The organism is Providencia sp. PROV032, assembly GCF_028484875.1.
GTDB classification, from domain to species: Bacteria; Pseudomonadota; Gammaproteobacteria; order Enterobacterales; family Enterobacteriaceae; genus Providencia; species Providencia rettgeri_E.
The window spans coordinates 115,344-173,014 of the sequence record NZ_JAMPSX010000007.1 but is presented as its reverse complement, the minus strand read 5'-3'; the positions used below and the strand labels follow the sequence as shown (position 1 = coordinate 173,014).

Here is a 57,671-nt window from a genome sequence, read left to right as displayed (position 1 = left end):
AAACAAAGGTATTGCCTGTCGCAATAGCCACTGGGAACATCCACATAGGGACCATAGCGGGGAAATTAAATGGTGTAATTCCCGCACATACCCCCAGAGGTTGCATTAATGAGTGGCTATCAACCCCTGTCGCAACATTCGCAGAGTGTTCACCTTTTTGTAAATGAGGAATACCGCATGCAAATTCAACGACTTCCAATCCTCGGGTTAATTCTCCGACCGCATCAGAAAAAACTTTACCGTGTTCTCTTGAAATTAAACGTGCTAGTTCATCCATATTTTCTTCAAGCAACGCTTTAAATTTAAATAAAATCCGAGAACGTTTTAACGGGGAAAGTTTTGACCACTTAGGAAATGCTTTATGCGCAATCTCGATGGCTTTTTTTGTTTCATCCGCGCTACTCAGTGCCACCTGTGCAATTTGCTCACCCGTTGCCGGGTTGAATACCGGTGCAAAGCGCCCACTTTTGCTGGATACTATTTCACCACCAATGAAATTATGAATCTGTTCCATGTTGCCTCTCTTTAGCTGACAGAGTTACCTAGTTACTCAATGTATATGAAATATTTGTTTCATTTACAACTAAAATTGAAATAACATTCAGTTTATGTGATCTAGACAAAGTTTTTGTGAAATTTTAATCGCGACTAAAAAAATACCAATCCTAAACTTATGTCAATCACCTATTTATTGGCTATTTTGCCGTTGTATTGAGCTAAACATGGCCTTCTTTCAATCAAGAAAATCAGAGAGCAAATTGATGTAAGCTGTTCAATTTATTATCCCAAATTCAAATTATTTCACGATCCTAAAAAAAGAAAATTTTTAAAGTTGAACTAAGTGTTTCAAAAAGATTCGACTAACGCTGTAAAACAACTACAATTAGAGCCAAATTCTGGAGGTTATATGTCAAGTGCATCAAATTTGAATGAGTTTCAAGAGCAAGTTCGCTCGCGATATGACGAATTAAGTAAACGGCTACAACAAGTAGCACGCTACGTATTAGACAATACAAATAGCGTCGCATTTGATACTGTCGCCGTCATTGCGAAAGAAGCTAAGGTTCCGCCTTCGACGCTGATCCGTTTTGCAAATGCGTTTAATTTCAGTGGGTTTAATGAAATGAAACAATTGTTTCGCATGAACCTTGTTGAAGAAACCGCCAGCTACACAGATAGAGCACGTATGTTTCGTGAAATGGACGGTTCCCAAGAGCTGGGCGATGACCCATCACAGATTTTGAAAGAATTTGCGCATTCTAATGCCCAAGCTTTACAGCAAATGGCTGCGAGAACGCCTGCTGAAGATATCGAAAAAGCCGTATCGCTATTAGCGAATGCACAAAATATCTACATTATCGGTTTACGTCGTTCATTCAGCGTTGCAACCTATTTAAGTTACGCTCTTAGCCATTTAGAATGTCGCCCCGTACTCATTGATGGACTTGGCGGGATGTTCAAAGAGCAGATCAGCAGGATCAGCGAAAATGACGTCGTTATTTCAATCAGTTTCACACCTTACGCCTCAGAAACTGTCATGGTCAGCGAAAAAGCGGCCCAAGCAGGTGCACAACAAATCGTGATTACTGACAGCCAAATCAGCCCGTTGGCAAGTTTTAGTGATGTTTGTTTTGTGATCAAAGAAGCCCAAGTAGATGCATTTCGTTCGCAGTCAGCCACCTTATGTTTAGCACAATCACTAACCGTTGCATTAGCCTATCGTCAGGGTAGCAGCTTAGTCTAAGTTATACGGCTCTGTAATTAAACACCTCCATTAATTCAGAGCCTCTTCCAATCCTCTCCCTCATTAACATAAACGTATTTATTGAATGTTAATTAAGTTTCATCTTTTTCTTGGATTTGTGAATCTCATCAGAAAATACAAATTCCAAAAAGACAATCAAATGAAATTATTATTTCGTCCTGCTATGTTGGGATTATTTCTCGTGTCAGATAAAACCATAATAAGGGCTAAGCATGTTAAATACACACTTTCTTTATTTACTCGGGCATCTTCGCTTACTTGAGGAACAACATTCTGTCACGTCCCTTAATCGCTCTGGTATAGGTTTAATCGGTACAACACCTTATAACCAGCTTTATATCGATGCGATAAAATGTTGCGCTCATCATAGTGAGCTAAAGTCAATTTGCCAGTTGTCCCCATCACTCCCTTCTATGACTGACTTTATGTGCCAAAAGAGAAAGATTGAAGAGTTGATCAACCATGATGATGTCGATTGCATCATCATGACATCCACTTGCAGTGATGAGTTACTCAAATTTGCGATTCATACTGCTGTAATTGCAGGAAAAGATATCCTATTAAATGACATCCCCAACTATAATGAAATCAAACTAAAGGAAGTGCTAGAGGAAGCGGCGCGGCATGGTGTATTCATTGGTTATAACCAACCTTTTAGCTTTGATAACCAGTTCAGTCAAATAAAAACCGCTTTAATGTCTAAACATGGCTTAGAAACAGGGTTATTACGTCTCACAACACATAGAATATGTGAGGCTGAAAATCAATTACCATTCAATATATTACGAAACACTATCACAAAAAATATAGAATTATTGTTATCTTTAATGCCTGATGTTCTACTTTCAAACCCGGCAATTCAATACTCACATCCTTTTATGAAAAGAGCTGATGGCGATGTGTTGATGATCAATTTTCGCCAAAATGGCGGGTTATTGATTTCATTTGAAATCTTTTTCAATACAGGAAAGATCTCAGACAAATTGTCTTTAAAACAATGCAATAACCGATATGAAGTAGCGAAAAAAATCTCTTTTAATGAGAAAAATCAAGAGATTAATCAAAATAATTTTATTGTAGAGCAACTCGACCAATTTATTTTAAAACTCGCTAGCAACACAAAGTTAGCTAAGATTAATCAATGGAGTCGCGCTAATAAACTAACTGATAAAGTCATAAAACAGCTGAATACCTATGGATATATTTGATTACTGAAAATATAAAGATAATTCTAATAGTAACATGCAATATTATTTTACTGGTGAATAATACAATGATGTTTGTAACACACTTAATTCACTTATAATCAATGTAATGAGCTATATGTACCACCATTTATATTAACAACGCCATATAAAAAAGACGTAGGGTCAACATTGAAAAGATAAGCAAATTGAAATAATGAATCAACATCAATACAACTTTCTCCAGTCTCGAATCGATTCATTTCTTCTTCTGTTACACCGATTAAGCTGGCCATTCTTTCTATCGATATTTTATGGTTTTCTCGTTGTTTTCGGATTTTTATCCCTAGCATTTTAGCAATGCTTTCCTTGCCCATAATAACCTCTACTAAATATTAAAATGAATATTATTAACCGGTGCGTAAATTATCACCAACCATAAATTTATAAATTGACTTAAAATAATAAAATCCTAATTAAACAAGTCAATTTAAGATAATCCAACAATGAAATTAAAATAAAAAATTAGATAACCAGATGATATAACTAGATTAAATCAGTTTCATTATTTCACTTTCGTTGTGACGCTCATCACATAAAATGTAAAGTTTAAGCGATATAGAAACTAGATTATCGTCTATCAACGACTAAAAAATTGTATTTCCAGTTTAACTAGATTTTAGCTTACATTTTCATTTTGATAAAATCATATTACCAAATTTAATGTTATAACCTTAGGAAATTCGTGACATTTTGTATTCATGCGTATCAATAAGTTTCCATAACGCAATTATAATAAAGAAAAATTTTCCCCATCATAAAAAAAGACGTTTTTTTTTATTTATTAGTCGAAATTACAAGATTAGTTTTAGATTATAAAAATAAGATGATTTATAATAGACTTATAGGGGAAAAGTACTTTTCAAGGTTAGTAAGTTACATTATATCACTCTTATTTTGAATCTCTAAAATAGATTGCTATAACAGTTTGTTTTAGATGCAAATAAAATCATTCCTCTACATTTATGCCATATTCATTACTTTCAGTCTATACACAGCATGTAAAAATTAGACAAATTATGTAAACGCCAAATAGGTGTACTTTAGTATTCACTCCCTCACCCTCTCAAAACTTACTTAACTTCACATCTTTTTAATAAAATTGTCAGTTAGCATGCTATCCTATTACGAGCACCTATGAATACTTGCTACTCATCGCACAAAGTTATTATATGGCTTCTTATTTTTATTGGTAAGTAAAGAGACCTGAAAGGATAATCATGCTACAAGAAAGTGTTATCAGGGAAATTATTCTCTGGATAGAACAAAATTTAGAATCACGCCTATCCCTAGATACTGTTGCCGATAAATCAGGATACACAAAATGGCACTTTCAGCGCCTATTTAAAAACCAAACAGGGCTCGCTCTTGGCTCCTATATCCGAGCAAGACGTCTTTCTTGTTCTGCTGTCGCATTACGACTAACAAATGACAGCATAATGGATATTTCTCTAAGATACCGTTTTGACTCACAACAAACTTTTTGTCGTGCATTTAAAAAGCAATTTAATCTGACACCTTCTGAATATAGAAAACGAGAAGGCTGGAAAGTTGAAGGGTTCTGTTTACCGCTACGAGAGAGTAAAGAACTCAACGTGAGTGTTAAATTGACCCAGTTACCGGCAATCAATTTACTTGGCACTAAACATCGTTACACTAAAGATATTAATGAATGGAATCTAAAAACGGATGAGTTGCGTCGGTACTATTGGATGGCTTTTTTTGATAAAAACCCTTATGTCACTCAGCATCTATATGCTATCCATGGTATTGACCAAAGTGCTAACGCAGAAGGGCATTTCCTATATACCACGGCTCTAGATGAACAAGATGTAGATATCGAACTTCCGCAAGCAACAAACTTACAGTTACCCTCTGGAAATTACTTAGAAATCAAAATTACTAGTAGCCTTCATGGTATAGATTATAATGATATTATCTATACTGCTTATGGGAAAGTACTTGCTGAAATGGATATCGTCCGTGGAGAAGGGCCTGATGTGGAACAATATGTCCTAAAATCTAAACCCTCTTATGAGGCATTCATTAATGATTCACGCAACTTCATTCAAGAACTAAATTATTATATTCCCGTTATTATTTAACAAGCGCCTATTTAATAACCAGCCAGCATCCCATACAAAATTGCATGGGATGCTAGTCTAATAATCAAAAAGTCACATTTATTTTTGCCCAGAAGTTTCTTCCTGGTTCGTTCACTGGCACATTGGATGAATAACCAAAACCACTATTCCCCGCTAAATTAAGGTGCTCGCTATAGGTTTTGTCAAAAAGATTATCAACACCTGCGCTTAATTTCATGTTTTCATTAATTTTATACGCTGTATTTAATGAAAAAATCGTGAAACCCGCACTTTTGCTGAAATCTTTACCCACTACATTTCCATCATTAATGGCAACACGATTTTGGCGGCTCACAACACGCACTAAGCCTGTCGTGGTCCAATCGCCTTTTTCCCACGATAAACCAAATCGGCTTTCCAACGGTGGCATTTGCGGTAATGCCTTTCCATCTGTACGGTTTTCCCCCCATGAATAAGCAAGGCTTGCATCCGCTTTCCACTCATCACTGAGCTTTTGGGCAACACCAAGTTCTCCGCCCATAATTAACGCATCCACATTTTCCACCTGACTCATTCGTGGATTTACTGCGCTATAACGGAAGAGAATAAAATCATCAACACGCCCCACATATGCAGAAACCCATGCATTAGTATCTTCATGGCTATATTTAGCACCGATATCTAACTGAGTTGTTTTTTCCGTTTTTAGCTTATCAAACACATTATTGCTACCATTCGGGCCGAGCTTAGGTGAGAACAACTCCCAATAATCAGGAAAACGTTCTGTATAACCGACACCTGCATATAGCATAACAGGCGTACCCGATAAAGAATGCTCATAGCGCGCAAAGCCTGCTGGCATCACGGTGTTACGCCCTGAAGAGCCTATTCCTGTATTATTTTCAACTATGACACGATCTAAACGAGCCCCACTGACCACTTTGCCTTGTTCAGTTGCATGCCACGTTAGCTCACTAAAAACACCATAATCTTGAAACTGTGCATCTTTTTTCCAACTATTATTGTTGTTTTTTCGATGCTTATTGGTTTGCATGTCTGCCCCGGCACGCAGCTCATAGTCTGACCATAACCATGTCCCCATCGCACGACCGCCCATAGTTTCACGGTCGACTCGCATTTTCATTGGCATATTCATCATGCCATGACCACCATGCCCCATATGACCCCCACTCATTCCCCCACCAGATGGAGAGCGAAGCGAGTAGTTATCCATAATATGATCAGCGTAATTGTAGTAGACATTCGCTTCGACTTTATCTAAAACGTCGCCAATGTTGCTCTTTTCAAAGCGCAAACCTAAGCTTTCTCGTTTAAACTGGGAGCCATCCATTCCCCGACCTGCGTAACGTGCTTCCCCATCGCCTTTACCAGCAGTCAATTCTAATAATGTGTATTCATCCGGTGTCCAGCCAACCGCAAGATCAGCATTCCATTTGTCCCATTTAGACGGCACTTTGTCCCCATTGCCATCTTTATAATCATTCGAACGTGACTTATTGCCAATAACGCGAATGTAGCCAGACTCATTGCCTAAACTCACATCTGCATTGCCGTCCCAACGACGGTTTGATGCCGCTAGCGCACTCGCATTTCCTTTAATACCGGCCTCGGTAAATAGGGGTTTTTCACGCTCAAAACGGATTGTTCCCGCTGAGTTTCCAGGCCCCCATAAAACGGTTTGAGGGCCTTTAATCATATTCAGCACATCAAAGTTTTCGGGTGAAATATAAGAAGTAGGTGCATCCATACGAGAAGGACATGCACCTAACATCTCACTATCATTAGTTAAAATACGTAAACGTGAGCCAAACATGCCGCGAAAAACAGGATCACCGTTAGTTCCACCATTTCGTATTTGTGAAAAACCAGGAATAGTTTTGAGATAATCAGAACCATCACTTGCAGGAACTGGCTGTCTTGGTGTTTTAGGGGATGTCGTAATAGTTAATGGTGAATCGACTGGCGCAGTGACAATCATCACTGAACTCTCCGAGATTGGGCTTTGATTCACTTCAGTTTTAGCGACAGTAGATGCCGTAAAAATCGCGCTAATGACCAATGTCGCAATAGGAGTCACTTTGAAGATTTGTGTGTTCATTTTTGACCTGTTTCTTAGAAAATCGATGCTACTTTCACCGCTTAAATGGCAAACACATTTCCAGCCCCCACAGATGAACCACTTAAAAATCAAGAAATTCAAGATGAGCAAAAACGCTTTGCACTATGACGGCAAAAATAACCATTAATTAATTTGTAAAATTCACAATCTTAAGAAGTCAGGAGGTCGGAGGGGCTCGAGCGAAATGTAATGACCAAGGTCTAAATAATCTAATTTGAACGTAACACTCAAAGGGAATAAATAGCGTCAGTCTAGCGAATTGCCGAATAACCGCAGCAATAAATAAGATAAGAAACGGAAAGTGGATCAATAACTGGCAGTAGCCACATGCAATGTCTTCCATCGGTGATTGCCCGATCCCTGTCATTAACATATGGTTCATTGGTGTTGAAACGTCACAATTTTCAGGCATCAGCATACCTTGATGCGAATGCATCGAATGTTCTGCCGTTGATGGAGGCTCCATTGCATTATTAGAATTAGGGCTTACACAGTGTTCCATCAGCCTCATCGATTGAGAGAACAATGGAGCAATAAACAGCATAGCCACAGCCAATAATGCAAGGTAGGCAGCAAATTGTCTGATTGAAGTGCGCAGGTGCAACGTTTTTCCGTCATCTATGTACGAATTTATAGCGCGGGATTGTATCTTATTTGGAAGTGTGTTGTTATTGATTTTCACAATTAATGTTAAGTACAGCGCAACACCACATACAAAAGACGAAAAAACAGACAATCATCCATTAAAATCAATCCATTGATTAGATTGGTATGATTAAGGTAATCGATTTATATCGATACTAATAATAAGCTAATTGTTCGTATTGATATTATTGAACTATAGACGTCTAAATATCACAATTAAGGTAACTCCATTTTGGATTCACCACGATTTTAACTATCTCTTCTTGAGTTTGGATTAATCGGAATCGGTCATATGGCGCCAAACCACTCAATTTAATCTGTAAATATTGCTTTTTTTCTTTATCACTAACGCCTTGTGTAAGCGCTTCATAAGTAACCTAAATCGGTGGTTGTAATATGAAAGGCTGTGCTATACAGGCGAGCACCTGTATAACACAATCAGTGAAGAAGCTTACTTATCGGATGGCAACCCTTTCTTTTCATGCACCATCATCAGAGCCTGTTCAACACTACGCTCGATAATCGGCCGACGTTGGTCATTTTCTGGCAGCAGTTTTAACATCATTTGCCAAGCAGAAATGGCTTCCGCGTAACGTTCTTGCTCAAATGCATTGAATGCAAAAATACTCAACGCTTTCACATTAGTGCGGTCTTCTGCGATCAGCTTTTTAAGTAATTCCGCACCTTGGCGGTTATCTTCAGGATCAGAAGAGCGCGTCAAAACCTCCGCATACCCCATCACTACATTTTCATTTTTAGGGGCTAGGCGATAAGCACGGCCATAGGCATCGGTTGCCATAGTCGCATTCCCCAACACCATACCAATACGGCCTAGCATTTCCCACGCTTCTACATTTTGCGGGTCTTCCTGCAATCGAGTGCGTAACCCTAAAGCAAGGTGTTCCATTTCCGCATTATTGAGTGGCGGCTCAGATGGGTCTAGTGCTCTATCTAACAAAGCAGGAGCTTGCTGATAGGCATTATTCCAATCTGCCACTTTCTCGTAACTGCCTACCTGATAATAAGCCCCACCCGCAACACCTAATGCGATGATAAACCCGGGTAAATAAACCCAATTGCTGGTACGAGAGGCCTCAGGCAATGCTTCCTCATCACCCTGCTCAACCTGTTTTAATCTAACGCGTTTTTTAGAACGGGCAAAAATGATCCAGCCGCCTACCGCTATCGCAACAAATGGTAACCCCCATAGCATCACCGTGAGCGGTGTCAGAGGTGGGTTATAAGTGACGAAGTAACCATAGCGAGCAACCATATAATCAACGATTTCATCGCGGTTTTTACCTTCTTTCATTAACTCATACACTTTTTGGCGCAAATCCAGTGCAATCATTGAGTTAGAATCCGCAATACTGTTGTTTTGGCATTTAGGACAACGTAGCTCTTCCGTTAATTTACGAAATTGCTGCTCTTGCTGTTCATTATCGAAAGTAAACACTTCTGTCGATGCATATGTCACCGTTGCGCTTAACGCTAACATCAATAAACCCAATAAATACCTCATTGGTTCGCCTCCTGATTATAGCGCTCCCAAAGGGGTTTAAATTCTTTTTCCCAAACGCGCTCGTCCATTGCCCCTGCGTGACGATAACGGATCACACCATTGCCATCAATTAAGAAGGTTTCAGGTGCACCATATACCCCTAAATCAAGGCCTAACATACCTTCACCATCAAATAAGCTTAGGGCATAAGGGTTGCCTAACTCACGCAACCACACAATGGCTTTATCTCGTTTATCTTTATAATTCAGCCCGACCACTCGAACACCTTGTGCAGACAATTTATTCAAATATTGATGTTCTGCACGGCATGTTGGGCACCATGTCGCCCAAACATTCAACAAAATAGGTTGCCCTTGTGTTAATACATCGGATTCGTAGTGCTGCCCCGGATTTTCAAGTGATTCAAGGCGAAAAACAGGCACTGGCTTACCAATTAAAGCAGACTCTAATAAACGGGGATCATCCCCTTCCGCATTGCGCATCAATTGCCATAACAGGACCGCAGCAATTCCTGCAAAAATAATAAAAGGAATTAAGAAGACTTTGCGGTTCATGCTGTTTCCCCTTGTAATTTACGACGACGATAACGTGGGTCAAACAAACAAAATAACGCACCGATAGCCATTAACACACCACCAGACCAGATCCAACGAACAAACGGTTTATAATACAAACGCATCGTCCACGTATCTTTCGCGACTTCCTCACCCAATGCCGCATATAAATCGCGAGTAAAACCGCCATCAATCGCAGCTTCAGTCATAACAGCTCGGCTTACGCTATAAAAACGTTTTTCAGGCATTAAAACACCGATGACTTTGTCTTTCTCTTTCACTGAAATACTACCAATAACGCCTTGATAATTAGGGCCATCAGCCTCTTTTACGCCATTAAATACAAAGGTATAAGCACGAATTGAAATGCTATCGCCCGGTTTCATTTTCACATCACGCTCAATACTGTAATTTTGGCTAAAGGCAATACCGACGATAGTTACCGCTAAACCTAAGTGAGCCAGTACCATACCCCAGTAACTTGGCGTGAGCTTGATTTTCTTACTGATGCGCACTCGCATTTCCGCAAATGCAAGAATGGCTATCCAACACGCCATCATTAAGCCGACAACCGTCAGCGCTTCTACCCTATCTTCCATCAGTAATGGCAGGGCAAAAGAGAGAATAACGGTTAATACCGTTGCAATGATTAATAATTTTTTGATAGCGGCAGGACGGTCACGCCCCCAACGTACAAGTGGGCCAATCCCCAGTAACAAGGCAAATGGCACCATCAACGCAATAAACATGGTATTAAAGAACGGCTCACCGATAGAAATCGTGCCAAGGCCAATTTGTTTATGAACCAAGGGTAGCAATGTACCAAGTAACACGACTAACATCGCTGCTGTTAGGATAACGTTATTACCCAATAACATAGATTCACGCGACCATAAGGCATTGTTCACCCTTGAGCGTACCTTGTGCCCACGCAGTGCAAACACCAGTAAAGAGCCGCCAATCACTAACACCATGAAGGCTAAGATGAATAACCCTCGAGATGGGTCTGAGGCGAAGGCGTGTACAGAAACTAATACCCCCGAGCGAACCAAGAACGTCCCGAGTAAACACAATGAGAAAGCAAAAATCGATAATAATAGTGACCATGCTTTAAACGTGGCTCGCTGTTCAGTGACGGAGAGTGAGTGGATCAATGCCGTTCCCACTAACCATGGCATAAAGGAGGCGTTTTCTACTGGATCCCAGAACCACCAGCCTCCCCAACCTAATTCATAATAGGCCCATGCGGAACCTAACATGATCCCCAACGTTAAAAAGAACCAGGCTGCCATCGTCCAAGGGCGAGCAAAGCGCGTGAAGGAGCTATCTAACCGGCCACTTAACAATGCCGCAATCGCAAAGGCAAATGCCACTGAGAAGCCGACATAGCCCATATATAACAATGGTGGATGGAAAATCAGCCCAGGGTCTTGCAGCAATGGATTGAGGTCACGCCCTTCTATCGGAAAGGCGGGCAGCGTGCGAGAAAATGGATTTGAAGTAAAGATGATAAACAGCAAAAAACCAACGCTTACCATCCCCATAACAGCTAAAACACGGGCAACAATGTCGAGAGGCATACGGTAACTGCAAATTGCCACCGCAAATGTCCAGCCGCTCATTAATAATACCCAAAGTAATAATGAGCCTTCATGAGCTCCCCATGTTGCCGCAACACGGTACCAAATCGGCAATTGCGTATTAGAGTTATTGGCAACATAAGTGACTGAGAAATCATTAACAACAAAGGCATTCACTAATACTAGGAATGCCCCTGTTACACAGAGAAAAAGTAACCATGCTAATGGACGTGATGATGCCATTAAACGTGCATCATTACGTGCTACTCCCCAAAGCGGGTAAAAAGACAGCAAAACAGCGAGACCTAACGCCAAGCACAGTAAAACGCTACCAATTTCCGGGATCATGATGCATTGTCCTTATAGGCAGCAGCTGGCCTGCGGTGGTTTTCCTGCATCGCTTTTTCAACTTCTGGCGGCGTGTAGTTTTCATCATGTTTCGCAAGGACTTCTTTCGCTAAAATATGATTATTCTCTTGTAATTCGCCTTGAACAACGACACCTTGCCCTTCTTTGAATAAGTCAGGCAAAATTCCGTGATAGCTGACGTCCACTTCACCTTCGGCATCATAAACCGTAAAAGTGATATTGACAGCATTAGAGACAGGGTCAGAATCGCGTACCACACTGCCTGGCATCACCATGCCGCCAACGCGCAAACGTTGTCCAACTTCAGGAATTTGCTGAGTTTCCCGCTTACCGTAGAGGATTTCACCGGGGGTATAAAACAAGTCAATACTTGAGCGCAATGCGTAGAGAATCAATGCGAGGGTTAACCCCACGCCAACCAATATGGAACAGATCAACCAAAGTCGGTTACGACGACGAATATTCACACACCCTCCCTACGCGCTCTTGCTGCTTTTTGCCTGACTTCACGAGCTTGCTGTTGAATAATGGCATTTATTATCATTTTTCTTTGTATATACGTATGCAAACAGAGTAACAAAATAGGTATTAATGTCAGCGCAACCGCCAGCCATACATAAAAACCATAGCCGCCCATCGCCCAAAACTCACTCCAAGATGCAAATGCGCTAGTCATGATTGATGTCCTTTTTTATTCACAATATCTAATACCCATGGGCGGTTACGTTCTAACATCAATAATTGGCTACGTAAACGGATCAACGTTAATGAGATAAAGAGAAATAGGTAACCAAAAATAGCTAAACGTAATGGGGTACGCATAGCTGGATCAATACTTTCTTGCATACGCGTTGAAGGTTGATGCAAGGTTTGCCACCATTCAACTGAATAATGAATGATAGGTAGGTTAATCACGCCAATTAAGACTAGAATCGCAGCGGCCTTGCCTGCGGTGCGACGATCATCAAAAGCATGCCATAAAGCGATAATCCCCACATACAGAAAAAATAGAATTAATTCAGAGGTTAAACGTGCATCCCATACCCACCATGCTCCCCACATGGGTTTACCCCATGTCGCTCCCGTAACCAATGCGATAAAGGTAAATACCGCCCCGACAGGCGCCATTGCCGCTATCGCCAACTCAGAGACTTTCATTTGCCAGACTAGACCGACAAAAGCGGTGATTGCCATGGTGGCATAGATCCCCATTGACCACATTGCAGCAGGCACATGGATATACATAATACGATAACTTTGGCTTTGAACTTTATCGGTTGGCGCAAAACCAAATCCCCAAATCCATCCCACCGCTAAACAAATTACACTCAATATAATAAACCACGGTATTAGGCGCCCACATAGCCGATAAAGGTTGGCTGGAATCGCAAGTTGATGAAGCTTTTTCCACATAGTTTAATTACCCTGATTTATTATATTGTTAGTAAATGCTGCGTGACAGAATCATACAATACACATTACAAAAGCAAATATATTGATTTAACACAAATATAACTTAGGCTGATCATACTCAAACGCATAACCAGCCTATTTATTGGTCACTACTTATAATTCATCGGCATAACTCATCATAAAATGATTACCTTGAATTAAAAGCCAGGTTCAACTTCACGCATGTCTGGCAACTTATGGGCGATCCCTTTATGGCAATCAATACAGGTTTTGCCATCCGTGATGGCTTGGTCATGCATTTTAGCTGCAACCCCTTTTTGTGCCGTGAAGTCCATATACTCAAAGTTATGGCAGTTACGACACTCTTGTGAGTCGTTATTTTTCATTCGCCGCCACTCGCTTTGCGCCATCGCTAACCGATGGTCTTCAAATTTTTGAGGCGTGTCGATGATGCCAAAAATTTTCCCGTATAACTCCTTGCTCGCTTGAATTTTACGCACCATTTTGGGGCCGAACTCATGCGGTACGTGACAATCTGGGCAAGTTGCACGGACACCACTACGGTTAGTATAGTGAATAGTATCCATATATTCTTCATAGACATTCTCACGCATTTCATGGCAGCTAATACAGAACTCTTCCGTATTGGCCATTTCCATACCCGTATTGAAGCCGCCCCAGAAGATAACACCACTCACAAAACCAATCAGTAATAAGGTTCCTAATGCTAAACGGCTTGGCCTACGCCACCACCGCCATACTCGGCCGATTAGCCCAAACAAACCCTTTTTCTTCGGCTTGTCATCATGTGTTTGCTTATCATTGTTATTTGACATAATTCCCCCTTATTTCCCAAAACCTTTGGATGGGGTAAATGTGTTATCAACAATCGGTGCTGTGTCTGACTGCGGCACGTGGCACTGTAAACAGAAGTAGCGGTTTGGTGCGACTTCGCCAAGAACTTTGCCTGTTGCATCCATAAAGTGCGTTGGGCTAACTCTAGGTGCCCCTGTGGTACGATAATTTTCCACGCCATGGCATTGCAAACAACGATTAGTATTAGTGGTAATTTGATAACCTTCAACACTATGTGGGATCATTGGTGGCTGATTCACATAGTTTAATGCCATTCTTTCTTGCTCTTTCGGAATATGAATGCTTCCTTCTGACGTACCGGATACTTCTGGTGATTGGGTCAGGTCTACACCATTAGCAGCCCAAACAAGACTGCTTACAACAAAGGCCATTCCAGCCACCCAACGGCTGATCGTCTTTTTCAGGACAGGATTTTTCATGATTTCGCTCCCGAACTCCATCTTAGTGTTATTTTAAAAACATCCTCAGAACAAACATCGATGCAACGACCGCAAGTAATACAATCTTTATCGGATATCTGCGCTGGAGCTTGTTTATCTAGGACCGGTGCGCGCAGAACTTGCGGCTCCGGGCAAATGTGGAAACAGTCCATACAACGGCTACAGTTTTCTTTATTTTCCGCTGTAACAACTAATGCGCCTTTACACCCAGCTACGCCATATAGCGCACCTAATGGGCAAAGGTGACCGCACCAACCATGTTCCACAACTAATAAATCGAATAAAAACAGTGCAACTAAAACCAATGCACCGCTGCCAAAACCAAAAATTAAACTGCGCCCCATTAATGAAACAGGATTAAGCCATTCCCAAAGTAATGTGCCTGTGATCGCAGAGCCGATCAGGATCACCACCAGTAAGACATAGCGAATATTGCGCGGTATAGTTGCAGACTGGTTAAAATCAAATTTACGTCTTAACCACGCCGCCGCATCCGTCACTGGGTTTACAGGGCAGACCCAACTGCAGAAAATACGCTTACCCAACAGTGCATAAACCCCAAATACGATAGCAGCCCCAATTAGCGCAGAGATCCCCGGTAAGTAACCACTTGCTAAGCTCTCTAAAGTAATTAAAGGATCAGTCAAAGGTACGGTGTCTAACAATAAACTACTGCTGTAGTTACCCTGTAAAATCCACACCCCAAACCATGGCCCACTCAAGAACATCGCTAACACCAGCAATTGGCTTATACGTCTAAACACCAACCATTTGTGGCTTTGCCACCAGCCTTTTTTTGCCTGAGCTTCACGTCCGGCATCACGTTTACGATTCGCCATTGTTACCCTCCAGCCAACCAAAGCGGTAATGGTGCCCTAACTCACCTTTTGCTAACGACCTTGGTAATACCTTGATAGCCGCCTCTTCCAATACACAAGCCTGTTCACATTTACCGCAGCCCGTGCAGTAGTTGCTATTGACTGTGGGTAAGAAGCGCGCGTGCTTACCCGTTCGGTGGTTTTGTTCCAGTTCTAATGTGATGGCTTCATCAATCAGTGGACATACGCGGTAACATACATCACACCTTAGCCCTTGAAAGTTCAGGCAGTTTTCCTGATCGAGTAAAACGGCTAACCCCATGCGTGCATCATTAATCGACTCAATGTCTTTATCTAATGCACCACTTGGGCAAACCTTAGCGCAAGGAATGTCCTCACACATTTCACACGGCTTTTCTCGGGCGATAAAGTACGGCGTTCCTGAAGCCAAACCGGATGCCAATGTCGCTAATTTCAACATGTCATACGGGCAGGCTTGAACACATTGCCCACAACGGACACATGCACTGGCAAATGTTTTTTCATCAAGGGCACCCGGCGGGCGGAGCTTGACGCCACTCGCACGGGAAGTTTGTTGCTGAAGCCCCAGCACCACACCAACAGCCGCCACCCCACCCGCAGTGCGGGCGACATCGCGTAAAAAGCGACGACGGCTGTTCTGGGACTTAGCCTGTTGAGACTTAGCTTTCTGGGGCATGAGCAATTACACCTTTTCCAGTTTAACGGCACATTTTTTGTAATCCGTTTCTTTTGAAAGCGGATCGGTTGCATCCAGTGTTAAGTTATTCACTAGCTGCGCAGCATCGAAGAACGCCATGTAAACTAAGCCTTTTGGTGGTCTATTACGGCCACGAGTTTCAACAATTGTGGTCACATCACCACGACGTGAAACCACTTTGACTTTATCACCACGGCGTAAGCCTCTCTCTTTTGCATCAATTGGATGAATAAACACAAGAGACTCAGGGAAAGCACGATGTAGCTCAGGAACACGACGTGTCATACTACCGGTGTGCCAATGTTCTAATACACGACCTGTTGATAGCCATAAGTCATATTCTTTATCTGGCGATTCCGCAGCAGGCTCAAATGGCAGGGCAAAAATCACCGCTTTACCGTCGGGTTTACCATAGAATTGATAACCCGCGCCAGCCTTGACGTAAGGGTCATTTCCTTCGCTATAACGCCACTGAGTCTCTTTGCCATCAACCACTGGCCAACGGATCCCGCGTGCTTTGTGATAGTCATCAAAATCAGCCAAGTCATGACCATGACCGCGACCAAAGCCTGCGTACTCTTCGAATAACCCTTTTTGTAAGTAGAAACCTAACTCACGTGATTCATCGTTAAGTTGGTCTTCCGCCAACTCGCTCACAGGGAACTTTGTCACCGCTTGGTTAGCAAATAACACGTCATACAACGTTTTACCGCGTAATTCAGGTTTTTTCGCGAGTAACTCTTCAGGCCACACTTCATCCGTTGTAAAGCGTTTAGAAAACAACACCATCTGCATTAAGTCAGATTTCGCTTCACCTGGAGCTTTAACTTGCTGGCGCCAAAATTGGGTACGACGTTCTGCGTTACCGTAAGCGCCTTCTTTTTCTACCCACATTGCCGTCGGTAAAATCAAGTCAGCGGCTAATGCACTGACCGTTGGATAGGGGTCAGAAACCACAATAAAGTTGCGAGGGTCACGCCAACCCGGCATGCGTTCTTCATTGATATTTGGGCCAGCTTGCATGTTGTTGTTACACATAACCCAGTAGAAATTCAATTTACCGTCTTTTAGAGCACGGTCTTGGGCAACGGCGTGTAAACCCACTTTTTCAGGGATCGTCCCAGCAGGTAGTCCCCAAACGCCTTCTACTTTCTCGCGGTGTTTTTCATTGGTCACCACCATGTCCGCAGGTAAACGGTGCGAGAACGTACCCACTTCACGAGCTGTACCACACGCTGATGGCTGGCCTGTTAATGAGAACGGCCCACAACCCGGTTGAGAAATTTTTCCTGTTAGTAAGTGCAGGTTATACGCTAAGTTATTTGCCCAAACACCACGAGTGTGCTGGTTAAAGCCCATGGTCCAATAAGAAACCACTTTGGTTTTAGGATCGGCGTAAAGTTTCGCTAACTCTTCTAACTGATCTTTCGGAACACCCGTCATTTCGGCGGTTTTATCTAAGGTATATTCTGCAACAAAGGCTTTATATTCATCCCACGACATTGGTTCAGACGCATCAGAGCCCGCATTTTTCGCATTTTGTTCGAGTGGATGAGTTGGACGTAATCCATAACCGATATCTGTTGCACCACGACGTAAATTCACATGTTTATCGAGGAATTCCTGATTAACTGCATTATTTTGAATGATATAGTTTGCAATATAGTTCAGGATCACTAAGTCAGATTGTGGTGTAAAGACGATGCCGTTGTCCGCTAATTCAAAGCTACGGTGTTTGAAAGTCGATAACACCGCAACACGTACTTCAGGGTTAGACAGACGACGGTTGGTGATACGAGACCACAAGATTGGGTGCATTTCTGCCATGTTTGAGCCCCACAGAACGAAAGCATCTGCGTGCTCAATATCATCATAACAACCCATTGGTTCATCCATACCGAAAGTACGCATGAAACCGACTACCGCTGACGCCATACAGTGGCGCGCGTTCGGGTCTAAGTTGTTAGAACGAAAACCACCTTTAAACAGTTTTGATGCCGCATAGCCTTCCCAAACTGTCCACTGGCCCGAACCGAACATACCGATCCCTTCAGGGCCTTTTTCTTTTAATGTGGTTTTGACTTTTTCTTCCATAACATCAAAAGCTTGTTCCCACGTGATCGGTGTGAACTCCCCATTTTTGTCATATTCACCGTCTTTCATACGCAACATTGGCTGCGTTAAACGGTCTTTTCCGTACATGATTTTCGGTAAGAAATACCCTTTGATACAGTTTAGACCACGGTTTACAGGCGCTTCAGGGTCACCTTGGCTGGCCACGATGCGACCATTTTGAGTTCCCACCAATACCCCACAGCCTGTACCACAAAAACGGCAAGGGGCTTTGTCCCATTTAATACTTTCTTGTTGGCCAACCACTGCTTTCGCAATGCTAGGTGCGCCAATACCTGCCGCCGCAGCAGCGGCCGCTATCGCATTGGCTTTCATAAAGCTACGACGACTGAGTTTCATAATCTTCCTCACCTTGCTCTTCCTGCTGGTGGTAAACCAGCGAAACATCTAGTACGCCGTCAATATCGCGTACTAGATCAATAGTATCTAACAACGTTCTACTACCTTGCCCTTCAACAACCACAATCAGTTTTCCATTTTCCGGGGCGCTTATCGCCACTTCACAATGAGAAAGCTGATTTATTTCTTCGGCCACAGTAGACAGCCGCTCACTTTTTACTTGTACGATTAAACTGCACACTTGATAGTTACTGTGCATGTTCATGCTCCACGGTAATGGCTGAAACTGGGCAACCTGCGACGCAAGCACCACAGCCTGTACAACCTGGTGTTTCTACTTTTGGCTGGTATATACCCGCCATTGACGGACGAAAAGAGATAACTTCAGGCTCACAACTGTCTTGGCAACGACGACATTCAATCGAAAGATAAGCAAGACAATTTTGGCCAATCGAAATTGAGATATCCCAAGGTTGGGAATGTTTTGGTAGGAAAATAGGTTCTGAACAGGCTGTTGCACATGCATAGCAAAAGGTGCATTCACCACGCTTAAAATCAACAACAGGGTAGCCCCCTGCTCCTGGTTGGATAATTGCCGTTTCGCAACTCTCAACGCAGGCATTGCAACGGGTACACAATTCAATAAATTGCGTTTCACTACCACTCCATGGCGGCCGAACCACTGGAGCCGCGCTGCGCCACGCACCAGTTAATACTCCCCGACGGGTGAGATCAACCATGTTTTTTTCCTTTACATTGCCAACAAAAAAACTAAAACATATTGATAAACCGCATTTTTTATATGTGTATTTATGAGAAATATTAACGATAGCAGCTATAAAAATACATACTACCAAGTAGGTAAAAGAGGTAATTCCCCGTATACGACTAGAAATAACCAGGTTTACGCTATTTGCTGTGCATAACCTTAAAACAGCCTTAAAATGATAAAGTAATAGGGGTTTTTAATTATTTATTAACATTTTTTTAATGTGGATTATTAATTTAAACTCAATTTTTAATTTTTTAAATTATAACACCAACCAAAAACTACCACTAAAGTGGTATGTGTAATGTCATTTATCAAAAAAATATATGCATTTTTTTTGATATTAAACAATTTTTATTTATTACTTTATTTTAAAAATAACCAATAAATATTGAAAGCAAAAAAAATACTTATAAATCAATCCAATAAAAAACTAGGAATAAATAACAAGAAAGGAGAATATAGCCAATTAGTTATTAAAATTAACAGTTTAAAACTATAAAAAAACAACCATATCAATTTGCAATAATACCCATTTTTTATTATTTCATCACATTCTATTTCCTTATTCCAAATTAACTCTTGATCAAAAACAATATTTTTAGTGTGGTTTTTTGTTACACATATAAATTGGCAATGTCTTGATAGTATCTGTGCGCTTACTATCAAACCTAAATAACAAAAAGATACCCAAAATAGTTCGAGTCACAGGTCACAATATAACAATAACTCGAAAAATGAAGGGATGACTGGCTAAAATTACTCGAGGCCCTTTTTATGGCAAACTTAAGAAATAATGCACTATGCTTATTGAGTCTGGTTGCAGGAATATTTCTCTTTACCTCTGTTCATGCCCAAACTCCTACCAAAGATAGTACATCCACTATTAACGCTCGAAATGAAACTTTCGAAGCTGCTCACCCTGATCAATACCACTCTTGGAGAGCGACATCTGAGCAGTCAAACCGCGAAGATGCCTTAGCGGAAGACCCTCGCTTAGTCGTGCTGTGGGCTGGATACCCGTTCTCACGCGACTACAACAAACCACGTGGCCACGCTTATGCCATTATCGACGTCCGTGAAACCTTACGAACTGGAGCGCCTAAAGATGCCCAAGATGGCCCACTCCCGATGGCATGTTGGAGCTGTAAAAGTCCCGATGTGGCTAGGCTAATCCAAGAACATGGCGAAGATGGCTATTTCGAAGGTAAATGGGCAAAAGGTGGCCCTGAAGTGGTTAATGTTTTAGGCTGCGCGGATTGCCATAAAACAGATTCTGCAGATTTTGCAAAAGGCAAACCAGAGCTAACGCTCTCTCGCCCTTATGCAGAGCGTGCAATGGAAACGATTGGCAAACCGTTTGATAAAGCCAGCCGATTCGACCAACAGTCCATGGTATGTGGCCAATGCCACGTGGAATATTATTTCTCTGGCGATAAAAAGTCTGTGAAATTTCCATGGGATAACGGTACCAAAGTCGAAGAGATGGAAGTTTACTACGACAATATAGGTTTCTCTGACTGGACCAACTCATTGTCGAAAGCCCCGATGCTGAAAGCCCAACACCCTGAATATGAGACTTGGAGCGCAGGTATTCATGGCAAAAATAATGTGACCTGTATTGATTGCCATATGCCGAAACTGCAAAACGAAAAAGGCGAACTGTATACCAGCCATAAAATTGGTAACCCATTCGACAATTTCGAACAAACTTGTAGCACTTGCCATACCCAAAGCAAACAACAGCTGCAAGATGTTGTTGCTGAACGTAAAGTCGCTATTCAAGAGATGAAAATCAAAGCGGAAGACCAATTAGTTCGTGCTCACTTTGAAGCGAAAGCCGCATGGGATGCAGGCGCAACAGAAGATGAAATGAAACCAATCTTAACGGATATTCGTCATGCCCAATGGCGCTGGGATTTAGCTATCGCTTCCCACGGTATTCATATGCATGCACCAGATGAAGGCTTGCGCATGTTAGGTGGTTCGATGGATAAAGCCGCAGATGCACGAACCAAACTCGCTCGTCTATTAGGTTCAAAAGGCATCACCCATGAAATTGCCATTCCAGATATTTCAACCAAGGAAAAAGCACAACAAGCTATCGGTTTAGATATGCAAAAAATCAATGCGGAGAAACAAGAGTTCTTAAAAACTGTGGTTCCGCAGTGGGATGACCAAGCTCGTAAAAATGACCTATTAGCCAAATAACCATGATTTGCCCCAAATGATGGGGCAATATAACCAATGGAGTGAATATGAGCGTACTACGTTCGTTATTAACTGCTGGGGTGCTGGCAACAGGCTTATTATGGGCAACAGCCGCATCCGCAACCCCACAAATGGCCCAAGAAAATGCAGAAGGCCGTTGGGTTGTTACACAGCAACGCAGTGCAGACAAAGCCTGCTTAGACTGTCATAAACCCGACAAAGAAGGCATGCATGGTACCCACTCAGAAGTGGTTAACCCTAACAATAATTTACCTGTGACTTGTACCAATTGCCACGGTAACCCAGGGCCAGATCACCGTGAAGGCGTCAAAGATGTCATGCGCTTTAACAACCCAATGTATACCGTCGAGCAACAAAACAGTGTCTGTCTATCATGCCACTTGCCGGAACAACTGCAAAAAGCGTTCTGGCCTCATGATGTCCACGTCACCAAAGTAGCCTGCGCAAGTTGTCATGACCTTCATCCGAAACAAGATACCATGAAGGTACTGACTGATAAGGGCAAAGTAAAAATCTGTGTCGACTGTCACTCAGATCAACGCAATAACCCTGATTTCAACCCAGCAGCGGTGAAATTGCGTAAGGAGCAGCCATGAGTTGTTCTCGTCGTCAATTCATTATCTACTCAGGAGCACTGGCGGCGGTAGGAGGGATAGCTAGCCATGCGCTAGCTAATACCATGAAAATAGATGGCGTTCGCTACGGCATGGTGCACGACGAAAATCTGTGCATCGGCTGTACAGCGTGTATGGATGCATGCCGAGAGGTTAACCAAGTGCCGGAAGGTGTTTCGCGGCTAACCATCATCCGTAGTGAGCCTATTGGCCAGTTTCCTGATGTTAAATACCGTTTTTTTCGCCACTCCTGTCAACATTGTGAAAGCGCCCCTTGCGTTGATGTTTGCCCTACCGGTGCCTCTTTTATCGATAAAACGACAGGGATTGTTGATGTAAATCCTGACTTATGTGTCGGCTGCCAATATTGTATTGCAGCCTGCCCTTATCGCGTCAGGTTTATTCACCCCATCAATAAAACCGCGGATAAATGTGATTTCTGCCGTAAAACGAATCTAAAACAGGGCAAGCAGCCGGCTTGCGTCGAATCTTGCCCGACCAAAGCATTAACCTTTGGTAATTTAGATGATCCTAAGAGCGATATTTCGTTGATGCTAAAAGAAAAACCGACTTATCGATTCAAAATTGCACTCGGTACTCACCCCAAAATGTATCGGGTTCCGTTCAAATATGGGGAGGTTAGCCAATGACAACAGCTTCTGCTTTCCATTTTGAATCCTTAGTGTGGGACTGGCCCATTGCAGTTTACTTATTCTTAATTGGTATTTCCGCGGGGCTTGTAGTACTTGCGGTACTTATGCGTCAGTATTATCCCACTGCGGCTGGCAGTGATAGCACACTCATGCGCACAACACTGATTTTGGCGCCGACCACGATCATCTTTGGGTTATTGATCTTAATTCTTCATTTGACGCGTCCATGGACGTTCTGGAAATTAATGTTTCATTATAGCCCAACTTCAGTGATGTCGATGGGGGTAATGTTATTCCAAGTGTATATGGCAGTACTTGTTGTTTGGCTGGCTAAAATCTATGAAAAAGAGCTCATTGGTTTACAGCAAAAATGGCTACCAAAATTGACAATTATTCCTAGAGTATTAAACCTGCTAAACCGTGCAGTGCGCTTTCTCGATATTGCAATGCTCGTATTGGCGGTTTTGCTTGGGGCCTATACCGGCTTTTTACTTTCAGCATTAAAGTCTTATCCATTCTTAAACAACCCATTATTACCGGCTTTATTCCTATTTTCAGGTATATCTTCAGGTATCGCGGTATCGTTAATGGCAATCGCATTGCGCTATCGTAAAAATATCCATAATACTGAAACCGCATTTTTACATCGTATCGAAGGCTTTGTGATTTGGTTGGAGATATTCCTATTAGCCGCTTTTTTTGTCGGGCTAGCATTAGGAGACGATGGAAAAATTCGATCATTAATTGCCGCATTAGGTGGTGGTTTCTGGACATGGTGGTTTTGGATTGGCGTTGTTGGGTTTGGTTTTATTATTCCTCTTTTATTCAAAAAATGGATGGATAAAGGACAAGGTGCGGTAAGAGTATTGATTATCAGTGGTGCAAGCTTACTGGGTGTCTTCTGCTTACGCTTCTTTGTGTTATACGCAGGGCAATTGACCGTTGCATAACTCACTCAATAATAAGGGTAATAATTGGAACTAATACTCCCAGAAATTGGCTTTCTCTGTCTTACATTGGCACTGTGTATCGCCTGTTTTCAAGTATCATTCGGAGTTATTGGTTTTTTACGCCATATTCCGAGGCAAATGCCTCGGAATGCCCTTTGGACCTACTTGCAATTTCTTTTCTTACTCATTGCCTATTTCTGTTTAACCCTCAGTTTTATTCAAAGTGACTTTTCTGTCGTGTATGTGGCGCAGCATAGTCACAGATTATCGCCACTGTATATTAAAATCGCGGCAGTATGGGGAGGCCATGAAGGGTCAATATTTCTTTGGTTGCTGTTTATCTCAGCTTGGAATTGTCTGTTTGCATGGTGTTATCGCAAGCAAACTCACCCGGTATTTCCTCTCACATTAACCCTACTTGCTATTATTATTGCAGCATTATTACTGTTTATCGTCTTTTATTCCGACCCTTTTTTACGCATTTTCCCACCCGCTATTGAAGGGCGAGATCTCAACCCCATGCTGCAACATTGGGGGTTAATATTACACCCTCCGTTACTTTATTTAGGCTATAGCGGGTTAATGGTCGTCACTGCTTTAGCGCTTGCATCTACTCTCTATGGGCAATTTAATCACACTATTGCAAGGCTCTGTTGGCGCTTTGTCGTTCCGAGTTGGTGTATACTCACTTTGGGTATCACTTTAGGGTCATGGTGGGCATACAGCGAACTTGGTTGGGGAGGATGGTGGTTTTGGGACCCCGTTGAAAACGCATCGCTACTACCATGGTTAAGTGCAACCGCGTTACTCCACAGCCTCAGCGTTACATATAAAACAGGTCATTATCGCCATTGGTCAATATTACTGGCGATCCTCACGTTTATTCTATCACTATTGGGCACGCTGATTGTCCGTTCAGGTATTTTAATGTCTGTCCATGCGTTTGCTTTGGATAACGTTAGGGCTGTGCCCCTCTTTTTACTATTCAGTTTTCTGAGTTTCGGTGCTTTATGTCTATATGGCTGGAAAGCTAAAAATATTGATGATTCACCAACCAATATTAATGGCCGTCAGCTTTACTTATTACTCACATTAATCCTATTTTCAACTGTATTATTTATTGTCCTGACGGGCACACTTTACCCGATGATTTACACATTATTTGGTTGGGGAAAAATATCGGTTGGAGCACCTTATTTTAATCAAACATTATTACCATTTGGTATTTTGATGCTCATTATCATGGCTGTCAGTGCCATTTACCCACTGAACAAAACCCGTATTAACCCCCGATGGCGTATTCTTTTAATCATACTTACCAGTATGTTATTAAGCTTCTTTCTTTGGTCTGAAGGGTTTATTATCGCCCTTTCTTGCGGCTTTTTATTTGCAATTTTACTTATCTTTTGGCTACGTCCTATACATGCTATTCGACAACAATTCCCATCCCTTATTGCTCATACAGGGGTTGTGATTTTTTCAGCTGGTATTGCCTTGTCAGTGGGTAGCCACCACGAAACCAGTGTTAGTCTTTCTGTAGGGCAATCTATTTCACTCGCAAGTTATCAGTTTCAATTCAACGAGCTGCAGCTTGATGCTAAATCTAACTACACAACCGAAAAAGCCATCATACAAATTAGTAAAGCGGATCAACCGTTACACCAGTTAATCACCGAGCGCCGGTTTTATACTGCTCGTCAGCAATTAATGATTGAACCCGGTATATATTGGGGATGGCTACGTAACTGGTATGCAGTATTAGGTGAGAAAACAGGAACCAATAGCTATGCAATACGCTTTTACGTCCAAGATGGCATTCAATGGATTTGGAGCGGTGCGTTTGTGATGTGTTTTGGCCTATTAATAAGCTGGATAAGAGGGAGGAGAAAAAATGCTTAGAACTCTACTCGCACTTTTTTTCCTATTTTGCGCTTTTATATCCAATGCTCAAATTGTTGATGTATGGCAATTTAATTCCATTGAAGAACAAGAGTATTCATTGCAGATTGCCTCACAATTGCGTTGCCCGCAGTGCCAAAACCAAAACTTACTTGAATCTAATGCCCCGACAGCGGTCAGTATGCGTCATCAAGTCTTCAAAATGGTCGCTGAGGGTAAAGATAAAGCGCAAATCATGCACTATATGACCGAGCGATATGGTGATTTTGTGCTCTATAATCCACCGTTGACGATTGGAACTGCCCTGCTTTGGCTTTTACCTGGAATTGCTCTAATTGGCATTTTTTATGTAACGTTCAAATTCAGTCGGTCACATAAACAGCGGATCATAAAGAGCACGGTTAATCACCAACAAATATCCGAACAATTATTATCCTCAGATACAACATCATCAACAGCCAGACTACCGCATGTTAATAAAGTACTTGCCATATTCATTGTGTCGGTCGTTATTGGTTACTTTTTCTCACCTCGATTTGAATTAGCCTATCAGGAATACCAACGCATTTCCGATCCCTTACTATCATTCACACCATTACAGCAAGAACAAAATGATTTATTACGTTTGCAAAATGATATTCGCCAATCACCTAAAAACAGTGAGCTTTGGGCGACACTGGGTGAATATTATCTCTATCAAAATAGTTATGATAATGCACTGATTGCTTATCAAAGAGCGCTAGAATATGGTGGGGAAAATGCTCAAATATATTCCGCTGTTGCCACCGTACTATATTATCAAGCAGGCCAACACCTAACAGGAGATGTTAGAGCGGTAATCAATAAAGCATTAGAGCTTGATAATCAAGAGGTTACTGCACTGATGTTAATCGCTTCAGATGCTTTTATGAATGCAAATTATGAGCAATCAATTGATATTTGGCAAAAATTATTAGATAGTAATAGCTCCCGTATTAATCGCTCTCAGCTCATTGAAGCTATTCATATGGCAAAAATAATGAAGAATAAAAAAGATTAATCTTATTTTTCTTACTAAATTTGTCACCTTGGGAATTAATACATATTAAATTATCACAATAGTAATAAAATATCCCTTTATAAAATGTCTATTTATTTAAATGTGTAATTTTTCGTTTCTTATTGATTACCATTGTTTCCCTTCTATATTACTTCAAATAATCTTATGTTAGATTGGCACCAACTCATTATTCCAACTGTAATCCAAGTATATTTCCTTAAGTGAAATTAACAATTAGATTCAGCTTAAGTGGAAATAATTTCATTTCCTTTTTATATTTTGGCATTCTTTGGGAGCATCAAAAATAATAACATAAGAAATAAATACTATGAAAAATAAAATATTTTCATTTTTAGTCGTCGGATTAATTGCGGGCGCTTCCTTTATAGGAGGCGTTGTTAGTAACTACACACCTGATTTAGATATCGTAGAAAAATCTCAAAAAGCGGTTGAGGATTTTTTAGCATACCCCAAAACAGCTGAATATAAAAACGTTAAATATCATGAGATAAGAGAAACCTTAGATCATGGCATGCTAGGCTATGTCTGTGGTGAGGTACTTATTTTTACTAGCCAAAACTCCTATTCATTTAAACGCTTTGTAGTCAAAACCTATCTTCATAATGATGGGCGCAATGTTGTTTCTATCCCATTAATAGATAGAGATGATAAAGAGTTTCCTGATAATGACTTTAATGTTATTTGGAATAAGTATTGTAATAATTAAAAAGATAGAAAACCCAATTGTTTAAATAAGATATTTCCGAGAATCAACTTTAATAATTCATTAATATATTAAGAATCTTTTTAATTAAGTAATTATTTATACCCAGTATATAGGTAACCATAAACGATATTCACCATATTGTTATTTACAGATTATCTTACACTCCTGTATACGTTAAGATAAATTAACAAATATCTTTTGAAGAACAACAGCATTCCTGTCCTCCAGTTAACATTGCTTCTTGTATTGGAGGACATTTCACTGAGCCATATGAACAAAAAACACAGCAATCCCCCTTTAATGGTTTTAATAATGCCCCACAGTGTTTACATTCATAAAACCATTGGCAAGCATCTGTCGGCATTTCTTCGACTTGCTTAAAATGGCATTCTGGACATATTAGTTCTGATTGCAGTTCTATATGAAGTTTACTCATCGACTTTCCCATAATTTTTATCACACAGATAGCTAAAGTAGCCTCTATTGAACACTAAATTCATCGCGATTTCTTTGCGTTTATACCCTATTAAGGGCTAATTCATACTGTTTTCCTGTCGGCCCTTACCGTACATCAACCATCTTTTAATAGTAATTCATTGTTGCTTGATATAAAGTCTCAGCCTTTTTTCAAAATCGTTATTCTTGGAGGCGAAATGTTTATTGGTTTTGATTACGGCACGTCTAACTGTGCTGTCGCGGTCATGAAAAACGGGGTTCCCACACTATTACCATTAGAAGGCGATAGCGTTTATATCCCATCAACCTTATGCGCGCCTACAAGAGAATCAGTCTCTGAGCATTTATTTCGCCATTGTAAAATATCCCCTTCGAATGAAATCGGGCAGCAAATTTTAAAAAGATCTATCGCGTTTAACCGTGAAGAAGGGATCGATTTAATGCGTGAAGACATCGTCTTTGGGCAAGCCGCTTTAGATTTATATTTAAGCGATCCTAGAGATGTTTATTATGTAAAATCTCCAAAATCATTTTTGGGGGCGTCTGGCTTGCATGATACCCAAATTAGTTTTTTTGAAGATCTTGTCTGTGCCATGATGAAAAATATAAAGGACACTGCAGAACAAAAATTACAACAGATTATTGATGATACTGTCATTGGCCGACCTATTAACTTTCATGGTCGCGGGGGAGAACTCTCTAACCAACAAGCTGAATCAATACTCTATCGTGCGGCAAAGCGTGCAGGGTTTAACCATATTGCTTTTCAATTCGAACCTGTTGCTGCCGGGCTTGAATATGAATCAACATTGAATAAAGACCAGATTATCCTAGTCGTTGATATTGGTGGCGGAACAACAGATTGCTCATTAATCCAAATGGGGCCAACCTACCAAAATGCACAGGACAGAACGCAATCCTTACTTGCTCACAGTGGACAACGAGTGGGAGGAAACGACCTTGATATTTATCTTGCACTGAAACAATTGATGCCACTTTTTGGGATGGAGAGCCAATCTTTATCTGGTACTAAAATGCCATTTCTACAATTTTGGAACCCTATTGCTATCAATAATGTTGAAGCACAAAAAGAATTTTACTCACGACAAAATCTAACTGCGTTAACACGCTTAAAACAAGATGCTAAAGAGCCTAAGAAAATATCTCGATTGTTAGAGGTATATAATGAAACACTAGGTTATAGCTTAGTGCGTAAAGCTGAAGAAGCTAAAATTGCTTTGTCAGATACCCCAAGTTATTTAGCTCAAATTAATTTAATTTCTGAAAAACTAGAAGTGGATATTCCACATGAACACATGGTGGAATCAATTGAATCACCCAAAAGTAAAATGATTGAGTTAGTTAAAGAAGCGGTCAAGCAAGGAGGAGTCAAGCCGGATGCCATTTACGTTACAGGCGGGAGTGCTCGTTCCCCAATATTACACCAAGCAATTAGCCAAGAGTTACCTAATATTCCGATAGTGCGTGGGGACGATTTTGGTTCCGTTACCGCAGGATTAACACGCTGGGCTGAAACCTGCTTCTTATAGTTTTGGGTCTAAATAATAATGAGTGGCAAGCCCTTCTATAAAGATTGAGGGGCCGCTCATTGATATACTGTACTTTAAATGTTCTCAGAATCTACAATTGCCTGTTTGTCGTTACTTTAAACTATTCTTAGCACTTTTTTCTATATGTCCCAATTGGCGAGAAATAGTCACGCATACTTTTTGTAAATTAGTAATTACCATATCTAATTTCTTTTCCATTCTATAAGTAGGGCCAGCAACGCTTATGGCACCAACAATATTACCTGTATAATTAAAAATTGGCTTAGCTACGCAAGTTAACCCAATTTCATTTTCTTCGTGATCAAAGGAATAACCATCTGCTCTAATTCTTGCCAATGTATTAAAAAGCGTAATAGGTTCAATAATCGTATTTTCAGTAATTTTTTCGAGTGGCTGATTTAAAATCCTATCGATCTCGTCTAAAGATTGGTAAGCTAATAATGCTTTACCTATCCCAGTACAATACGCTGGCATTCGACTCCCTAGCCGAGCATTTGTCTGAATCGACATAGTTCCTTCACTTTTATACAAATAAATTACATAACCCTGATTATAGACACCAAGGAAACAGGTTTCATTTGTTATTCCTGATAAGCTCTTCAAATATGGTATAGAAACATCAACTAGGTTGACATTCAATAGCCCCTTAATACCCAACTCTAGTGATTTAATATCTAATAAATAACGCTCACTCATCTCATCATAAGCAACGTACTCCCGATTTTTTAATGATTCTAAAATACGGAATGTTGTAGTCTTAGGAATTTTTGTGACTTTAGTAAGCTCCGCTAGTGATATCCCTTTATCTGAATCACTAATAGCCTCAAGAATTGTTAATGTCTTATCAATATTAGAAGAGTTAGATTTATCCTGCATTTTAATAATCTTCTTAGAGTGAAACGTTATACCATAATACACCAAAAATCCCTCTATCACACAGCGATATTTAATATCACAAATCCAACAAAAAACAAAATAAAAAAACAAAAAAAACTCAAACCACTGATAAATAAACAACTATCTTAATTTACAAAAATTTATCTTGATTAACATCACAATAACATAATGTAAGGCTATGGTTCACACCCAAATGATATATAGTCATTACATGGAACGACGTTCCATTTTAAAATGGTATGAGCAATTATTACATCATAAATAGGTTTTAGCATGACTATATATTGAGGAAGTAATATGTCTATTGTGACTATTGATTCAGGAACAACTAATACTAGAGTCAGAGTATGGCAAGATGGGATTGTGATTGCTGAAGTCATTGAAACAATTGGTATTAGAGATACCGCACTAACAGGGAGCACAAAGACGCTAGCTTTAGGTATAAAGAAAGCACTAGATAATGCATTAGCTCAAGCTAATTTAATATTAGATAATTCGATACCTATTATTGCTTCAGGTATGATTACTTCTAACCTAGGACTTTACGAACTTCCTCATTTAATAACTCCTATTGGTATTAATGAACTAGCAAATAATATGGTTGAAAAAATTATTCCTGATATTACTAGTTACCCTATCTGGTTTATTCCTGGAATAAAGAATCGCCTACCTGCAATCAATATTATTAATTTTGAAGAAATGGATATGATGCGAGGTGAAGAAACTGAAGTAATTGGCGCCATAAACTATTTTAATATAAAACAAGAAACCTTAATTATCCTACCAGGAACACACACAAAATTCGTAAAAATTAATAATAAACAAAAAATTATTAGCTGCGCAACAACAATGGCAGGAGAATTATTAGATGTAATAACCCAAAATACTATTCTAGCTCAATCACTAGGAAATAAATTTGCCGATGAAATAGATGAAGAATATCTTATTCGCGGTGCCAAATCATGTAAGGAAGTTGGATTAGCACGCAGTTGCTTTATGATCCGAGTTTTATCAATGTTTAGCCATTCAACTAAAAGGCAAATAGCTAATTATTTACTTGGTGCGGTAATGTACTCTGATATTTTAACTATCAAAAACCACAAAGCTTTAAATATAAAACCACACACTAACATTATAATATGTGGAAAAAAAACTCTACAACAAGCTTTAGCTATTTTAATTAGTCATGATGGTTTCTTTCATGGCAGCATCACCACCCAAAATGAAGAAGCAATTAAACCCTTATCTGGCTTAGGTGCTATATCCATCGCTCAAAAAATACAACTAATAAAATAATTGTAAGTTATGGAGAAACTTAAATGACTTGGAAAAATCATATTCCCCTAATTGCGATCCTTAGAGGAATAAAACCAAATGAGATACATCAGCATATCCCATTATTAATTGAAGCTGGATTTCAAGCCATTGAAATTCCGTTAAACTCCCCTGATTGGCAAATAAGTATTAAAGAAGCTGTAAAACATTACGGAAAAAAAACACTAATAGGAGCAGGAACAGTACTTGAAGAAGAAGAAGTTGACCTATTAGCTAATATAGGCTGTCAATTAATAGTTACCCCGAATATTAATTCTGACGTAATTAAGTCAGCAATAAAATATAATATGGTCATCTGCCCTGGGTGTGCAACAGTAAGTGAAGCATTCTCCGCCATTTCTGCTGGAGCTAAAAGTTTAAAAATATTCCCAGCAACAAGTTTTGGTCCTAATTATATAAAAGCATTAAAAACAGTATTACCTAAAGATATTCCCATTTTTGCTGTTGGAGGAATAACTTTAGATAATCTTCAGCAATATATTAATTCAGGATGTATTGGAGCAGGATTAGGTGGAGAGCTTTATAAAGCAGGGCAATCCCCTGTAAAAACCAAACAAAAAGCACAAGCTTTCATTAAAGCCTATAGAGAGATCCAAAATGAAAATAACTAAATTAACTACTTATCGCTTAGCCCCTCGCTGGATGTTTTTAAAAATAGAAACAGATGAAGGTATTGTTGGGTGGGGAGAACCCATAATCGAAGGAAAAGCAAAAACAGTTGAAGCTGCTGTTCATGAATTTAGCCATTATCTTATCGGAAAAGACCCATCACGTATCAATGATATTTGGCAAACCTTGTATCGTGGCGGTTTTTATAGAGGCGGACCAATACTCATGAGCGCTATAGCCGGTATTGACCAAGCCTTATGGGACATAAAAGGTAAAGCACTAGGAGTCCCTGTTTATCAATTACTTGGCGGATTATCTCGTGACAAAATAAAAGCCTATAGCTGGGTTGGAGGAGATAGACCTTCAGATGTAATCAATAGCATCAATAAGCTTAAAACTATTGGCTTTGATACATTTAAACTCAACGGCTGTGAAGACATGGCACTCATTGATAACTCAAAAAAAATTGATAAAGCAGTCTCCATTGCCGCAGAAATACGCGATACTTTTGGAAATGATATTGAGTTTGGTTTGGATTTTCATGGCAGAGTATCCGCACCTATGGCAAAAATACTTATTAAAGAGCTCGAATCCTACCGCCCATTATTTATTGAAGAACCTGTATTAGCAGAACAAGCCGAATATTACCGCATATTAGCAGATCAAACTCATATTCCCCTTGCTGCAGGAGAACGAATGTATTCTCGTTTTGAGTTTAAACGTGTATTCGCAAATGGTGGGTTATCCATAGTTCAACCAGATTTATCTCATGCAGGCGGAATAACCGAATGTTACAAAATAGCAGCGATGGCCGAATCTTATGACATTGGCTTGGCACCTCATTGCCCATTAGGCCCTATAGCATTAGCTTCATGCTTACATATTGATTTTGTTTCTCACAATGCGGTCCTTCAAGAGCAAAGTATGGGGATCCATTATAACCAAGGAGCTGAACTATTAGATTATATTCTTAACAAAGAAGATTTCTCAATAACCGATGGCTATTTTTATCCAAACAATAAACCCGGGCTTGGTGTAGAAGTTAATGAAGAACTGGTTATTGAAAAAAGCAAAAATGCGCCAGATTGGCGTAACCCTATATGGCGAAATGCTGATGGCGCTATCGCTGAATGGTAATACAAGCAATATAAATTAATACTTCAGTATTAAACCTAATTATGAGGAAGGCTACCATGAATTCTTATTTCTTAAAAAATAGTAAAAAGTTAATAATTAGCATGGCTGCAACACTAATATTTAGTAGTAGTGTATTTGCAAATACGTTAATTGGAAAAATTGGTCATGCAATGCCGAATGAACACCCGCAATCTCAAACAGTAGAATATTTTTCCAATTTAGTAAATAAATATACTGATGGGAGAGTAAAAATTCAGGTTTTTTCGGGTGGCACACTTGGTGGTGATGAAAAAATGTTAAGAGCCACACAAGCTGGCACTCAGGAATTGTATTACGGCTCTTTAGCGCCTATTTCAGGTCGAGTAAAAGAATTACAAGCTTTTGATATTCCTTTTGTATTTAATAATATGGAAGAAGTTGATGCCGTCTTCCGTGGTCCTATGGGTCAACAAATGTTCGAATTATTAGAACCTTTAAATTTAGTCGGCTTAGTTTGGGTAGAAACGGGATTTCGTAACGTATCCAATAATAAACACCCTATTAATAAAGCAGAGGATTTAAAAGGATTAAAAATTCGTGTAATGCAAAATCAAATTGCATTAGAAACATTTAAAGCAATGGGTGTTAATGCTTTACCTATGGATTTCTCTGAAGTATTTACTGCTTTAGAAACAGGTGTTATTGATGGCCAAGAAAACCCTCTAATTCATATGTATGCAAATAAAATGCAGGAAGTACAAAAATATATAACTATTACTAATCATGTATATACGCCAAGTATAATTTTAGTGTCAAAACGTTTTTGGGATAAATTAACACCAGAAGATCAGCAAGCAGTACAACGTGCAGCAAAAGAAGCACAATTGTTTCACCGTAATGTGATGACAGAGGCTGATAAAAATGTCATTCAGCAATTGACTAATGCGGGGGTAACTGTTGAAAAATTAGATCCTGCTGAAATAGATAAATTACGAGAAGCTGTTAAACCTATTGTAAATAAATATATTCCAGTTATTGGTGAGGAATTTGTTAACAATTATTTTTCTGAAGTAGAAAATGCAAGAAGAAAATAGCAGACCTTCCCATATCTAGAGTATGAATAGGTTTTTATTTATCACAAACCAAATAGTTGAAATAAAAAACTGTCAGTCGGATTTATTCTGAATTAAATAAATCTGACTGCAATTGTTTTATGGAATTAATTTAGAATTTATAACACTCTACATACAGCATGTAGGAGGATACATGACAATTAAATCACTAAGAATACTAGAACAGATATTCTATAAATTATTAGATAATATCTTGGTTGCTTGTATGGCAGTCATGTTTATTCTTCTATTAGCTAATATATTATTACGTTTTACTATAAACAGCTCTATCGATATCGCTGAAGAATTACCTAGGTTTTTATTTATATGGGTCACTTTTATTGGCGCCATTATTGCATTAAAAGAAAATACACATATCAATGTTAATATTTTAGTATCCCGATTACCCAAACTAGGAAAAAAAATATGTTGGTTATTAAGACAGCTATTAATATCAATTTGTGGTGGGTATATTTTTTATGGGACTTATCTTCAGCATGATATTTTATTATTGAACTTATCTCCCGTCATGATGATAAGTATGCTATTGGTTTATGGGGTTAGTTATATTTCCGGTGTAATGTTTATCATTATTTCTTTAATTAATATTATCCGTTTTGCTTTAGGTCATGTATCAGATATAGAGCTAGAGCAATCAATGTTAGATAATTTAGAGAGTAATGAAATAGAAAACACTCCCTATAAAAACCAATAGTTTGATAATTTGAGAGATTAACCATATGACTATATTAATTTTTGTGGGGATACTTCTGATATCTATTATGCTTGGTATTCCTATTGCATTTTCTTTAATGATAAGTGGGATAGTATTAATGTTCTGGCTAGGATTTACTGATCCTGAGATAGTCATTCAGAATATGTGGGATGGCTCCAATAACTTTCCCTTGCTTGCTGTTCCCTTTTTTATGTTAGCTGGCGAATTTATGAATCATGGTGGTATAACCCAAAAAATAATCAATATATCCCATGCCTGTGTTGGCCATATAAAAGGAGGATTAGGTTACGTGGTTATTATTACGGGCTTAATTATGGGGGCACTTTCCGGTTCTGCAATTGCGGATACCGCAGCTTTAACTGCAATGTTATTACCACTTATGCGAAAAGCTGGCTATAACCCTTTTAGGGCTGGAGGATTAATAGGTTCTAGCGGAATAATTGCAACTATTGTCCCTCCCTCAATACCAATGATTTTATACGGCGTTAGTGGGCAAGTATCAATTACAAAATTATTTATGGCTGGTATCTTTCCTGGAATTCTTATGGCCTTAGCATTAATATTCACTTGGAAATTTTTTGGTGTAAAATCTGAAAGTGTTCCACCTTCTTCTAAGGTACCAATAAATCAACGTTATAAAATAATTGCTGAAGGTATTTGGGCTCTAATCTTACCTATTATTATTATTGGGGGACTACGATTTGGCATATTTTCCCCAACAGAAGCTGCCATTATTGCTGCTGCTTATTCATTATTAGTAGGCATGTTTATTTATAAAGAAATAAAAATTAAAGATATTTTTCAATTACTATTAAATTCAGCAAAAACAACCTCCATTGTCATGTTCTTAGTTTGTGCTGCTTCTTTATCTGCTTGGTTAATTACCGCAGCTAATATTCCAAGTCAGCTCATTGAAATATTATCGCCTATTATGCATAACCAAACATTACTTTTAATAACACTAATGTTATTAATTTTAATCATCGGAACTGCAATGGACCTTACACCTACTGTATTAGTACTTACTCCAATATTAATCCCTATTTTAAAAACAGCTGGAATAGATCCCGTCTATTTTGGTGTTCTTTTTATCATGTGCGTTTCAATAGGATTATTAACTCCACCAGTTGGTGCCATATTAAATGTAGTTAGTGGGGTAGGTAAAATACCGATTGAAAAACTCATTATTGGGGTAATTCCATTTCTTATTGCCGAAATATTAGTGTTATTTTTATTGGTTTTATTTCCTGAACTTGTATTAGTTCCTCTCGGTTGGTTTATATAAACTTTAGGAGTTTGTGAAAATGAAAAAATATAAGGGTAGGGCCTGCTATATAAAAGGCATAAAAGAATTAGCATTAGAGTATCTAGAAACACATTCCTCAGATAAAAATGCCTTAATTAAAGTGACTCGAGGAGGAATTTGTGGTTCAGATATTCATTATTATTTTCATGGTGGCATAGGAGACTTGTCACTGCAGCATCCAATGATATTAGGACATGAAGTTGTCGGTGAAGTCATTGAGACGCCATTAAATTCAACACTTAAAATAGGACAAAAAGTCGCTCTTAATCCATCATTATCTTGCGGTCATTGTCATTATTGCCTAGAAGGCGACAATAACCACTGTAGTGATATTTATTTTTGGGGGAGTGCAATGCGAACTCCTCATGTTCATGGGGGTTTTACTGATTATCTCTCAATACACCCTACTCGCTGTATACCTTATCATCATAGTGTCCCTGAGAAAGTAATGGTTTTTGCTGAACCATTATCAGTTGCAATCCATAGTATTAATCTTGCTGGAAGTCTAATTAGTAAACATATCTTAATCTCAGGTGCTGGCCCTATTGGTTGTTTAATTGTTGCTGCTGCTAAAGCATCAGGTGCAGAATCTATTACCGTATTTGATATCAGTGATAAAAGTTGTCAGCTTGCTTTAAAAATGGGTGCTGACAACGTAGTAAATCCGGTTAACTCAAAACAAATTGAATTTTTTAAGAATAATAAAGGTTATTTCGATGTTTCTTTTGACGCATCTGGTGCTGAATCTGCTATTCAACTAATATTTCAAGTGACTAAACCAAAAGGAACAATAATCCAAGTTGGAAATAGCCGTGGCTTAACGGCTATCCCATTAATGGAACTTGTAGCAAAGGAATTGGTACTAAAAGGTTCGTTTCGCTTCACTAATGAATTTATATGTGCTGTTAGCTGGCTAGAGAATAAACGTGTAGATCCTCTACCATTAATTAGTGCAGAATTACCGATTTGTGATGCAGAACAAGCCATTTTACTCGCAGCAGATAAAACAAAATCAGCTAAAGTTCAATTGATATTTGACTAAGTGTCTGATTAAAATAATTTATTAATTTTTAATCATAAAAATTAGATCGAGGCATAATGAAAAATAATCTTTTTGACCTAACAGGTAAACGAGCTTTAATCACTGGATCTTCACAAGGTCTTGGCTTTACTATGGCTAAAGGTTTAGGGGAATATGGTGCAGAAATCATTATTAATTCAACGAAACAAAGTAAAGCTGATGAAAGTGTTAGAAAATTAAAAAAATTAAATATAAAAGCCCAAGCTTTTGTTTTTGATATAACAAACTATGATGCCTTGAATGATGCCATCCTTAATATTGAAAACAACATTGGTCCAATTGATATATTAATCAATAATGCCGGTATACAATATCGATATCCTCTTGTTGATTTCCCTGAAGAAAACTGGAATAAAATCATAGATGTCAATCAAAAAGCTGTTTTTATGCTTTCACAGCAAGTTGCAAAATACATGATCCAACGTAATAGCGGTAAGATTATTAATATCTGTTCAATGCAAAGCGAGCTAGGAAGAGCAACGATTATACCTTATACAGCATCGAAGGGTGCAGTCAAAATGATGACTCAAGGAATGTGTGCAGAGCTTGCTAAATATAATATTCAAGTCAATGGTATTGCTCCGGGATATTTTGATACTGAGCTCAACAAAGCACTTGTTGAAGATAGCGAGTTTTCAGAATGGTTATATAAACGAACACCCGCAGCACGTTGGGGGAGGCCTGAAGAGTTAATTGGGGCTGCAATACTCTTAGCATCGGAAGCTTCAAATTTTATTAATGGTCATATCATTTACGTTGATGGTGGTATGCGAGCTGTTGTCTAGTATGTAAACATTAATTTAAATTCTAAAAGAGAGAGAAATCCTTTTCTCTCTCAATAATATTATATTTCCTACAGCTATTTTTTAACTTTATGAACAATATCAAAGTACTTATCTTTATTATCTTGCTCTGGATAAATACGGTACGTATATTCTTCAGGAGTTACCGTGACATTTTCGACAACACGAGTAAATAAAACTTTACCCTCGTCATCTTTCGCTGTTAATGAGCGAGTTTTGCCATTTTCATCAAATGACCAGTCACCTTTCATTTTAGGTTTTCCATCAAACGTGGTCATATTAAATGTACCGTCTGGATAATACTCAGCTAAACCAAAAAAGTTAGCGACTTGCTTATCATCCGCATTAACTTCTTTTTTATCTTGATCTAAAGCTTCTGTTGTTGTCCAAACTTTGCCTACCATAATTTCTTCGTAAGCATTTAATTTATGTTCCGCGTTTTGCGATTGGCTTGCTGCCGGTGTTGTCGCTGCCTGAACAGCAAATGACATAGTAGATACAACAGCAAAGAGTGTAGGTACTAATAATTTTTTCATTTTTATCCTCTAATAAATTAACTCAAACAACAGTCTGATTAAGTTTAGATTAGCGATATAAAACCAATTTTTAAAATTATATTACGTTTATTTACAAGATAACATCTTATTACATTTAGCATAGATTATTTTACACTATAAAATATACTGAAAACTCACCGATTTTAGTATTAATAATCTTAATCTTGGCTATTAAGCAATTTATTAATCAACCAATAACCCGCTTTTCCCGGTGGATTATTCTTAGACCAAACTAAATCCACATCGATTTTACGTGGCCATAAATCATAATTAATGCTCACCAAACGATTATGGCCAAATTGCTTAACTAACCATGTTGGTAATATAGCCCAACCGGCACCTTGTTCTGCCATTTCTAATAATAATAAATAATTAGGTGCATACCAGTTTTTTTCACTATTAATAATAATTTGGCTACTACTGCTTAGCTGCAGTTGACGAGTTGTTGTTAAATGTTGATAGTCAACTTTTCTTTCGTTAGCTAATGGATGGCTATTTAATACATATAAACCTAATTCACCTTGAATAGGTAAACGAGAAAAAGAAATATCCGCAGGATATTCTGTTCGGGATTCCATCATACCAACGTGAGCTTGCTGGTTTTGGATCATTTCGATAACGGCATTATTTTCTGCGATTAAAAATTCGAATTCAAGATGTGGAAATTGCCTATCTAATGTCGTTAAAATATGCTCAGCATGCGGAGGCTGATAAATATCTGAAAAAGCACAACTTAATCTAGGTTCAATATCCGGCAGTAATTCAACTCTAAGCGCTTGAAGACGCTCGTCTGCCGATAAAATATCCTCAACTAAACTTAAGACTTTTCTACCCGCAAAAGTTAATGTTGATTCACGCCCCTGCCTATCAAACAGTGCAAACCCTAAATCATCTTCAAAACCACTGATCGTCGTACTGACGGTTGATTGACTTTTATTCAACTTACGGGCTGCAGCAGAAAATGATTTTAAGGATGCTGCCTCCACAAAAGTACGCAATGTTTCTATAGAATAATTCATAAGGTATCGCTTTTTTCGATGGCTGCCATTTTGTATATATATAAAAAATAGCAAATAATTGCACCCGATTTTTATCCAAAAAAATAATTTTCTATATCTTTGAGGTAGTTATGAGCAAGCATACAAAAACATTAACTGAGCGAATTTTTCATGCAGTCTCATTTGAAGTCATTGCGATCGCAATAACTGCACCGGTCAGTGCGTGGCTTTTAGGACGCTCAATTTTCCAAATGGGAACAGTGGCAATTGTTTTATCGACACTGGCAATGCTATTAAATGTGGTTTATAACATGATCTTTGACCGTTATTGGCCTTTATCTAAAGGGTCTCGCCCGGCCAAAGTACGTATTTTTCATGCCGTTGGCTTTGAATTAAGCTTTGTTATCATGGGTGTACCCATGTTGGCGTTTTTACTCAAAATGTCATTCTTAGATGCATTCTTACTTGAAATCGGTTTTTTTACCTTTTTCTTATTTTATACCTATGCATTTAACCTCGGATATGACAAGTTACGTGACCGTTGGTTTGCGAATAAAGAGAACACAATACACGTACCAGAAACAGTGGTTAAACGCTCTTAATTTAAAATATTAATTAAGTATTCTAACGCCGTGTAGCTTATTATTTACACGGCGTTATTTATATTTCAAAACACCGATAAAAACGCCAAAATAATTCTCTTTTCTTTTGTGAATACAAAATGACGAATGCGTTTTATGCACTCATCATTTGCATAGATATCAATTTTATCATTGAACACGATCACCTATATTTACGGCATCGCTATGATTATTTCTACGATAACTTTATAAAAATACAGCTTAGATAAGTTTATCTATTCAATAACATACCTAAGATAGAGTGTAAAAATAGGCGTTAAAAATGCTTTACCTTCATTTTTGAGAACTGATTTATATAAAGTTATCCACTATTTTGTCCCAAATATAGGAAATGTTATTTAAAGGTATTCCGATGAACAAATTATTTATTTCCTCTGCATTTTTATTGGTATTTAGTCTAAGTGCTCAAGCAGACGTAACTGCCCATAAAAATGCCATTATTTCTCTCAATTTTATTGAAAATAATACCGCTTATGCAAACCAAGCGGCTATTGCTTACCATGCAAAAGCCGCTAATTTATCGCCTAATGGTATTCAAGGTGTGACGAAATCTTTTGCACAAATGAATTTGCATGAAAAAGCAGTTACTGCATTAAGTTTCAATGAAAATAATATGTCCGCAGTGAATCAAGCAGCTATTAATTCACATATAAAAGCGGGTAATTTATCAAAAGATAAAATTAATGGTATCAGCAAAAGCTTTTTAGTGATGGATGACCATGAAAAAGCCGCTGTCGCCTTGAGCTTTACCGAAAACAACCAATCCGCCTCAATCAAATACGCAGTACAACAACACTTAAGTAGGAGCCAGACAAAGTCGTAAAAAAGAGAATGACATTTCGCTGATTTATCACACAGTTAGCCTCAAAAGGCTTGGTTACTCACCAAGCCTTTTGATTTTGAATAATATTCTTTTAAAAATCAAAGCATTAATATGTAATGAAATACACCCGTCAAAGTTGATAATAACTATCATTTGCAATTGATAATTATTAACATATAATTCGAGTCATTATTTTATCTTATAAGTTACAGTTCGAACATAACTACTTAATACCTGTATGGTTTGCCCTCTTTAGGTTCAATGAGAAAAAATATTGAGGTTTTATGATGAGTCGAAAATTAATGACTTTTATTCTATCAATAACATTACATGTTCTTGTTATTGGGTATTTAACCTATGTTACGGCTCAGTCATTGTCCTTAAAAAACCAGGCACAACAGGATGCGCCTATTATCTCGATCGCATTAACTCAAGCTGTCAACGTTGCAGAACCTGAAGAGTTCCCCCAACCTACAGACCCCCTTCCTGAGATAAAAATAGATCCCAGCCCAATAGCGGAACACGCTGCTATTGTTGTCCCTAAAAAGCAAAAAAAGGTAATCAAAACTCCAAAAGAGCCTGTAAAACCTAGAGAACTGACAAAAAAAAGAACTGAAAACATGCATAAACAAGCTGATTCAGAGGTTAAAAACGATTTGCCGATCGCACAACAACAAAGAGCAGGTGACCTCGTTTCGTCTCAATCAGCAGGAATAAAAGGCCCTAAAAACCAATATGCAACCAGTGATACTAATAGCCAATTAATTAATGCTTACCGTGAAAAACTACGCCAAGAAGTTGAGAGAAATAAACAATACCCTCGCCGCGCAAAAAAAATGAAAAACCGTGGTATTGCAACAATTCAATTCCAACTAAGCCAAACCGGAGAAATTAGCTTAATTCGCTTAGCAAGTAGTTCAGGAAGTGATTTATTGGACCAGGCTGCTTTACTTGCGGTACAAAAAAGTCGTTCTGTCGGTAAACCACCAGCAGGTTTTGCTCAATCGATAACACTCAATATTGAATTTAATTAACCACCTTTAAAAATAAAAACTATTCTCACTAAAAAGTGACACCTTAATAGGATATTAGATGACCAACTTATAGATAATTATTCTACATTTACTTTTCAATTCTTTTAATAATATTAAAGTTCATTATTTTTTTAGAATAATAAATGATCCGAGAGAAATTTATTATTATTTTTCGACAATACTGTCAAAGATATTCCCCCTATTTCCCGAAAACTCCTTACCAAGAGAAATATTTTCTATATTAAACCCAATATTAACATTTCCAAATTTTTAGCCTCTAATAAAAAAACAGGAAAAATCTTTTTATTCATGATGTTAGAGTGATATCGATTATCATTAATATTTATTTATTATGAAAAAGTTACCAGTTTTGCAAATATAACTTCGTTGATATGGCGCAAAAAAAACTAAATATGTCAGAGTAACATAGCCCTTGAATAACACTATATTTAATATGGTCATAAAGGCTAATATCAATGAATACAAAAAATAAATTATTAAATAGCCCTATCACAAGGCGCAATGTCGTGAAATCTGGCACTGCCAGCGGTTTATTTGCTGCAGTCGGTGGTTTATCACTTCCTTTTAATGCAAAAGCAATCGATAACACTCAAAACTCAACATCTCCTGAAGAAAAAGCCGTTTGGAGTTCATGTACCGTCAACTGTGGTAGCCGTTGCCTATTACGCCTTCATGTTCGTGACGATGAGGTATATTGGGTTGAGTCTGATACTACCGGGAAAGATGAATATGGTAATCATCAAGTAAGAGCTTGCCTACGTGGTCGTTCAATCCGCAGGAGAATGAACCACCCGGATAGATTGAAATACCCAATGAAACGCGTAGGAAAACGTGGAGAAGGCAAATTTGTCCGAATTTCATGGGAAGAAGCCCTAGATACTGTCGGCAATAGCTTACGCGATACGCTAAAAAATTATGGTAATGAAGCTGTTCATGTTTTGTATGGAACGGGTGTTGACGGCGGTAATATCACCAATTCAAATGTTCCTTACCGCTTAATGAATTCATGTGGTGGTTTCCTGAGCCGCTATGGCAGTTATAGTACCGCGCAAATTCGTGCGGGTATGAATTATCTGTATGGTTCTCAAGAAGCCAACAGCCCTGATGATATCGAAAATACAAAATTAGTTGTGATGTTTGGAAATAACCCCGCGGAAACTCGTATGAGTGGCGGAGGTGTGACTTATTATGTCGAACAAGCACGTGAACGTTCCAATGCGCGCATGATAGTTATTGACCCTCGTTATAATGACACAGCTTCTGGTAGAGAAGATGAATGGTTACCTATTCGCCCTGGTACTGATGGTGCACTCGCTGCTGCATTAGCTTACGTGATTATTACTGAGGATATGGTCGACCAAGAGTTTGTTGATAAATACTGTATCGGCTATGACGAAAAAACCTTACCAGCTTCTGCTCCTCAAAATGGTCACTATAAAGCCTATATTTTAGGCCAAGGTACTGATGGGGTGGCTAAAACACCACAGTGGGCCGCTAAAATTACAGGTATCCCAGCAGATAAAATCATTAAGTTAGCCCGTGAAATAGGCCAAGCAAAACCCGCTTATATTGTTCAAGGCTGGGGCCCTCAACGTCATTCAAATGGTGAACAAACCGTTCGAGCAATTGCCATGTTAGCCATTATTACGGGGAATGTTGGCATCAGTGGTGGAAATTCAGGCTGTCGTGAAGACACTTATGATTCCGGTGTTGAATGGTTTCCAATGCTCGATAACCCAGTCAAAACTCAAATTTCCGTTTTCACATGGACAGATGCTATCGAACGCGGTACAGAAATGACTGCTATTCATGATGGTATAAAAGGGAAAGATAAATTAGATGTTCCCATTAAATTTTTATGGTGCTATGCCAGTAACACATTGATAAATCAACACAGTGATATCGCTCGCACCCATGAGATTTTACAAGATGACAGCAAATGTGAAATGATTGTTGGTATCGACCACTTCATGACAGCATCTGCAAAATATTGCGATATTTTACTACCTGATTTAATGCCTACCGAACAAGAAGATCTTATTCCTAGTGAGTCTGCAGGAAACATGTCATACATGATCTTAGGCCAACCAGCCACTAGCGCTAAATTTGAGCGTAAGCCCATCTATGAAATTTTGTCTGAAATAGCCAAACGCTTAGGCCCTGATGTCGAACAAAAATTCACTGAAGGCCGCACCCAACACGAATGGGTTAAATATTTATGTGAAAAAAGCCGTGAACGCTTCCCTGACATGCCAACTTATGAAGAAATGAAAACAGTGGGTATTTTCAAGCACAAATGCCCAGATGAGCATGTCATTGGATTTAAAGCCTTTCGAGAGGATCCTCAAACCAATCCATTGAAGACACCTTCCGGGAAAATAGAAGTCTACTCTGAAAGCCTAGCTGAAATAGCGAAAACATGGCAATTAGCACCTGATGATGTGATTGACCCGTTACCAATTTACACCGAAGGCTTTGAAAGCCATACCGATAGTCTTAATAAAAAATACCCATTACAAATGACAGGTTTTCATTATAAGGCCAGAACGCACTCCAGTTATGGCAACATTGATATCTTGAAACAGGCATGTCGCCAAGAAATATGGATTAACCCAATAGATGCTAAAGCGCGTGGTATTAAACAGGGTGATATGGTCAAAGTTTTCAATAATCGAGGTGAAGTTCATATTCCAGCAAAAGTGACACCACGGATCATTCCAGGCGTGACAGCTATGGGCCAAGGGGCTTGGTTAGATGCCGATATGTTTGGCAAAAAAGTAGACCAAGGCGGGTGTATTAATGTCCTCACGACTCAACGCCCTTCACCGCTTGCTAAGGGGAACCCTCAGCATACTAACTTAGTTGAAATTGCTAAACTATAAGGAGCCCGGTATGTCACAACAATATGGTTTTTATATTGATACACAACGTTGCACCGGCTGCAAAACGTGCGAACTCGCCTGTAAAGATTTTAAAAATTTATCTTCTGATGTTCATTTCCGTCGTATTTATGAATATGCAGGCGGTGACTGGACAGAGCAAGATGGTGCATGGCATCAAAATGTATTTTCTTATTATGTTTCCATTTCATGCAACCATTGTGAAGACCCTGCTTGCGTTAAAGTTTGCCCAAGTGGCGCGATGCATAAACGTGAAGATGGCTTTGTCGTTGTCGATGAAAGTGTTTGTATTGGCTGCCGTTATTGCCATATGGCATGCCCTTATAGTGCACCTCAGTTTGATGCAGTTAAAGGACATATGACGAAGTGTGATGGCTGCTATGAACGTGTAGCTGAAGGTAAAAAACCCATTTGTGTCGAGTCTTGTCCACTACGTGCATTAGATTTCGGGCCTATTGAAGAATTACGTACAAAATACGGTACTATCAATGAGATAGCGCCTCTACCTGCAGCACACTATACCAAACCCAATATTGTGTTAAATCTCAATGAAAATTGCCGTCCTGCTGGCGACACCACAGGTTATTTAGCAAATCCGGAGGAAGTTTAAAATGGGCGCAGGTTTACATGAATATCCGTTAATCTTCTTTACTGTTATAGGTCAAAGTGTTGCTGGCGCATTTATACTTATGGCTCTGGTATTATTAATTAAACCCATAAAAGAACAGCATCATAGGATTGTCATGAGCATGTTCGGTTTATGGGCGTTAATGGGAATTGGCTTTTTACTGTCCATGTTGCATATGGGGTCACCGATGCGCGCCTTCAATTCAATGATACGCGTTGGTCACTCTGCGCTAAGTAATGAAATAGTCAGTGGCTCAATATTCTTTATCTTAGGTGGGCTGTATTGGTTACTGTCATTATTGAAGAAGATGCCCAAGTCTATTGGTACTATTTGGTTAATTGTCACAATTATTTGTGCGGCAATATTTATTTATGCCATATCTCGCGTATACCAAATTGATACCGTCCCAACTTGGTTTAATCATTATGGTAGTTTGCAGTTTATCTTAACCAGTTTTATTGCGGGGCCTGTTCTTGCCGCATTTTTATTGCGCATAGCAAGCTATGATATCAATAACGTCCGCTTTTTTACCTTAATCAGCATTGTGGCGGTGATTGCGAGCAGTATTTTGGTAACGGCACAAGGATTTGAATTAGGATCTATCCAAAGTTCGGTACAAAAAGCATCGGATCTTGTTCCTGATTATGCCTCACTGATGGGATGGCGTACTGTTTGCTTAACATTGGGGCTAGCTTTCTGGATTTACCCACATGTTAAAATGAAAAACCCTTCAATTATTGGGCTACTAGTCGCCGTATTATTGGTGATTTTTGGTGAATTGATTGGTAGAGGCATTTTCTACGGGCTGCATATGACGGTGGGTATGGCTGTTGCAGGCTAACGACTAATTCATTGTTTTTTACGATGATAAGAAGGTTAATGACTTTCTTATCATCGACAACAATCTCATGTTTCGCTACGATCACACCAACGCATCATCATCAACATAGCAAGTGGACAAATATGGAACAAAAATTATTGGCAGATTTTTCGCTTTGTGCGCAAACTTTGGGAGCATTATTTTATTATGATCCTTCTGATGCACGCGTAAATACGTTAATTGATTTATTTACAACGAGCGAATGGTTAGCTGAGTGGCCATTTACTCAGGATTATGATTGCCAATCTATTGATAAACTCTTTCAAGATAGTCTTTCTGAAACAGAAACATTACAAGAGGCCTACCAGCGCTTATTTATTGGTCCTTATGCATTACCTGCACCACCTTGGGGTTCCGTTTATCTTGATAAAGAAAATGTTATTTTTGGTATTTCGACACTTGAATTAAGAGCATGGCTTCGTAATAACCAAATTAATATTGAATTAAATCAAAAAGAACCAGAAGATCATGTAGGGCTATTATTTCTTCTCACCGCTTGGATGATTGAAAATAAACCAGAATTATTACGTGAATTTCTAGAAATACATTTTTTACCTTGGGTATATCGCTATTTAGAAAAAATGCAATTACAAAGTGGGAATGCATTTTATGTAGCCAGCGCACTGCTCGCTACTGAAACGTTAAAATATATCCAACAAACAGCGCAATTAAACCCAGCGAATAAAGAACTTTGCCTTTAAGTTTTACATATCGGAATTTTATGCAGCAAACTCCCTCTCAATAGCATAGCTATTAAGAGGGAGGTAAACATATTATGGATGCTTTTTAGGTGTATGGTAGGTGTCGCTGAGGAAGGAAATTATGCTATCTAAATCAGAAATATAGGCAATATTATTTTCGCAACCTGATTGATATGCAGAGCTAATACCTGTCGGCAACATGAGAACTGGCAATGATTGATTTTGTTCACCAATTAACGAAACTAACGGCTCTCTTGGTTTTTCAAAGCCGACATAACTCACTTCAATAAAATCAGCTAAATTAGGGTTTTTCGCCAAAACACCTTCTAACATCGTACAATCAGGGCAGAAAAAAGTGTCTCCTGCATAATTTTCATCTGAAAACCCCATGTCTAAAAGATACAATTTACATTTCATTATGATACCTAATATGGTTAGAGTAATAAGAATAAATCGATAATAACTAACTACTGTATCTGTGATAAAGCAGAAGCAACATCGTCTAATAAATCATCAATATCTTCACAACCTAAAGAGAAACGTAATAAACCGTCCGTTACCCCTTGAAGTAAACGTTCTTCTTCGGGAATACACGCATGGGACATCATTTTAGGGTATGAAATAATTGATTCTATGCCCCCTAAACTGACCGCCACTAATGGAATGCGAATCGCATCTAGAAACCGTTTCACATTTTCATAGCAGCCCAAGTCAAAGGAAACCACCATTCCGCCATTTTTAGATTGTTGCATATGCACAAGATGATTTGGATGGGAAACCAATCCCGGATAAAACACCTGCTGCACATTGGGGTGTTCATTCAGATATTCTGCAAGTTTTTGAGCATTTTCACTGGCTCGTTCAACCCGCATTGCCATCGATTTTAAACCTCGCATCGTCAGCCAACTATCAAATGGTGCGGCAATACTGCCAATCGCAACGGCAGATTTATGTAACCACCTCGCATATTCAGGGTTATTCGTCGCCACTGTTCCCAAAATCACATCACTGTGACCATTAATAAATTTAGTCGCACTATTAATAGAAAAATCAATGCCAAGAGATATCACCTCTGATAACAACGGCGTCATAAATGTATTGTCACAGATGGTAATAATATTATGCTGTTTCGCTATCCCAATAACCGATTTTAAATCAGTAATTTGTAACGTTGGATTAGACGGCGTTTCAATATAAAACGCTTTCGTTTTTTCCGTCATAGCCTGTTCATAATTCAACGGATTAGTCGCATCTACAAAGGTCACTGAAATACCATAACGCGGTAAAAATTCAGTCATTAACTGGAAAGAACCACCGTAAATATTTTTGCAGGCAACGATATGGTCGCCCTGGCTAAAATTAAGCAATACGGCACTTATTGCTGCCATTCCTGAAGAAAAAACCTCAGCAAACTTCGCATTTTCAATCGCACAAATAGCCTCACTTAATGCATCTCTTGTTGGATTGGAAAAACGCGAATAAATATGGTCGTAACTTTCCTCAATATTGGCTTGTGAAAATGTGGATGATTGATATAACGGAATAGAAGAACTGCCGGTATATTTATCTGTCATGGGATACCCATGAATAACTTTGGTGTTAATTTTCATAAATAAATCGCATTATCAAAAGTCTATTTAATCGTTGCTACATTGATTTCAGAATAAGCAAAAATAGCCGGCGCTCCGCCAGTATGAATGAAAAGTAATGGCTGATTACCATCAATACTCTCTTTTAAGATATGATCAATTAACCCTGACATTGCTTTAGCGGTATACACAGGGTCAAGTAATATGCCTTCTTTTTGTGCTAATAACTCAATGGCTTGTTGGCCTTTATTATTCGGTTTTCCATAACAAGGTAAAAAATATTGATCCCACAGATTCACTTTAGGGAAAACAGCCATGTTGAGTAATTCACCAAGTTCTTGTTGCAACGCTTCTATTTTAGGTTGTTGCTGTGCAACGGTTCTAGATACCGTAACCCCAATCACAGGTGTTTGAGGTAATACCGATTGTAACCCCATTGCCAACCCTGCATGTGTTCCGGCACTGCCAGAAGCAACAATTACCGCTGCAAATTCGATATCTTTAGGTTTTTGCTCTGCAATTTCTAATGCACAATTAACATAGCCTAATGACCCTAAAGCATTGGAACCGCCAATGGGAACAATATAAGCGTCTTGCAGATTAAGTGATTTAACGAGAGCCTGCATTTGCGCATATGGGTCTGTTAATTCATCACATAAATAACAACGTGTATTAAATAAATCTGTCAGTTGTTTATTGCCATTATTTAAAAATAATGGATTTGAACTCTGTAATGGATTTTCCAATAACGCCACACATTCAAGCCCATACATCGAGGCAATTGCAGCGGTTTGCCGTACATGGTTAGATTGAATCGCCCCCGCCGTGACCACCACTTTTGCTTTCTTTTGTACTACATCGGCAATTAAATATTCTAATTTACGTAATTTATTGCCCCCCATGGCAAGGGGGGTCATATCATCACGTTTAATATAAATATCACGGCCTAAATATTCGGATAGATTATTTAATTTTGTTAACGGTGTCGGTCCTTGAAGTAAATCTATTTTTTCAATAGCCGCCAGTCGCTGTTTTATATTCATTAGTTCGTGACCCGATTAATACGTGAAACCTAAATAGAGGTAAACCATCAGAGCAAACGCTGCCGTGACTGTCGCATAAGGCATTTGCGTACGAATATGCTCAATATGGTCGCAATCTGTCGCCATTGACGCAACAATGGCATCACTGGAAATTGGTGAGGTCATATCTCCGTAAATAGAACCTGCAATCGCTGCACCAATCATATATTCAACAGGCATTCCGACTGAGAGCCCTAATTGCACGCCGATGGGGATCATAATGGCAAATGTTCCCCATGAGGTTCCTGTTGCTAATGACATAACCGCACTAATTAAAAAGATAAAACCTATTGAGAATGCAGGTGAAATAACGCCTGATGTGATTTCTGCAATATAAGCACCGGTATTTAAATCAGAAGAGACAGTTCCCATTAAGAAAGCAAGGATCATCACTGAACTGATTTTCACCATACTCGCATAGCCGATGTACAATTCTTTAAAGAAAGTCTCAATGTTAAGTACGCGACGCGCTAAGAACCAGACAAAAGAAACTAAGGTTCCGAACATGACTCCCCAATATACCGATGTTGAGCCACTGCCCTTACTAAAATCGCCATTACCGGTAATATAAAGCGCAACAGGCACCATTAATACCGTTGATAAAATTGGGATAAAGAAGTTAAGAGAGGTATGGCAGTTAGGGTGCTCAATAATATCTTCATCATCTTGCTCAGTTTCTTCTGCGGATAATAAAGTTAAAGCCTGCTGCTCTGCGCGTAAATCTGCTTTCTTCATTGGCCCCCAAGAAATATTGGAGAAAATATAGAACAGTACTGAAGCGAGAGAAAACCACGCCATGATATTAAATACCATGGAGCCTGCTAAAATTTCAAAAGGTTCTCCAGTAATAAGGCCTTTAGATATTTGTACGCCAATAACGCCCATCATTGCCGCTCCCCAACCGTTGATCATGGCTGATGAACACACTGATACACAGGAAGTCTGCACAATGTAGGACATTTTTTCTGGCGAAACACCGTATTTTTTCGCTAGTGTTTTTGTTGATGCTCCAGCAATTAATTGGTTAATAGAGCTTTCAATAAATATTAATGAGGTAATAATCATCGCCATTAATTGAACAGCTTTTTTATTTTTAATTAACTTTGTTTTATTCGTTAATAATTTAACTAATGATCGTACGCCACCCGTCACAACAACGAGGCGCATAATACCACCAATCATCACCATAAATAGAATTGTTTTCGTATTTCCCGGTGATGCAAATGTATTAATAATACCATCAAGCGTTCCATTCACACCTAATAATATATTATGATCATGTATAACAGTAAAACCAACAAATATCCCTAGCAACAATGACAATATAACTTGTCGGGTAAAAATGGCTAAAAGTATTGTTACCATTGGCGTAACAATGGTCCAAATTCCATAATCATTCATTAGAGGCTCTCTTATTATATTTTATTTTGATTTTAATAAATTAAGATAATGCGTTTTCTAAATCATTTAATAAATCCGTAATATCTTCAATACCTACAGATAAACGTAATGTTGTGTCATAAACATGGATACTTTCTCTTTCTTCTTTTGTCATTGAACCATGGGACATAGTTGCCGAATGATTCACCATACTTTCGACACCTCCCAATGATTCCGCTAAAACAAAATACTTAACTTTAGACAAAAATACTTTGGTATCTTCAATATCCCCGGCTAATTTAATCGTCACAACCGCTCCCCCTGTACGCATTTGTTTTTGGCATAATTCATATTGAGGGTGTGAAGGTAATCCAGGGTAATAGACTTGTTCCACTTTCGGGTGTGTCGATAAATATTTCGCCACCTGAGCTGCATTACTGCATTGTGCAGCCATACGTAATGCTAATGTTTTTAATCCACGTAAAGCGAGGTATGCATCAAAAGGGGAAGCAATTGCCCCAAGGGTTGTTTTTAGAAAATCAAGACGACTGGCTAAGTCTTCTCTTTGGGTGATCACGGCTCCCCCTATTAAATCGGAATGGCCGCCAATATATTTACTTGCCGATAACATCACTAAATCAGCACCCAACTCCAATGGTTTTTGATTCCAAGCTGTTGCAAAAGTATTATCAACACAAGTTAAAATATTATGTTTTTTTGCGAGTGAACAAATAGCATTAATATCAACTAATTCTAATAATGGGTTAGTCGGGCTTTCAATCCAAATTAAGCGTGTGTTGTCTTTTATTTTGGTTTTAACGTCTTCAAGATTATTTAAATCAACATAATCTATTTGATGACCACTATTAATGGTGGAAACTCGTTCAAATAACCGAAATGTTCCCCCGTAAACACCTTTCATCGCAATAATGTGTGAGTCTTTTGGTAATAAATTGAATACTAAGCTTGAGGCAGCCACACCGGATGCCGTTGCTGTTGCATAACTTCCACCTTCGATTTCAGCTAATAAAGTTTCATATGCATAGCGCGTTGGATTACTGCAACGCGAATAACAATATTCCCCATGATCTGTTAAGCTTTGTTGAACAAAAGTACTGGCTGTTGTAATGGCAGGGAAAATAGCATGATTAACGGTATCTTGCTGTTTTCCACCATGAATTAATATTGTAGCGATATTCTTAGTCATTATCTAAAACCCAATCATAGTAAAATAAGAACGATATATTTATATTTGTTGCTAAAAGGAATATGCCATAGGGAAATAGAAAATTTTTTCTAAAAATTAGTGCCTTTTTTCAAATTAAGAGAAAACTTTTCTATTTGAAAATAAATATCCTTTTAATTCATCTAGTTGATTATTTTTGAGTAAATGAGCTAGCCGTCACAATATCATTATTTTGTTTATCTCCAATCACTAACAAACCATTAAAAACCACATAACCAACTAAAATAAAAGAAAAAATGTTCCATATAAGTTAATTATATCATTACACTTTGTAATTAATTAGTGGTCAAAATTGAGTTAATTTAACATTGGTGTCTGTAATCCTCCTTAGTTTTCACCCAATCATACTGTTAAAGAAGAATATAAGAGAAACTTATTCTCTTTCTCGCATTTCATATATTTACCCCTATCAATGATTGTGTGGTTTTACGTTAATCTCGAATTAAAAACAGACAGCGCCTAGTAGGAATAGTATTATTAGCGCCATTAGGCCTTTTATTCTATTTGAGATTTTATTGTGACTTCATTTGCTGACCTTAATGTACTTTCCCCAGAACAACTCACTAACTTACAAGAGTTAGGCTACCTCAGTATGACGCCGATCCAAGCTGCTGCGCTTCCTATCATCCTTGCAGGAAAAGATGTTCGCGCACAAGCGAAAACCGGCAGCGGTAAAACCGCCGCTTTTGGCCTTGGGTTATTACAACATATTGATGCTAAATTATTTAAAACTCAGTCTCTCGTTCTATGCCCAACTCGCGAGCTCGCTGAACAAGTCGCCAATGAATTACGCCGTTTAGCCCGCGCTATCCCTAACATTAAAATTTTAACTCTTTGCGGTGGTGTGCCATTTAGTGTGCAACGCGATTCACTTGCCCATGCCGCTCATATTATTGTCGCCACTCCGGGGCGCTTACTTGACCATCTAAATCGTGAAACCGTACAACTTGATGCCTTACAAACTTTGGTTTTAGACGAAGCTGATAGAATGTTAGACATGGGTTTTATGCCTGATATTGAAACAGTGATTGATTACGCCCCAATTAATCGCCAAACATTATTGTTTTCCGCGACTTGGCCAGATGAAATTGCACGAATCAGCCAACAAATCCAACATGAACCACAAACAATTGAAATTAATAGTGTTGATGAGCTTCCAGCGGTTGAACAGCAGTTCTATGAAGTCGCCCGCCACGATAAAATTGAGCTATTGCAGAAACTCTTAAGCCGTGAGCAACCCGCTTCTTGTGTGATTTTTTGTAATACAAAAAAGGATTGCCAAGCTGTTTATGACGCACTAACTGCCAGCAAGCAAAGTGTCTTAGTACTCCATGGCGACTTAGAACAACGCGACCGCGACCAAACTCTCGTGCGTTTCGCTAATGGGAGTAGCCGCGTATTAGTAGCAACAGATGTCGCCTCTCGCGGGTTGGATATTAAAGCCCTGGAAATGGTGATTAACTATGAATTGTCATGGGATCCTGAAGTTCATGTTCACCGTATTGGCCGAACTGCACGAGCTGGTGAAAGTGGCTTAGCAATTAGTTTATGTGCGCCAGAAGAAGCTCAACGCGCGAATGCCCTTGAAGAAATGTTAAACATGAAACTCAATTGGCAGCCTGAACCGACAGGGTTGCGCATTACCCCATTAGACGCCTCAATGATGACACTGTGCCTTGATGGCGGTAAAAAAGCAAAAATGCGCCCCGGTGATATTTTAGGTGCACTCACTGGAGAGGTTGGCCTTGATGGTGCGGATATTGGTAAAATTGTGATCCACCCTACCCATGCTTATGTTGCGGTTAAGCGTGAAGTAGCACAACAAGCGTGGAAACATTTACAGCAAGGTAAAATCAAAGGCAAGTCAGTGAAAGCAAGACTGCTAAAATAACCCGTATTTCCTGTGTTTCCTTCCTGTATTAAACGGAAGGAAACACATGTGTCATTTTATAATGCCGCTTTATTTTCTTGCGGCAATGCCGATTTCGGTAAGCCAAATATTTTGTCGAAAGCCCAATTAAAGAAGAAAGTATAAATTGGGATAAAAATGATTAAGGCAAAATCGAGTATCAATGCTTGTAAAAGGCTAATTGATAACCACCATGCAATTAAAGGAATTAAAAAAACCACCAACGTTAATTGAAATAATATGGCGTGTACAAACCGACGCCTAAACGTTCTAATACGTGATTTTTGTTTTGATTCCCAATATTCAAATGCGGTATTGAAAATAAAGTTCCAGCTCACTGCAATAGTCGTTATGACTAAAGCTAATGGACCTGTTGTTTCTGCTGAATTACCGGAAAGAAAGGCCAATGCCAACGCTGAAATTAACCACCCAATAACCTCATAAGCCGTGACAAAAACAATTTTACGTTTAATCCCCTGCATTTTCCCACCTCCAAAATATCATTATCAACAAGGTGGTAAAATAAATATAATTCAATGATAATAAAAGTCAGCTTCTATCAGTTTTATTGAAAGGTCAACAATGCCATTTAATAGTGATAACTTAACCGTTTTTCTTACTGTATTAGATAAAGGCTCATTTTCCGCAGCGGCTAGGGCCTTAAAACGTGTGCCATCAGCGGTTAGTATGGCAGTAGCGAATTTAGAGGCTGAACTTGGATTCGAACTATTTGATAGACATACACGGGAACCAAAACCTACAGAAAAAGCACTTTCATTAGCGCCTTATGCACGGCATATTATTGCCAATTTATCTCAACTTAATACTTTTTCTCTGGAATTATCTCAAGGTGTTGAAAGCACACTGACCATTGGTATTGCGGCTGGTATTAATGCCAATTTACTCTTTGATGCTCTACATATTTTAAGCCAACGTTACCCTTTACTGCATATTGAACTGATTACCGCCCCTCAAGATGATCTTTTACCGTTATTACATGAACAACAAATTCATCTCGCCATTGTCTTTGGCGGTTTATATGTTAATTCTCAAGAGCAATTTCACTACATTGGTGAAGAATCAATTATTGCGACAATTTCCGCTAAACACCCTTCACTGCAAAATAAAGCCTCACTGTATATTGAAGACCTCGTTGAAAGCCGGCAAATAATTATTGCGAGTCGTCAACGTGAGTTGAGTGATATACGCATTCTAGTTTCCAGTAACTATTGGAAAACAGACAGTTTCTCTTTGGCTCTCGGTTTAGTCGAGAGTGGCATGGGATGGGGAAATTTTCCTTTGTCACTGATTAAAGATAAATTGAATGATGGCTCACTAAAGCCCCTTGAGTTTAAAAATACCCCAAATGGCTTTAAACTGCCTATCCATGCGGTATGTTTGAAAGGGCACGTGCTTAAACGTGGTGCTCAAGAATGCATTGAATTACTAAAAAAGTGACCCTACCCTCACCCCATTCTTAAATCGCCGCCATACTACTGATTCGGAGATAACCGTGCTTAATCAAACTATCAAACATATCCATAATATCCGTTTACCTTAGCGTGATGGCCTGTGGCGTATTGATATCGATAATCAAAGAATTCAAGCCATTCTTCCACAAAATGAAGGCGAAATATTGCCAAACAGCTTAGACGATAAAGCCGGTTTAGTAACCGCTCCCTTCGTTGAGCCACTATTCACTCGGGTACCACTCAAACCGCTGGGCAACCCAAATTCATTTAGAACAAACGGAAACAATCCATTATGGATATACTCTAAAAATCTAACCATTAATTTTTTATTCCAAAACGGTTTTCTATAACCATCGGTGAGGCAATTCTCCTACGCCACATCATTTACGCCAATAGAATCAGTCAAAAAACAATCTTAATCAGATAAACAGCAATAAATCACGTATTTTTCACACAAATTCCATTTCTATATACTAGAATTATTGCTGATAAAAAAGCTTTGGTGAACAAATAAACGTCTTATAGGCACACTCTTTTTGGTCATAAGTGCCATTTCTAAGTATTAAGTGCAATTTCCATTGAAATTCAATGTGAAAGTTTTATATTTTTTATAGAGTTATCTGAAACTGGATTTGAGCTTTATTTATAGCAACAATAACGCTAATACACTGACTGTCATGCAGTGGTGGTCAATATTCCTGTTTTGCTGTACCGAGAATACGTCACAAATAAAGCTCTCTGAATCCCACTTTGAAAAAAAATGGAGATCAGATGAGTACTGAGCACATAGTTAACCCAAAAAACACTGTCGACCCTTGGCAACGCATAGCTGCTGAGCTATTAAGTGAAGCTGACATTAAAATTAATGGCTCCCGCCCTTTCGATATTCAAGTTCACAACCCCCAATTCTTTAAACGCGTGCTACAACAAGGCTCAATAGGATTAGGTGAAAGCTATATGGATGGTTGGTGGGATTGCGAGCGCTTAGATATATTTTTCCAATATGTATTACGCCATAAGCTCGATAAAAAAATACCGCATAATTTCAGTGATACATTGAAAATTGCTGTCGCACGTGTTCGCAACCTACAAACTTTAAAACGCGCTCGTATTGTTGGAGAAGAACATTATGACCTCGGAAATGACTTATTTTCCCTAATGCTCGACCCTTATATGCAATATTCTTGTGGCTACTGGAAAGGTTTAGAAACGGTTCCTGAAAACCTTCATCTCGCACAAGAACA

At 38.9% G+C, this 57,671-nt stretch carries 56 protein-coding genes (2 of these 56 cut by a window edge); 29 read left to right on the top strand and 27 right to left on the bottom strand.

Translation table 11 applies throughout. From position 1 onward, the window contains the following. Window positions 1-514: the beginning of a CoA-acylating methylmalonate-semialdehyde dehydrogenase gene (locus PSF42_RS08445; RefSeq protein WP_125891461.1), read on the bottom strand. 998 nt of this gene lie to the left of the window's left edge; the window shows 514 of its 1,512 coding nt (coding positions 1-514); it begins with the start codon at window positions 512-514; the stop codon falls past the left edge of the window. Window positions 515-907: 393 nt separating this feature from the next. On the opposite strand from PSF42_RS08445, the gene PSF42_RS08440 reads away from it, so the two are divergent. Beyond that, the gene (locus tag PSF42_RS08440; RefSeq protein ID WP_036958475.1) at window positions 908-1,744 is read left to right on the top strand and encodes a MurR/RpiR family transcriptional regulator; all 837 of its coding nucleotides are present in this window, start codon (window positions 908-910) and stop codon (window positions 1,742-1,744) included. Between the two features lie 233 nt (window positions 1,745-1,977). Further along, window positions 1,978-2,973, top strand: coding sequence for a hypothetical protein (locus PSF42_RS08435; protein WP_272679833.1), 996 nt, complete (start codon window positions 1,978-1,980; stop codon window positions 2,971-2,973). A gap of 98 nt (window positions 2,974-3,071) precedes the next feature. Here PSF42_RS08435 and PSF42_RS08430 read toward each other — a convergent pair whose 3' ends face one another. Further along, the gene (locus tag PSF42_RS08430; RefSeq protein WP_125891463.1) at window positions 3,072-3,326 is read right to left on the bottom strand and encodes a helix-turn-helix domain-containing protein; all 255 of its coding nucleotides are present in this window, start codon (window positions 3,324-3,326) and stop codon (window positions 3,072-3,074) included. A 903-nt stretch (window positions 3,327-4,229) separates the two neighbouring features. On the opposite strand from PSF42_RS08430, the gene PSF42_RS08425 reads away from it, so the two are divergent. Then, complete coding sequence (locus PSF42_RS08425) at window positions 4,230-5,114, top strand: helix-turn-helix domain-containing protein (RefSeq protein ID WP_125891464.1); 885 nt, start codon at window positions 4,230-4,232, stop codon at window positions 5,112-5,114. 64 nt (window positions 5,115-5,178) lie between these two features. Here the strand turns inward: PSF42_RS08425 and PSF42_RS08420 are convergent, their stop codons facing one another. From PSF42_RS08420 to napF, 15 genes are all read right to left on the bottom strand, one after another. Then, complete coding sequence (locus PSF42_RS08420) at window positions 5,179-7,212, bottom strand: TonB-dependent copper receptor (RefSeq protein ID WP_125891465.1); 2,034 nt, start codon at window positions 7,210-7,212, stop codon at window positions 5,179-5,181. A 178-nt stretch (window positions 7,213-7,390) separates the two neighbouring features. Then, a complete protein-coding gene (locus PSF42_RS08415; RefSeq protein ID WP_272679832.1) occupies window positions 7,391-7,837 on the bottom strand; it encodes a DUF2946 domain-containing protein in 447 nt (148 codons plus the stop codon). Window positions 7,838-8,329: 492 nt separating this feature from the next. Continuing rightward, a complete protein-coding gene (locus tag PSF42_RS08410) occupies window positions 8,330-9,400 on the bottom strand; it encodes a cytochrome c-type biogenesis protein CcmH (RefSeq protein ID WP_125891467.1) in 1,071 nt (356 codons plus the stop codon). After that, window positions 9,397-9,954 (bottom strand): thiol:disulfide interchange protein DsbE, encoded by a 558-nt coding sequence (gene dsbE, locus PSF42_RS08405; RefSeq protein ID WP_004262204.1) that lies wholly within the window; start codon window positions 9,952-9,954, stop codon window positions 9,397-9,399. Before dsbE ends, PSF42_RS08410 begins: the two co-directional genes overlap by 4 nt. Continuing rightward, window positions 9,951-11,882 carry a heme lyase CcmF/NrfE family subunit gene (locus tag PSF42_RS08400; protein WP_140171092.1) on the bottom strand — a complete coding sequence of 644 codons (1,932 nt, stop codon included), beginning with the start codon at window positions 11,880-11,882 and terminating at the stop codon, window positions 9,951-9,953. Before PSF42_RS08400 ends, dsbE begins: the two co-directional genes overlap by 4 nt. Further along, complete coding sequence (ccmE, locus tag PSF42_RS08395) at window positions 11,879-12,370, bottom strand: cytochrome c maturation protein CcmE (protein ID WP_125891469.1); 492 nt, start codon at window positions 12,368-12,370, stop codon at window positions 11,879-11,881. Before ccmE ends, PSF42_RS08400 begins: the two co-directional genes overlap by 4 nt. After that, entirely contained in the window at window positions 12,367-12,579 is a 213-nt protein-coding gene (gene ccmD, locus PSF42_RS08390; protein WP_004262214.1) for a heme exporter protein CcmD, read from the bottom strand. Before ccmD ends, ccmE begins: the two co-directional genes overlap by 4 nt. Beyond that, window positions 12,576-13,316, bottom strand: coding sequence for a heme ABC transporter permease (locus tag PSF42_RS08385; protein ID WP_125891470.1), 741 nt, complete (start codon window positions 13,314-13,316; stop codon window positions 12,576-12,578). Before PSF42_RS08385 ends, ccmD begins: the two co-directional genes overlap by 4 nt. 197 nt (window positions 13,317-13,513) lie before the next feature. Continuing rightward, a complete protein-coding gene (gene napC / locus PSF42_RS08380) occupies window positions 13,514-14,152 on the bottom strand; it encodes a cytochrome c-type protein NapC (RefSeq protein WP_102139974.1) in 639 nt (212 codons plus the stop codon). A 9-nt stretch (window positions 14,153-14,161) separates the two neighbouring features. After that, complete coding sequence (gene napB, locus PSF42_RS08375; protein ID WP_004913351.1) at window positions 14,162-14,611, bottom strand: nitrate reductase cytochrome c-type subunit; 450 nt, start codon at window positions 14,609-14,611, stop codon at window positions 14,162-14,164. Then, window positions 14,608-15,471, bottom strand: coding sequence for a quinol dehydrogenase ferredoxin subunit NapH (gene napH, locus PSF42_RS08370; RefSeq protein WP_272679831.1), 864 nt, complete (start codon window positions 15,469-15,471; stop codon window positions 14,608-14,610). The genes napB and napH overlap by 4 nt, the downstream gene beginning before the upstream one ends. Then, window positions 15,458-16,168 carry a ferredoxin-type protein NapG gene (gene napG, locus PSF42_RS08365; RefSeq protein ID WP_125891472.1) on the bottom strand — a complete coding sequence of 237 codons (711 nt, stop codon included), beginning with the start codon at window positions 16,166-16,168 and terminating at the stop codon, window positions 15,458-15,460. Before napG ends, napH begins: the two co-directional genes overlap by 14 nt. A gap of 6 nt (window positions 16,169-16,174) precedes the next feature. Further along, a complete protein-coding gene (gene napA / locus PSF42_RS08360; RefSeq protein WP_272679830.1) occupies window positions 16,175-18,661 on the bottom strand; it encodes a nitrate reductase catalytic subunit NapA in 2,487 nt (828 codons plus the stop codon). Next, window positions 18,642-18,920 (bottom strand): chaperone NapD, encoded by a 279-nt coding sequence (napD, locus tag PSF42_RS08355; RefSeq protein WP_185746880.1) that lies wholly within the window; start codon window positions 18,918-18,920, stop codon window positions 18,642-18,644. Before napD ends, napA begins: the two co-directional genes overlap by 20 nt. Further along, a complete protein-coding gene (gene napF / locus PSF42_RS08350; protein ID WP_213914163.1) occupies window positions 18,910-19,401 on the bottom strand; it encodes a ferredoxin-type protein NapF in 492 nt (163 codons plus the stop codon). The genes napD and napF overlap by 11 nt, the downstream gene beginning before the upstream one ends. An 806-nt stretch (window positions 19,402-20,207) precedes the next feature. Between napF and nrfA the strand changes: the two genes are divergently transcribed. From nrfA to PSF42_RS08315, 7 genes are all read left to right on the top strand, one after another. Further along, a complete protein-coding gene (gene nrfA, locus PSF42_RS08345; RefSeq protein ID WP_125891476.1) occupies window positions 20,208-21,641 on the top strand; it encodes an ammonia-forming nitrite reductase cytochrome c552 subunit in 1,434 nt (477 codons plus the stop codon). A gap of 47 nt (window positions 21,642-21,688) precedes the next feature. Continuing rightward, window positions 21,689-22,258 (top strand): cytochrome c nitrite reductase pentaheme subunit, encoded by a 570-nt coding sequence (gene nrfB / locus PSF42_RS08340; protein WP_125891477.1) that lies wholly within the window; start codon window positions 21,689-21,691, stop codon window positions 22,256-22,258. Next, window positions 22,255-22,926, top strand: a complete 672-nt coding sequence (gene nrfC / locus PSF42_RS08335; RefSeq protein WP_248466816.1) for a cytochrome c nitrite reductase Fe-S protein — start codon at window positions 22,255-22,257, stop codon at window positions 22,924-22,926. Before nrfB ends, nrfC begins: the two co-directional genes overlap by 4 nt. Next, window positions 22,923-23,879, top strand: coding sequence for a cytochrome c nitrite reductase subunit NrfD (gene nrfD, locus PSF42_RS08330; RefSeq protein ID WP_213914162.1), 957 nt, complete (start codon window positions 22,923-22,925; stop codon window positions 23,877-23,879). The genes nrfC and nrfD overlap by 4 nt, the downstream gene beginning before the upstream one ends. A 24-nt stretch (window positions 23,880-23,903) precedes the next feature. Then, on the top strand, window positions 23,904-25,778 hold the full coding sequence (locus PSF42_RS08325) for a heme lyase CcmF/NrfE family subunit (RefSeq protein WP_272679829.1): 1,875 nt from the start codon (window positions 23,904-23,906) through the stop codon (window positions 25,776-25,778). Continuing rightward, the gene (gene nrfF, locus PSF42_RS08320; protein ID WP_272679828.1) at window positions 25,771-26,817 is read left to right on the top strand and encodes a heme lyase NrfEFG subunit NrfF; all 1,047 of its coding nucleotides are present in this window, start codon (window positions 25,771-25,773) and stop codon (window positions 26,815-26,817) included. The genes PSF42_RS08325 and nrfF overlap by 8 nt, the downstream gene beginning before the upstream one ends. Window positions 26,818-27,145: 328 nt before the next feature. Further along, window positions 27,146-27,544, top strand: coding sequence for a hypothetical protein (locus PSF42_RS08315; RefSeq protein WP_125891482.1), 399 nt, complete (start codon window positions 27,146-27,148; stop codon window positions 27,542-27,544). Window positions 27,545-27,728: 184 nt separating this feature from the next. Here the strand turns inward: PSF42_RS08315 and PSF42_RS08310 are convergent, their stop codons facing one another. Next, window positions 27,729-27,980: a GDCCVxC domain-containing (seleno)protein gene (locus PSF42_RS08310; protein WP_125891483.1), complete on the bottom strand. Its 252-nt coding sequence runs from the start codon at window positions 27,978-27,980 to the stop codon at window positions 27,729-27,731. 217 nt (window positions 27,981-28,197) lie between these two features. Between PSF42_RS08310 and yegD the strand changes: the two genes are divergently transcribed. Then, window positions 28,198-29,550, top strand: coding sequence for a molecular chaperone (gene yegD / locus PSF42_RS08305; RefSeq protein WP_272679827.1), 1,353 nt, complete (start codon window positions 28,198-28,200; stop codon window positions 29,548-29,550). A gap of 111 nt (window positions 29,551-29,661) precedes the next feature. Here the strand turns inward: yegD and PSF42_RS08300 are convergent, their stop codons facing one another. Beyond that, a complete protein-coding gene (locus PSF42_RS08300) occupies window positions 29,662-30,447 on the bottom strand; it encodes an IclR family transcriptional regulator (RefSeq protein ID WP_125891485.1) in 786 nt (261 codons plus the stop codon). A gap of 318 nt (window positions 30,448-30,765) precedes the next feature. Between PSF42_RS08300 and PSF42_RS08295 the strand changes: the two genes are divergently transcribed. The 8 genes from PSF42_RS08295 (at window position 30,766) to idnO (ending at window position 38,548) form a co-directional block, all read left to right on the top strand. Beyond that, on the top strand, window positions 30,766-31,764 hold the full coding sequence (locus tag PSF42_RS08295) for a 2-dehydro-3-deoxygalactonokinase (protein WP_272679826.1): 999 nt from the start codon (window positions 30,766-30,768) through the stop codon (window positions 31,762-31,764). Between the two features lie 23 nt (window positions 31,765-31,787). Next, window positions 31,788-32,414, top strand: a complete 627-nt coding sequence (locus PSF42_RS08290) for a 2-dehydro-3-deoxy-6-phosphogalactonate aldolase (RefSeq protein WP_125891487.1) — start codon at window positions 31,788-31,790, stop codon at window positions 32,412-32,414. Then, window positions 32,401-33,549 carry a galactonate dehydratase gene (dgoD, locus tag PSF42_RS08285; protein WP_125891488.1) on the top strand — a complete coding sequence of 383 codons (1,149 nt, stop codon included), beginning with the start codon at window positions 32,401-32,403 and terminating at the stop codon, window positions 33,547-33,549. The genes PSF42_RS08290 and dgoD overlap by 14 nt, the downstream gene beginning before the upstream one ends. 56 nt (window positions 33,550-33,605) lie before the next feature. Beyond that, window positions 33,606-34,622, top strand: a complete 1,017-nt coding sequence (locus PSF42_RS08280; RefSeq protein WP_272679825.1) for a TRAP transporter substrate-binding protein — start codon at window positions 33,606-33,608, stop codon at window positions 34,620-34,622. 172 nt (window positions 34,623-34,794) lie between these two features. Next, complete coding sequence (locus PSF42_RS08275; RefSeq protein WP_272679824.1) at window positions 34,795-35,355, top strand: TRAP transporter small permease; 561 nt, start codon at window positions 34,795-34,797, stop codon at window positions 35,353-35,355. A 25-nt stretch (window positions 35,356-35,380) separates the two neighbouring features. Further along, window positions 35,381-36,661, top strand: coding sequence for a TRAP transporter large permease (locus tag PSF42_RS08270; protein WP_272679823.1), 1,281 nt, complete (start codon window positions 35,381-35,383; stop codon window positions 36,659-36,661). Between the two features lie 19 nt (window positions 36,662-36,680). Further along, window positions 36,681-37,724, top strand: a complete 1,044-nt coding sequence (locus PSF42_RS08265) for a zinc-binding dehydrogenase (protein ID WP_272679822.1) — start codon at window positions 36,681-36,683, stop codon at window positions 37,722-37,724. Window positions 37,725-37,780: 56 nt separating this feature from the next. Further along, on the top strand, window positions 37,781-38,548 hold the full coding sequence (idnO, locus tag PSF42_RS08260) for a gluconate 5-dehydrogenase (RefSeq protein ID WP_125891493.1): 768 nt from the start codon (window positions 37,781-37,783) through the stop codon (window positions 38,546-38,548). A gap of 74 nt (window positions 38,549-38,622) precedes the next feature. Here idnO and PSF42_RS08255 read toward each other — a convergent pair whose 3' ends face one another. Both PSF42_RS08255 and PSF42_RS08250 read right to left on the bottom strand, forming a co-directional pair. Then, complete coding sequence (locus PSF42_RS08255; protein ID WP_004262272.1) at window positions 38,623-39,102, bottom strand: DUF4822 domain-containing protein; 480 nt, start codon at window positions 39,100-39,102, stop codon at window positions 38,623-38,625. Window positions 39,103-39,281: 179 nt separating this feature from the next. Then, window positions 39,282-40,142: a LysR family transcriptional regulator gene (locus PSF42_RS08250; protein WP_272679821.1), complete on the bottom strand. Its 861-nt coding sequence runs from the start codon at window positions 40,140-40,142 to the stop codon at window positions 39,282-39,284. A gap of 110 nt (window positions 40,143-40,252) precedes the next feature. On the opposite strand from PSF42_RS08250, the gene PSF42_RS08245 reads away from it, so the two are divergent. The 7 genes from PSF42_RS08245 (at window position 40,253) to dmsD (ending at window position 47,749) form a co-directional block, all read left to right on the top strand. Then, complete coding sequence (locus PSF42_RS08245) at window positions 40,253-40,723, top strand: multidrug/biocide efflux PACE transporter (RefSeq protein WP_272679820.1); 471 nt, start codon at window positions 40,253-40,255, stop codon at window positions 40,721-40,723. A 391-nt stretch (window positions 40,724-41,114) separates the two neighbouring features. Continuing rightward, window positions 41,115-41,585: a hypothetical protein gene (locus tag PSF42_RS08240; protein ID WP_272679819.1), complete on the top strand. Its 471-nt coding sequence runs from the start codon at window positions 41,115-41,117 to the stop codon at window positions 41,583-41,585. Between the two features lie 284 nt (window positions 41,586-41,869). Beyond that, a complete protein-coding gene (locus PSF42_RS08235; protein WP_272679818.1) occupies window positions 41,870-42,619 on the top strand; it encodes an energy transducer TonB in 750 nt (249 codons plus the stop codon). Between the two features lie 476 nt (window positions 42,620-43,095). Next, window positions 43,096-45,522: a DmsA/YnfE/YnfF family dimethyl sulfoxide reductase gene (locus tag PSF42_RS08230; protein WP_272679817.1), complete on the top strand. Its 2,427-nt coding sequence runs from the start codon at window positions 43,096-43,098 to the stop codon at window positions 45,520-45,522. Between the two features lie 10 nt (window positions 45,523-45,532). Continuing rightward, a complete protein-coding gene (locus PSF42_RS08225) occupies window positions 45,533-46,150 on the top strand; it encodes a DMSO/selenate family reductase complex B subunit (RefSeq protein WP_125891499.1) in 618 nt (205 codons plus the stop codon). 1 nt (window position 46,151) lies between these two features. Then, on the top strand, window positions 46,152-47,009 hold the full coding sequence (locus PSF42_RS08220; RefSeq protein WP_272679816.1) for a DmsC/YnfH family molybdoenzyme membrane anchor subunit: 858 nt from the start codon (window positions 46,152-46,154) through the stop codon (window positions 47,007-47,009). Window positions 47,010-47,047: 38 nt separating this feature from the next. Beyond that, window positions 47,048-47,749 (top strand): Tat proofreading chaperone DmsD, encoded by a 702-nt coding sequence (gene dmsD, locus PSF42_RS08215; protein WP_272679815.1) that lies wholly within the window; start codon window positions 47,048-47,050, stop codon window positions 47,747-47,749. 72 nt (window positions 47,750-47,821) lie between these two features. On the opposite strand, the gene PSF42_RS08210 is transcribed toward dmsD, so the two are convergent. Genes PSF42_RS08210 through PSF42_RS08190 form a run of 5 tightly spaced genes read right to left on the bottom strand, consistent with a single transcriptional unit; the run spans window position 47,822 to window position 53,007 of the window. Then, window positions 47,822-48,166, bottom strand: coding sequence for a DUF3088 family protein (locus tag PSF42_RS08210; RefSeq protein ID WP_272679814.1), 345 nt, complete (start codon window positions 48,164-48,166; stop codon window positions 47,822-47,824). Between the two features lie 50 nt (window positions 48,167-48,216). Beyond that, window positions 48,217-49,359: a trans-sulfuration enzyme family protein gene (locus PSF42_RS08205; protein WP_125891503.1), complete on the bottom strand. Its 1,143-nt coding sequence runs from the start codon at window positions 49,357-49,359 to the stop codon at window positions 48,217-48,219. 23 nt (window positions 49,360-49,382) lie between these two features. Next, entirely contained in the window at window positions 49,383-50,381 is a 999-nt protein-coding gene (locus PSF42_RS08200) for a D-cysteine desulfhydrase (RefSeq protein WP_272679813.1), read from the bottom strand. 15 nt (window positions 50,382-50,396) lie between these two features. Then, window positions 50,397-51,821, bottom strand: coding sequence for a Na+/H+ antiporter NhaC family protein (locus PSF42_RS08195; RefSeq protein ID WP_272679812.1), 1,425 nt, complete (start codon window positions 51,819-51,821; stop codon window positions 50,397-50,399). A gap of 40 nt (window positions 51,822-51,861) precedes the next feature. Next, a complete protein-coding gene (locus PSF42_RS08190) occupies window positions 51,862-53,007 on the bottom strand; it encodes a trans-sulfuration enzyme family protein (protein WP_272679811.1) in 1,146 nt (381 codons plus the stop codon). A gap of 556 nt (window positions 53,008-53,563) precedes the next feature. Here PSF42_RS08190 and dbpA point away from each other — a divergent pair. Then, window positions 53,564-54,937: an ATP-dependent RNA helicase DbpA gene (dbpA, locus tag PSF42_RS08185; RefSeq protein WP_125891507.1), complete on the top strand. Its 1,374-nt coding sequence runs from the start codon at window positions 53,564-53,566 to the stop codon at window positions 54,935-54,937. Between the two features lie 56 nt (window positions 54,938-54,993). Here dbpA and PSF42_RS08180 read toward each other — a convergent pair whose 3' ends face one another. Next, window positions 54,994-55,437, bottom strand: coding sequence for a PACE efflux transporter (locus PSF42_RS08180; RefSeq protein ID WP_125891508.1), 444 nt, complete (start codon window positions 55,435-55,437; stop codon window positions 54,994-54,996). A gap of 100 nt (window positions 55,438-55,537) precedes the next feature. On the opposite strand from PSF42_RS08180, the gene PSF42_RS08175 reads away from it, so the two are divergent. Together PSF42_RS08175 and cfa are read left to right on the top strand one after the other, a co-directional pair. After that, window positions 55,538-56,413 carry a LysR family transcriptional regulator gene (locus tag PSF42_RS08175; RefSeq protein ID WP_125891509.1) on the top strand — a complete coding sequence of 292 codons (876 nt, stop codon included), beginning with the start codon at window positions 55,538-55,540 and terminating at the stop codon, window positions 56,411-56,413. A gap of 785 nt (window positions 56,414-57,198) precedes the next feature. Beyond that, window positions 57,199-57,671: the beginning of a cyclopropane fatty acyl phospholipid synthase gene (gene cfa / locus PSF42_RS08170; protein ID WP_272679810.1), read on the top strand. It continues 691 nt past the right edge of the window; the window shows 473 of its 1,164 coding nt (coding positions 1-473); the start codon lies at window positions 57,199-57,201; its stop codon lies off the right edge, out of view.

Bases quoted from the DNA above. Each gene is read 5' to 3' on its own strand.
- PSF42_RS08440 (WP_036958475.1), top strand. From the start codon at position 908: ATGTCAAGTGCATCAAATTTGAATGAGTTTCAAGAGCAAGTTCGCTCG.
- PSF42_RS08435 (WP_272679833.1), top strand. From the start codon at position 1,978: ATGTTAAATACACACTTTCTTTATTTACTCGGGCATCTTCGCTTACTT.
- PSF42_RS08430 (WP_125891463.1), bottom strand. From the start codon at position 3,326: ATGGGCAAGGAAAGCATTGCTAAAATGCTAGGGATAAAAATCCGAAAA.
- PSF42_RS08425 (WP_125891464.1), top strand. From the start codon at position 4,230: ATGCTACAAGAAAGTGTTATCAGGGAAATTATTCTCTGGATAGAACAA.
- PSF42_RS08420 (WP_125891465.1), bottom strand. From the start codon at position 7,212: ATGAACACACAAATCTTCAAAGTGACTCCTATTGCGACATTGGTCATT.
- PSF42_RS08410 (WP_125891467.1), bottom strand. From the start codon at position 9,400: ATGAGGTATTTATTGGGTTTATTGATGTTAGCGTTAAGCGCAACGGTG.
- dsbE (WP_004262204.1), bottom strand. From the start codon at position 9,954: ATGAACCGCAAAGTCTTCTTAATTCCTTTTATTATTTTTGCAGGAATT.
- PSF42_RS08400 (WP_140171092.1), bottom strand. From the start codon at position 11,882: ATGATCCCGGAAATTGGTAGCGTTTTACTGTGCTTGGCGTTAGGTCTC.
- ccmD (WP_004262214.1), bottom strand. From the start codon at position 12,579: ATGACTAGCGCATTTGCATCTTGGAGTGAGTTTTGGGCGATGGGCGGC.
- PSF42_RS08385 (WP_125891470.1), bottom strand. From the start codon at position 13,316: ATGTGGAAAAAGCTTCATCAACTTGCGATTCCAGCCAACCTTTATCGG.
- napC (WP_102139974.1), bottom strand. From the start codon at position 14,152: ATGTCAAATAACAATGATAAGCAAACACATGATGACAAGCCGAAGAAA.
- napB (WP_004913351.1), bottom strand. From the start codon at position 14,611: ATGAAAAATCCTGTCCTGAAAAAGACGATCAGCCGTTGGGTGGCTGGA.
- napH (WP_272679831.1), bottom strand. From the start codon at position 15,471: ATGGCGAATCGTAAACGTGATGCCGGACGTGAAGCTCAGGCAAAAAAA.
- napG (WP_125891472.1), bottom strand. From the start codon at position 16,168: ATGCCCCAGAAAGCTAAGTCTCAACAGGCTAAGTCCCAGAACAGCCGT.
- napA (WP_272679830.1), bottom strand. From the start codon at position 18,661: ATGAAACTCAGTCGTCGTAGCTTTATGAAAGCCAATGCGATAGCGGCC.
- napD (WP_185746880.1), bottom strand. From the start codon at position 18,920: ATGCACAGTAACTATCAAGTGTGCAGTTTAATCGTACAAGTAAAAAGT.
- napF (WP_213914163.1), bottom strand. From the start codon at position 19,401: ATGGTTGATCTCACCCGTCGGGGAGTATTAACTGGTGCGTGGCGCAGC.
- nrfA (WP_125891476.1), top strand. From the start codon at position 20,208: ATGGCAAACTTAAGAAATAATGCACTATGCTTATTGAGTCTGGTTGCA.
- nrfB (WP_125891477.1), top strand. From the start codon at position 21,689: ATGAGCGTACTACGTTCGTTATTAACTGCTGGGGTGCTGGCAACAGGC.
- nrfC (WP_248466816.1), top strand. From the start codon at position 22,255: ATGAGTTGTTCTCGTCGTCAATTCATTATCTACTCAGGAGCACTGGCG.
- nrfD (WP_213914162.1), top strand. From the start codon at position 22,923: ATGACAACAGCTTCTGCTTTCCATTTTGAATCCTTAGTGTGGGACTGG.
- nrfF (WP_272679828.1), top strand. From the start codon at position 25,771: ATGCTTAGAACTCTACTCGCACTTTTTTTCCTATTTTGCGCTTTTATA.
- PSF42_RS08315 (WP_125891482.1), top strand. From the start codon at position 27,146: ATGAAAAATAAAATATTTTCATTTTTAGTCGTCGGATTAATTGCGGGC.
- PSF42_RS08310 (WP_125891483.1), bottom strand. From the start codon at position 27,980: ATGAGTAAACTTCATATAGAACTGCAATCAGAACTAATATGTCCAGAA.
- yegD (WP_272679827.1), top strand. From the start codon at position 28,198: ATGTTTATTGGTTTTGATTACGGCACGTCTAACTGTGCTGTCGCGGTC.
- PSF42_RS08300 (WP_125891485.1), bottom strand. From the start codon at position 30,447: ATGCAGGATAAATCTAACTCTTCTAATATTGATAAGACATTAACAATT.
- PSF42_RS08295 (WP_272679826.1), top strand. From the start codon at position 30,766: ATGTCTATTGTGACTATTGATTCAGGAACAACTAATACTAGAGTCAGA.
- PSF42_RS08290 (WP_125891487.1), top strand. From the start codon at position 31,788: ATGACTTGGAAAAATCATATTCCCCTAATTGCGATCCTTAGAGGAATA.
- dgoD (WP_125891488.1), top strand. From the start codon at position 32,401: ATGAAAATAACTAAATTAACTACTTATCGCTTAGCCCCTCGCTGGATG.
- PSF42_RS08280 (WP_272679825.1), top strand. From the start codon at position 33,606: ATGAATTCTTATTTCTTAAAAAATAGTAAAAAGTTAATAATTAGCATG.
- PSF42_RS08275 (WP_272679824.1), top strand. From the start codon at position 34,795: ATGACAATTAAATCACTAAGAATACTAGAACAGATATTCTATAAATTA.
- PSF42_RS08270 (WP_272679823.1), top strand. From the start codon at position 35,381: ATGACTATATTAATTTTTGTGGGGATACTTCTGATATCTATTATGCTT.
- PSF42_RS08265 (WP_272679822.1), top strand. From the start codon at position 36,681: ATGAAAAAATATAAGGGTAGGGCCTGCTATATAAAAGGCATAAAAGAA.
- idnO (WP_125891493.1), top strand. From the start codon at position 37,781: ATGAAAAATAATCTTTTTGACCTAACAGGTAAACGAGCTTTAATCACT.
- PSF42_RS08255 (WP_004262272.1), bottom strand. From the start codon at position 39,102: ATGAAAAAATTATTAGTACCTACACTCTTTGCTGTTGTATCTACTATG.
- PSF42_RS08250 (WP_272679821.1), bottom strand. From the start codon at position 40,142: ATGAATTATTCTATAGAAACATTGCGTACTTTTGTGGAGGCAGCATCC.
- PSF42_RS08245 (WP_272679820.1), top strand. From the start codon at position 40,253: ATGAGCAAGCATACAAAAACATTAACTGAGCGAATTTTTCATGCAGTC.
- PSF42_RS08240 (WP_272679819.1), top strand. From the start codon at position 41,115: ATGAACAAATTATTTATTTCCTCTGCATTTTTATTGGTATTTAGTCTA.
- PSF42_RS08235 (WP_272679818.1), top strand. From the start codon at position 41,870: ATGATGAGTCGAAAATTAATGACTTTTATTCTATCAATAACATTACAT.
- PSF42_RS08230 (WP_272679817.1), top strand. From the start codon at position 43,096: ATGAATACAAAAAATAAATTATTAAATAGCCCTATCACAAGGCGCAAT.
- PSF42_RS08225 (WP_125891499.1), top strand. From the start codon at position 45,533: ATGTCACAACAATATGGTTTTTATATTGATACACAACGTTGCACCGGC.
- PSF42_RS08220 (WP_272679816.1), top strand. From the start codon at position 46,152: ATGGGCGCAGGTTTACATGAATATCCGTTAATCTTCTTTACTGTTATA.
- dmsD (WP_272679815.1), top strand. From the start codon at position 47,048: ATGACTTTCTTATCATCGACAACAATCTCATGTTTCGCTACGATCACA.
- PSF42_RS08210 (WP_272679814.1), bottom strand. From the start codon at position 48,166: ATGAAATGTAAATTGTATCTTTTAGACATGGGGTTTTCAGATGAAAAT.
- PSF42_RS08205 (WP_125891503.1), bottom strand. From the start codon at position 49,359: ATGAAAATTAACACCAAAGTTATTCATGGGTATCCCATGACAGATAAA.
- PSF42_RS08200 (WP_272679813.1), bottom strand. From the start codon at position 50,381: ATGAATATAAAACAGCGACTGGCGGCTATTGAAAAAATAGATTTACTT.
- PSF42_RS08195 (WP_272679812.1), bottom strand. From the start codon at position 51,821: ATGAATGATTATGGAATTTGGACCATTGTTACGCCAATGGTAACAATA.
- PSF42_RS08190 (WP_272679811.1), bottom strand. From the start codon at position 53,007: ATGACTAAGAATATCGCTACAATATTAATTCATGGTGGAAAACAGCAA.
- PSF42_RS08180 (WP_125891508.1), bottom strand. From the start codon at position 55,437: ATGCAGGGGATTAAACGTAAAATTGTTTTTGTCACGGCTTATGAGGTT.
- PSF42_RS08175 (WP_125891509.1), top strand. From the start codon at position 55,538: ATGCCATTTAATAGTGATAACTTAACCGTTTTTCTTACTGTATTAGAT.